Genomic DNA, 56,110 nt, shown 5'->3' with positions numbered 1-56,110 from the left:
GAGATCGTCGCCTTCATCCAGGGCAAAATGGCGCAGTGAAGCGCCTATCAGTAAGCAAGACGGCTGGCGCGCTCGCGCTGGCCGCCTGCCTGGCCTGCGTCTCTCCGGCGCAGGCCGGCAACCAGAAGGAGGAGGCGCTGGCCGACTCCGTCCGTCTGGCCCTGTCGCACGCGATCCGCGACGAACGCCCGCCGCAACCCAAATTTGCCACCCCCGCCGACTTGCAGCGCTACCAGCAATGGCTGGCGCAGATGTCGCAACGCCTGCAACGCAAGCTGCCGGACGCGCAACTGCGCACGGAATTCCTGGAAACCGTCTGGTATGAAGCGCGCCGCGCGGGCCTGGAGCCGGCCCTCGTGCTGGGTCTGATCCAGGTGGAGTCCGCCTACCGCAAATACGCCGTCTCGCTGGCCGGCGCGCGTGGCTACATGCAGGTGATGCCGTTCTGGACGGGCGTGATCGGCGACAGCGACCGCAGCAAGCTGTTCCACATGCAGACGAATCTGCGCTATGGCTGCGCGATTTTGCGCATGTACCTGGATATGGAACGAGGCGATTTGTATCTGGCGCTGGGGCGGTATAACGGCAGCCGCGGGCGGGCCGAGTATCCGAATGCCGTGCGGGCGGCGTGGCGTCATTGGGAATTCAAATGAGGGCCGGGGGGAGTGCGCCCCAGTGGGGCGAATTCCGATCCTGCAGGGTCTGACCCCAAAAAAATGCCCCGCTCGCAGTGATGCGGCGGGGCACTCACACGGCGCAAAAACGCCCTGTGCGTATCTGATTATTTCAAATGATCGGAGATCAGTTTCGTCATTTCAAACATGGAGACTTGGGCTTTGCCGCCGAAAACTGCTTTCAGCTTGTCGTCCGCATTGATCATGCGGCGGTTGGCCGGATCTTGCAGATCGAGTTTTTTGATGTAATCCCATACCTTTTTGGTCACTTCCGTGCGCGGCAGTGGTGCTGCGCCAACAACGGCGGCCAGATCTTTCGATGGCGTCATTGCTTTCATGAATGCTGCGTTTGGCTTGCGTGGTGTTGCCGGTGCTGCCGCTTTCTTCGCCGCTGCTGGTTTAGCTGCTGCCTTGGCTGCGGGTGCTGCTTTCTTGGCGGCTGCAGGCTTGGCTGCTGCTGCTGCTTTGGCTGGCGCTGCTACTGGGGTTTTTTTGGCTGTTGCCATCTTCGAGCCTCCTTAACAAACACATGGGAAATTGCGCAATTAATCGCACGGCTAATATTGGTGTGGATTTACCTTGTATGCAAGTGTTTTTCACGTTTTCACGAGGAAAAAGCAGGGAAATGGCCATGCTGTCGCCCGGGCGCACCGCTTGGGAGCGCAGAACGGCGGTTTTGCCCGTAAATGGCATGGTTACTGGCTATGCGGGGAGGGGGGCTGCAGGGGGAGGGAAGAGTGATGCCGGACACATGAAAATGCAATCCGGCATGATTTAGAACGATGTTTTTAGCCTGTCGAATTGCACACGCGGCTTAATGAAGGCCTTCAAAATCACAGCGAGCGGATGGTGTGTGGCCGAGAAGCGCAACCGTACTAAAGGACGGTGAGCATCGCCGGCCGCAAGGACCACCGCGCAGCGGATTTTGAAGCCTTACCTCATCCCAGGCATCATGCCCTTCATGCTGCGCATCATCTTCATCATGCCGCCGCCCGACAATTTCTTCATCATCGTCTGCATTTGCTCGAATTGCGTCAGCATGCGGTTCACTTCCTGCACCTGCACGCCGGCGCCGGCGGCGATGCGGCGCTTGCGCGTGGCCTTGATCAATTCAGGCTTGGCGCGTTCCTGCGGCGTCATCGAGTCGATGATGCCGCACATGCGGCGCACCTGTTTATCGGCCTGATCCATGTTCTTGCCGCCTGCCGCCTGCTGGAACTGGGCCGGCAGCTTGTCCATCAGGTTGGCCATGCCGCCCATTTTCTTCATCTGGCCCAGTTGCGCCTTGAAGTCGTTCATGTCGAACTTGCCGCCGACCTTGATCTTTTGCGCCAGGTCGGCCGCCGCCTTGCTGTCGACGCCTTTGCGCGCCTCTTCCACCAGGGCGAGGATGTCGCCCATGCCCAGGATGCGGTTGGCCATGCGGGTCGGGTCGAACGCTTCCAGGCCGTCGAGTTTTTCCGAGACGCCGGCAAACTTGATCGGCTTGCCCGTGATGTGGCGCACGGACAGGGCCGCACCGCCGCGCGCGTCACCGTCGAGCTTGGTCAGCACGATACCGGTCAGCGGCAGCGCATCGTTGAAGGCCTTGGCCGTATTGATGGCGTCCTGGCCCAGCATGGCGTCGACGACAAACAGGGTTTCGATCGGTTTCACGGCGCCGTGGACGGCGGCGATTTCGCGCATCATCTCTTCGTCGATACCGAGGCGGCCCGCCGTATCGATGATCAGCACGTCGTGGTAATGCTTTTTCGCCCAGTCCAGCGCGGCCAGGGCGATATCGACCGGCTTGTCCGTGCTGGTGGACGGGAAGAAGTCGGCGCCGACCTGGGCCGTGACCGATTGCAGCTGGGCGATCGCGGCGGGACGGTACACGTCGGCCGAGACGGTCAGCACTTTCTTCTTCTTTTCTTCCTTCAGGTACTTCGCCAGCTTGCCGACGGTGGTGGTTTTACCCACACCCTGCAAACCGGCCATCAGGATGATGGCGGGCGGCTGCTGCGCAAAGCTGATCTGCGACGCTTCCGGTCCCAGGTCGGCGCCCATCAGGGCGGCCAGCTCGCGCTGCACCACGCCAACCAGGGCCTGGCCTGGCGTGAGCGAGGAAATGACATCCTCGCCCATGGCTTTTTCTTTGACTTTGGCGATGAATTCGCGCACGGCGGGCAGGGCGACGTCGGCTTCGAGCAGCGCCAGGCGCACTTCGCGCAGCATGTCGGCGGTGTTCGCTTCGGTCAGGCGCGCCTCGCCGCGCATGGTCTTGACGACTTTGGCAAGCCGTTGGGTGAGATTATCTAGCATGATGAACCTGCAATGAAAAGCTTGGGAGTGGGCGGCGCAAGCCGGACGATGGCCGTCATTTTACCTTATCGCGGGTGGCGGGCGGTCCTGCGCTGCAGCGCCTGGCGGTTGGCCGGCTTTTGAATTAGTTGGTATTTCTGCCAATGCCGCGATTGCATGAAAGGCATTGCGCGGTTAGAATGAGAATAATTCTTATTTACATTCTCGGGCACCGCACGCCTGAGCGGAAAGGGATGCCATGTCGGCCGCCGATTTTGCACAGCAACAAGACCTGCACGCGCTCTACAGCAGCCATCACGGCTGGCTGCAGGGCTGGTTGCGGCATAAGCTGGGCAATGCGGGCGAGGCGGCGGACCTGGCGCAAGACACCTTCATCAGCGTGCTGACGGCCGATGCCGCGCCGCGGATCCGCGAAGCGCGGCCTTTTCTCGCCACCATCGCGCGGCGCCTGCTGGCGCACCGCCACCGCCGGCAAGTGCTGGAGGACGCGTATCTGGAAGCGCTGGCCTGCCTGCCGCCCGAGGTGGCGCCCGCGCCCGAAGAGCGGCTGCTGGCGCTGGAAGCCTTGCAGGAAATCGACCAGGCCCTCGACGGCTTGCCCGCGCCCGTGCGCACGGCGTTCTTGCTGGCGCAGCTCGAGGGCCTCAGCTATGCGGAGATCGCCGCGCGCCTGAAGGTGTCGTCCAGCTCGGTCAAGCAATACCTGACGCGGGCCAACCGCCAGGTGTTTTTCTCGCTGCCGGCATGAGCGCGGCGGCAGACCCCGCATCCCCGGCGGCCATCGCCGAGGAAGTGCAGCAGCAGGCGGCCGAGTGGCTGACCGTGCTGATGTCGAGCGAGTCCGGCGAAGCGGAACACGCGGCCTGGCAGCGCTGGCGCGGGGCCGACCCGGAACATGAACGGGCCTGGCGGCATATCGAGGCGGTATCGCGGCGCTTCAACGGCTTGCACCGCGGTGCGGCCGCGCAGGCGCTGGCCGGCACGCCGCAGAAAGTCGTCAACGGCAAGCGGCGCCAGTTGCTGGCGTGGCTGGGCGTGGCGGCCGCCGGCGGCGTGCTGGCCGCGCAGACGGACGCGTGGGACGGCGTGCGCGCCCTGCGTGCCGACTACCGCACGGCGACGGGCGAGCAGCGCGAGGTGGTGCTGGACGATGGCAGCGTGCTCAGCATGAATACGGGCTCCGCCGTGAACGTGCGTTTCGACGCCAGCCGCCGCCTGATCGAGCTGCTGGCCGGCGAGATCCTCGTCACCAGCGGCCATGGCGCCGGCAGCGACGCGCCGTTGGTGGTGGCCACGCGCGAAGGCCTGGTGCGCGCGCTGGGCACGCGCTTTGCCGTGCGCCAGCAGGATGACTACAGCACCGTGGCCGTGTTGGAAAGCGCCGTTGAAATCCGACCCCGCGACGGCACGGGCGCGCCCTTGCTGCTGGCGGCAGGGCGCGGCGCGGTATTTTCCCGCCACGCGCCGGCCGCGCCGCACGCCATCGATGCGCATGCGCACGCCTGGTCGCGCGGGCAGCTGATCGTCGACGACGTGAGCCTGGGCGATTTCCTGGCCGACCTGGCCCGCTACCGCCCCGGCGTCATCGACTGTGCGCCGGCAGTGGCCCAGCTGCGCCTGTCGGGCGTGTTCCCGCTGGCCGATACCCAGCGCATCCTGAACATGCTGCCCAACTCGCTGCCGGTGCAGGTGCGCAGCCGCACGCGGTATTGGGTGACGGTCGAACCGGCGCCGTAGCACGCTGCACAAAAAATATTGGCCATCCGGCTGCCCGTTTTTCGTTTTCGCGGCACCTACAGAGTAGGGCGCCTGTTTTCTACCGTCTGATGACGCCACTTTTCAGGACTTTTCATGCAACAGGTTTCGTATCTTGTCAATTTCGTCTCGCATCGCCCTCAGCGGCACCCGCTGGCGCAAGCGGCCGCCGCCCTGTGCCTGGCCGCCAGCCTGCCGGCCATGGCGCAGCAGGCGCCAGCCAGCCCCGCGTCCGAGCAGACCATGGCCGGCGTGTCCGTCACGGCAGGACGCGATGTGACAACGGAAGGCAGCGGCTCCTACACGACGGGCGTGAGCAATACGGCCACCAAGCTGAACCTGTCGCTGCGCGAGACGCCGCAGTCGGTCAGCGTGCTGACGCGCCAGCAGATCGACGACCTGGGCATCACGACCCTGGACGACGCCGTGCAGTCGATCACGGGCTTGGTCATGCAAAAGGGCAACTTCACGGGCGATTCGGGCAGTTTCAGCGCGCGCGGCTTTCCAGTCGACAACATCCTGTTCGACGGCTTGCCCACCAGCCTGGGCGCGAACGGCACCTTCAATGGCGACAATGACGACCTGGCCATCTACGACCGCATCGAGGTGGTGCGCGGCGCCACGGGCTTGACGACGGGCAGCGGCACGCCCAGCGCGGCCATCAACCTGGTGCGCAAGCGCCCGACGGCCACGCCGCAAGCGTCGTTCTCGGCCAGCGTCGGCAGCTGGAGCAACTACCGCCTGGAAGTCGATGCGGCCAACGCGCTCAATGCAGCGAAGACCCTGCGCGGGCGCATCGTCGCGACGCTGCAGGACAAGCAGGATTTTGTCGACGTGCTGCATGGCCGCAACCACCAGCTGTACGGCATCATCGAAGCCGACCTGCGTCCCGACACGACGTTGACGGTGGGCGCCCACTATCGCAAGACGGATAACGACGGCGTCACGACGGGCGTGGTGACGGCCGTCGACGGCACCTTCCTGAATTTGCCCCGCTCCACTTACCTGGGCAGCGACTTCGACGACTGGCGCCAGACGGATAAAACCATTTTCGCCGAACTGGAACACCGCTTCGGCAACGGCTGGAAAGCCAGGCTGGCGGCCACGCGCAAGACGCCCGAGATCGACACGACGTTTTCCGGCATCAACCGGCGCGGCGACACCCTGCGCTTCAATTCGCAAAGCTACCGCGCCGAGCTGGCCAACACCAGCTATGACGCGTATGCCAGCGGCAGCTACAGCCTGTTCGGCCGCGAGCACGAGCTGACCGTCGGCGCCAGCCACCGCCGTTCGTCAAAAAACAGCTATGGCGGCTGGGCACCGTACAGCTGGGGCGCGGCTGCGCCGGTGATCGACCCGTTCCACTGGGACGCGGGCAGCGTGGCGCGCCCCGTCATCGACTATGCGCAGTGGCGCACGGCCAGCATCACCGAGCAAAGCGGCGTGTATGCGGGCACGCGCATGCGCCTGGCCGATCCGCTGTCGCTGGTGCTGGGCGGGCGCGTGAGCTGGTACAAGGACGATGCCGGCTACTCGGTGGCGCGCGAATTCACGCCCTACGCCGGCGTCGTGTATGACCTCGACAAGCAGCATTCCGTGTACGCCAGCTGGACCGAAATCTTCCAGCCGCAGGCGGCCACCGATGCCAATGCGCAGCCCTTGAAGCCGATCAGCGGCACCAACTACGAGGCGGGCGTGAAGGGAGAATACTTCGGCGGCGCCCTCAATGCCAGCGCGGCCGTGTTCCAGATCCGCCAGCAAAACCGGGGCGTCGACGACCTGGCCGGCCCGTATCCCTGCCCCGGCAGCGCCTGGGGCTATTGCCAGCGCGCGTCGGGCGAAGTGCGCAGCGAAGGCGTGGAGCTGGACGTGGCGGGCGCGCTGACGCCGAACTGGCAACTGTCGGCCGGCTATACCTATGTAAAGGCGCAATTTACGCGCGACAGCGATCCGGCCAATATCGGCAAGGATTTCAACAGCCGCTATCCGCGCCAGCAGCTCAAGCTGGCCACCAGCTACCGCCTGTCCGGCGCGGCGCAGGGTTGGCGCGTCGGCGCCTCGGTGTACGGGCAGGGCGCGACGGAATCGACGGATGGCGATGCCCGCCTGCGCCAGGGAAGCTACGCGATCCTGGGCTTGAACGCGGCGTGGCAGATCGACAGCCGCGCCGAGCTGCGCCTGAACGTCAACAATGCGCTCGACAAGCGCTATTACCAGAGCATTTATTCCGATGTCTTCGGCAACCTGGTGGGCGCGCCGCGTAACCTGATGCTGACACTCAATTACAAACTCTAACTGATGAACTCACCTACTCGAATGAAGGATGCATGGCTTATGGATGTGCAGTGGAATCTGGCCCGCGACGGTGTGACGCCGCGTATGCCGCAGGGAGCGCCGCGATGATGAAATCGGCCCACAGGATGTTGTTCTCGCGCGTGCTCGCCGCCGTCTTTGGCGGCTATGCGCTCACCTCCGGCGTGGCCGTGCTGCTGTCGGCCGTGCTGCCGCTGTCGCGCGCCGAAGCCGTGCTGACGGCCACCCTGAGCGCCTTCGTCGTCTACACCTGCGCCGTCATCTGGGTCTTTGCCGTGCAAGACCTGCGCCGCGCCTGGCTCGGCATGCTGCTGCCGGCGATCCTGTGCGGCGGCATCGGCCTGCTGCTGTCGCGGGGTGCCGCATGAACGCCGTCAAGGTCGACAAAGTGGTGAAAACGCCGCAGCAGGGCGGCTTGCGCCAGACCATGGCCTGGCTGCATACGTGGAGCGGCCTGTGGATTTCCTGGCTGCTGTTCGCCATTTTCCTGACCGGCACCCTGGCCGTCTTCGACGACCCGATCGGCCATTGGATGATGCCCGAACACGCACTGGAAGAGGCGGCGCACGCGAATGATCCGCCGCTGCCGAAGGTCACGGACCGGGCGCACCGCCTGGAACTGGCGCTCGATTTCATGGCGAAGGAACACCCGAAGGCGGACATGTGGGAAATCTGGCCCGTGCAGCGGCCCGGCCATGGCCTGTCCGCCTACTGGTTCCAGCCCGGCGGCGGCTATGGCTCGGCGGACCTCGACCCGCTGACGGGCGCCGTCATCGAGCATGCGCGCGAGGCAACGGAACGGGAGACGATCGGCGGCCACCATTTCGTCGATTTCCACTACGAGCTGCACGCGGGACGCATCGGCGTGTGGATCGTCGCCATCACCACCATGATCATGCTGGTGGCGCTGGTGAGCGGCGTCATCACGCACAAGCGCATCTTCAAGGATTTCTTCACCTTCCGCCCGGCCAAGGGCCAGCGTTCGTGGCTCGACGCGCACAACGCGGTGGCCGTGCTGACCTTGCCGTTCCAGTTTATGATCGCCTACACGGGCCTGGCATTTTTCAGCGACGACTATGTGCCGGCCCCCGTGGTGGCGCAATACGGCATGGACCATCCCAAGAAGGCCTTCCTGGCCGACTGGAACGATGCGGGCAAGCCCGTGAAGACGGGCCAGCCGCTGGCCATTCCCGCGCTGGAATCGTTCGCGCTGCGCGCCGAACAGGCCATCGGCCAGGAAATCCGCGCCGTGGTGCTGGACAATCCGAACGACGCCTCCATGCGCGTGTGCATGTACGGCTGGAACGAGGATGCGGAACTGCTCGAACGCCTGAGCGCCAATTCGGGCAGGGCCTGTTATGCGCTGGCCACGGGCGAGCAGGTCGCCGTGCGCCTGCCGGGCGAGTCGGATACGGGCGGCGCCGGCCTGACGCGCTCCGTCATGTCGAACCTGCACATGGTGGGCTTCGGCGGCACGCCGATGCGCTGGCTGTACTTCTTCTGCGGCCTGGCCGGCACGGCCATGATGGGCACGGGCGCCATCCTGTTCCTGGTCAAGCGGCGCCAGAAGTCGGGCGGCGAGTTCGGCACCTGCACGCAGCGCGTGTACCGCGTCATCGCCTGCCTGAACGTGGCGGCCATCGCCGGCCTGGCCATCGCCTGCGCGGGCTTCCTGTGGGCCAACCGTTTGATCCCCGTCGGCATCGAGCAGCGCGCCGGCTGGGAAGTGCGCGCCTTCTTCGGCGTCTGGTTCCTGATGCTGGTGCACGCCTGCCTGCGCGCGGAAAAGCGCGCGTGGATCGAACAATTGGGCTTGCTGGCCGCTCTGTGCCTGCTGCTGCCCGTATTGAATGTGCTGAGCACGGGCGACAACCTGGCGGCGCAGCTCGCGCGCGGCGACTGGGAAAGCGCCGGCGTGGAATTGGGCAGCATGGCCTTCGGCCTGCTGGCCGCCTGGGGCGCGTGGAAAGTCCACAAGCGCAAGGAAAAACCGCTCAAAAAGACGGCAAGCAAGGAAACACCATCTGCCAGCTTGCACGTCACTGCGGAAGGACAGTCATGATCACCACCATTCTGTGCGCGCTGGGCCTGTCGTATGCGGGCATGGCCAGCCTTTCATTGGCGATGGACCGCCATCACGGCCAGGTCTGGGGCAGGGACGCGGCGCCGAACGTGCGGCGCGCGCTGCAACTGGCCGGTACCGTCCTGCTGGCGCTGGCCATTTGGCCCTGCGTGGCCGGCTGGAGCGCCAGCGTCGGCGTGGTCGCCTGGCTCGGATTCATCGGGGTGGGCGCGCTGTTGGTGGCCCTGCTGCTGCCGTACGCCCCCCGATTGCTGTTGCGTAGTTCCCTGCTGGCAGCCGTCGCCGCGCTGGCAGGTCTTGTGACGTTCCTGCGGTGATGTTCACCGCCATTTTCAAGGATAGACCGATGTGTTTTTTATGCCTGGCGACACCGATTGATGTTTTGATTGTATTGAAAGTGGTTTCCTGATGGCGGCCCGTCTGCCTTCCCGCCGCGCCCGCATCCTGGGCGGCGCGGTCTTGCTGGCGCTGTTTGGCGCCGGCGCCCTGTGGGCCACGCGCGGCCCGGCCACCGTGTTCGACACGGCGCCCGTCAAGCGCGGCAACATCGAAGCGAGCGTCACGGCCATCGGCACCCTGCAGCCGCAAACCTATGTCGACGTGGGCGCGCAGGTGTCGGGCCAGATCACGCGCCTGCACGTGCAGCCCGGCAGCGCCGTGGAAAAAGGCCAGCTGCTGGCCGAGATCGACCCCAGCGTGCAGCAAGCCACGGTCGATGCGGGCCGCGCCGCCCTGGCGGGTTTGCGCGCGCAGCTGGCCGACCAGCAGGCGCAGCACCGCCTGGCGGGCCGGCAGCACGTGCGCCAGCAGCAGATGGCCAAATTCGACTCGACACCGCTGGCCGACCTGGAAACGGCCGAAGCCACCCTGGCGTCGGCCGGCGCCAAGATCGACCACCTGAAGGCGCAGATAGCCCAGACCCAGGCCAGCCTGAAGGCGGACGAGGCGCGCCTCGGCTACACGCGCATCTACGCGCCGATGGCCGGCAAGGTGGTGGGCCTGGACGCGAAAGAGGGGCAAACCCTGAACGCCACCTACCAGACGCCGAACATCCTGCGCATTGCCGACCTGTCGGCCATGACGGTGTGGACGGAAGTGTCGGAAGCGGACGTGCGCCGCGTGCGCCCGGACATGCCCGTGTACTTCACCACCCTGGGCGGCGACCAGCGGCGCTGGAGCGGCAAGGTGCGGCAAGTGCTGCCGGCCCCGCCCGTGCCCGGCGGTTCTGCCGCCGGCACGGCCCTGGCGCCGTCGACCAGCAAGGTGATCTTGTATACCGTGCTGTTCGATGTGGATAACGCGGACGGCGAACTGATGCCGCAGATGACGGCGCAAGTGGTGTTCGTCACGGCGGCGGCGAACAATGTGCTGGCCGTGCCCTTGCCGGCCTTGAAACCATCGACGGAAGACGGCGCCAAGCCGGGGCAGTTCACGGCCCGCGTGATGGATGCGGACGGCAAGGTCGATACGCGCGCCGTCACCGTGGGCGTGCGCAACCGCCTCAGCGCGGAAGTGCTGCAAGGCTTGCGCGAAGGCGAATTGCTGGTCACGGGCGAGCAGCCGGCCGGCAGCGGCAGCAGCAGGTTCCAGCTGTGAGCGCCATGAGCGAGGCCAGGTCGCTGGGGCAGGCGGGGCAGCCGGACCAGCCGCCCTTGATCCAGTTACAGGGCATCCGCAAGCGCTACGGCGGCCATGACGGCGCGCCAGCCGTGGAAGTGCTGCGCGGTTTGACCTTGGCGATCGGCGCCGGCGAATTCGTCGCCATCGTCGGGGCGTCCGGTTCCGGCAAGTCGACCCTGATGCACTTGCTCGGCTGTCTGGACCGCCCCAGCGACGGCAGCTACCGCTTCGCCGGCCAGGACGTGGCCAGCCTGAACCCCGATGAACTGGCGTGGCTGCGGCGCGAAGCGTTCGGCTTCGTCTTCCAGGGCTATCACCTGATCGCCACCGAATCGGCGCGCGAAAACGTGGAAGTGCCGGCCCTGTACGCGGGCATGCCTGCCGCGGCCCGCCACGCCCGTTCGGAAGCGCTGCTCAAGCGCCTGGGCCTGGGCGAGCGGCTCGATCACCGGCCAAACCAGTTGTCGGGCGGGCAGCAGCAGCGCGTGTCGATCGCGCGCGCCCTGATGAATGGCGGGCGCATCATCCTGGCCGATGAACCGACGGGGGCGTTAGATAGCAGCAGCGGCGCCGAAGTCATGGCGCTCTTGGGCGAACTGGCCGACGCGGGCCACACCATCATCCTCATCACGCATGACCGCAAGGTTGCGGCCCAGGCGCGCCGCGTGATCGAGATCAGCGACGGCGAAATTGTCGCCGACTCGGGCGCCGTTGCCATCCCCGCCACGTCGACGGCCCTGCCGCCGCTGGACATGTCGCGCGCCGCCCATGACACGGGCGCCTCGCTGGGCACGGAATTGCTCGACGCGGCGCGCGCCGCCTGGCGCGTGCTGTGGATCAACCGCTTCCGCACGGGCCTGACCCTGCTCGGCATCGTCATCGGCGTCGCTTCCGTGATCGTCATGCTGGCCATCGGCCTGGGCACGCGCCAGCAGGTCATGGCGCAATTGGGCGCCTTCGGCTCGAATCTGCTGTACATGGCCTCGCGCGGCGAAAGTTCGCGCATCCCCGGGCGCAGCATCACCCTGGCCGACCTCGATGCGCTCAAGGACGTGCCGGGCATTTCCCACGTGTTGCCGAATGTCACGGGCAACAAGGTCATACGCCATGGCAACCTCGACGTGCAGACCTATGTGCGCGGCACGGGGCCGGCCCTGCCGCAGATCCAGACCTGGCCGGTGGCCAAGGGCGGCTTCTTCACGGAGGAGGACGAGCGCGAGATGGCCACCGTGGCCGTGCTGGGCGCGCACCTGGCGGAAAAGCTGATGCCCGACGTGGCCAACCCCGTGGGGCAGAGCATCCTGATCGGCAATGTGCCGTTCCAGGTGATCGGCGTGATGAGCGCGAAGGGCGCGCTGACGGGCGAGAAGGATGAAGACGACGTGCTGCTGCTGCCGTTTTCCACGGCCGGCATCCGCGTCTTCGGCCAGCGCGAGCCGACCTATACGGTGATGGCGGTGGCCGATGTCAAGCGCGTGACCGAGGTGGAGGCGGCGGTCGACGCCACCATGTTCGAGCGCCACCGCATCCGCGACTATGGCATCAGCAACGCGGCCGCGTCGATCGCCGCCGAAGCCAAGACGCAGGACAACATGACCGTGATGCTCAGCCTGATCGCGGCCGTCTCCCTGGTGGTGGGCGGCATCGGCGTCATGAACGTGATGCTGATGACGGTACGCGAGCGCACGCGCGAAATTGGCATCCGCATGGCGACGGGCGCGCGCCGGCGCGACATCCTGCGCCAGTTCCTCACCGAAGCCGTGCTGGTGTCGGTGGTGGGCGGCGTGGCCGGCATCGTGGTCGGCGTGACGGTGGCCGGCTTGTTGCTGGTATGGGACGTGCCGGTGATCTTTTCGCTCAGCGCCGTCGGCGGCGCGTTTGCCTGCGCCGTGGTGACGGGGCTGGTGTTTGGCTTCATGCCGGCGCGCAAGGCGTCGGGACTCGACCCGGTGGTGGCACTGGCGGGACAGTAGTGACAACGCCGGCAGCGTGGCTGCCGGCAAAAAAATGTTGCCCTGGCTTTAAGTAACCCCCAATAAATTATTGTGATTTCTGACTTCCATAACCGGCGCTGTGCGGTGTTGCCCGCAGCTAGCAGTGCTCGCACTGCGTCGCAGCGGACGCCTTGCACAACATCCGGTTCTGTTCGTCATAAATTCACAATAATTTCCCGAGGGTTACTTAACACACGGTACTATCTCCTCATAATTAAAAAGCCGTGTTTCGCATAGCTGTGCCCTTGCGGGCACACGTCAACCACCACAGGAGAACCCGATGCAGCAAAAATCAATCGTGAAGACCGGTATCGCCGCCGCCCTCATGCTGGCCTTCGGCATGGGCGCCGTTCAGGCGCAGGCGCAGGAAGTCGTGCGACTGGGCAACTTGAAATTCGCCCATTACGGCGCCGTGTCGTACATCAAGGAAATCGCGCCCAAGTGCGGCATCAAGGTCGAAGAGCATGTCTTCGCCAAGGGCCTCGACGTGATGCAGGCGATTATCGCGGGCGAGCTGGACGTGGGCGCGACGGCGTCCGAGGCGGCCATTTCCGGCCGCGCGGGCGGCGCGCCCATCTATGTGGTGGCCGGCTTTGCCAAGGGCGGCGCGCGCCTGGTGGCGGGCGCCGGGCAAAAGATCACCAGCGTCAAGGAACTCAAAGGCAAGCGCGTGGGCGTGACGCGCGGCGGCATCCAGGAAGTGCTGCTGCTGGCCGAGCTGGCGCAAGCGGGCCTGACGTATTCCGACACCAAGGGCAAGGATGTGCAGCTGGTGTTCCTGGCCTACGCCGACTTGAACCAGGCGCTGATGGGCAAGAATATCGACGCCATGATGCAGTCAGAACCGCAATCGTCGCAGGCCATCAACAAGGGCTTCGGCAGCGAAGTCATCAAGCCGTACGACACGCCGATCGGCGAACCCGTGCGTACCATGGTGATGACGGAAAAGTTCTACAAGGAACGCCGTCCCGTGGCGGAGAAATTCATGCGCTGCTTCGTCGAAGCGACGAAAACCTTTATCGACAACAAGGCGACGGCGGAAAAATATGTGCGCGAAGTCGTGTTCCGCGGCCAGATCACGAAGGATGACTTCGACGACGCGATCAGCAATTCGCCGTATTCGTACGACATCACGCCCGAGCATATCCAGGTGACCACGGACGTGATGGTGAAAACGGGCGTGGGCCGCATGACGAAGCCGCCCGTGGCCAAGGACTGGGTCAAGACGGACTTGCTGGAGCAGGCGAAAAAGAGCCTGAACGTGAAGTAAATCAGGAAAGCATGAAAACAAGCTCCGCGCCGGTGCCGGTGCGGAGCTTGTGGCGGGGCGGCCTTAGCGGGCGTTGAAACCCATCCAGCCCTTCTCCGTCTGCCGGAAGCTCAGTGTGTAGACGCGGGTCAGCTCATCGCCTTTCTTGAGCTGGCGGCTGATGATGGCGCCGTAATTGTCTTGCACCAGCTGGTCCGACCATTGCAGCAGGTTCTCGAAACGCTCGGCCGTCATCGCCGCCTGGCGCGCCAGCAGCGGCGCGGGAATCGCCTTCTTTTCCTGTTGCTGCGCCCAGAATTCGCGGAACACCTTGTTTTCGCCACCCATGCCGCGCGCCATCAGGCCCAGGCCCATGGTCATGCCCACCGAGCCGTCCGTCTTCGCCTCTGCCTCGAGCTTGTCGGCCACGTCGGCCAGCAATTCCAGGTAGCCCACCTTGGCGCGCAGCACGGCCGAGCCCTTGATTTCATACTGTTCGTTCTCTTTCCAGCCGTTCAGCTTTTCCAGCTTCGCGATGTCGAAGTACTGCTTGTACAGGTCATAGCTTTGTATGGACGTGCGGAAGTATTCCTCGTACGTGGATTGCGAAGGTGTATCTTTCATGCAGCCGCTTAAGGCAGTGCAGGCGGCCAGCAGGAGGCAGGTCCAGCAGAATTTTCGAAAGGACATGGCGAGGGGCGGTGGCGTCAGGGTGGATGAATGTTGCTATGTGGACATAATTATAGGACTGGCTCATCAGGATGGCAACGTGCCTGCGGCGCGGCAAGCGTGCCTCGCAGGAAAGATTGCCGAAATCTTGAGGGTGCGCCACCCCGTCATGCCTCAGGCGCGATATCATGGCAGGCTTGCGGCATTCGATGGCGGCGTCGTGCCTGCCACCCGGTCTGTCGCCTGAATCGCGCTTGCCGGCTATGGTGTAAACTTAAACTATGCAGATCTATTTCTTTTTCATCGCCGCCCTGTTGTACGCGGCGTGCGCGGTGCTTCCCTCGTCCCGTGCCCGGCTCATTGCCGGCCTGACCGGCGTCGCCTGGCTGGCGCATGCCGCCACCCTGTGGTTCGACCTGATGGCGCCGGGCACCTTGCGCTTCGGCTTCTCCGCCATGCTGTCGGCCGCGCTGTGGGTCTCGGTGGGCGCCTACTGGATAGAGAACCGCAATTTCAGCCTGGACGGACTGCGCCGCATGGTCATGCCCAGCGCCGTCCTCGCCATCGGCCTGGCCTGGGCCTTTCCTGGCAGCCAGGTCAGCATGGAAGGCAAGTCGGCCGTGTTCGGCTGGCATATTGCCGTGGCCGTGCTCGCCTACAGCACCCTGACGATTGCCGCCTTTCACGCCGTGCTGATGGCGCTGCAGGAATCGCGTTTGCACACGCGCAGCGAAAGCCGCGGCTTCATCGGCACGGCGCTGGACCAGCTGCCAGCCCTGCTGACGATGGAAAAGCTGCTGTTCCGCATGATCGGCCTGGGTTTTATTTTGCTCAGCCTGACCGTGCTGTCGGGCATCGTGTTTTCCGAGCAATTATTTGGCAAGGCGCTCAACTGGGATCATAAATCCGTGTTTACCATGCTGTCGTGGCTGCTGTTTGCCGCGCTGCTGGCAGGCCGCCGCTTCCGCGGCTGGCGTGGCAAGACGGCCCTGAGTTTTACCCTGGCCGGTTTCGCCACCTTGCTGCTGGCCTATGTCGGCAGCCGTTTTGTACTGGAAGTGGTTTTACACCGAGGATACACATGACACGTGTTTTATTCTGGCTGGCGCTGGTGTTCCTGGTGCTGTTTGCCATCCGCAGCAAAATCCGTGGCATGCAGCAACGGGCCCGCGCGCAGCAGCAGCCGAATCCGTATGCGCCGCCGGCGCGGCCGCAGGAATTGCCGGACGCCGAGCTGATGCTGTGCTGCGCCCACTGCGGCGTGTACTACCCGGCCTCGGAAAACGTGCAAGCCAAGGGCCACGATTACTGCAGTCACGCGCACGCCACGCTGTAAGGACGGGCCCGCGCCGCGTTGCTCAGCCGTATCGTAACGTCCTGCGCCATCCTTCCGGCGTAGCATCTGCAACAGGCGGTTCGCCACCGCCCTTGCAGAAAGGCGCGTCCCATGTCCAGTCCCAGCCATCGCCCGCATGGCGCCACCGCCGCCGGCATGCCGCCGGCGCCGCAACTGAGCGGCAACTCGCTGCCGATGCAGGCGCTGCGCGCGCAGATCGGCCGGATCGCCCGCTGCGGCGCGCCGGTGGCCATCCGCGGCGAATCGGGCACGGGCAAGGAACTGGCGGCGCGCGCCATCCATGCGCAGGGCGCGCGCGCCAGCTTCCCGTTTATCGCCGTCAATTGCGGCGCCATACCCGAAGCGTTGATGGAAGCGGAATTCTTCGGCTGCCGCCCGGGCGCCTATACGGGCGCGCTGCACGAGCGCCAGGGCCTGTTCCAGGCGGCCCACGGCGGCAGTTTGCTGCTCGACGAAGTCGATGATCTGCCGCTGGCCATGCAGGTGAAGCTGTTGCGCGTGCTGCAGGAGCGCCGCGTGCGCAAGCTGGGCGGCAGCACCGACGAGGCCATCGACGTGCGCATCCTGTGCGCCAGCCAGCATGGCCTGGCGCGCGGCGTGGCCGCCGGCACGTTTCGCCAGGATCTGTTTTACCGCCTGAATGTGATCGAGCTGGCGCTGCCGCCGCTGCGCGAGCGGCGCGGCGATCTGCAGGTATTATGTGAGGTGATCCTCGCGCGCCTGTCGCCGCGCCGGACCGTGACCCTGGCGCCGCCGGTGCTGGCGGCCCTGGCCGCGTATGCGTTTCCCGGCAATGTGCGCGAACTGGAAAACGTGCTGGAGCGGGCGCTGGCCTTTGCCGACGGCGGCGTGATCGCGCTCGACGGGCTGGCCTTGCCGTCCGCGGCGAGCAGCATGCCCTCGCGGGCGGGGCCGGCGCTGCCGGCCTTGCCACAGCGGCAATTGAGCCTGCCCGGCATGGCGGCGAATGGCGTGGCCGCCGTCCTGCCGCTGGACGTGTATTTGCGCCAGGCCGAGCGCGACATGATCATGCTGGCGCTGGTGCAGGCGCGCTACCACCGCGCGCGGGCGGCGCGCCAGCTGGGCCTGAGTGTGCGCCAGTTGCGTTACCGCATGCAGAAATTGACGATACAGGAAGCCTTGCTTGATGAGCACATGGACGATAGATGAAGACGGCTGGTGCGACGGCGCGCTGCGCTATGACTCGCCGTACTGCGATGCGCGCCCGGACGGTGCGCAAGTCGATTTGCTGGTGATCCATAACATCAGCTTGCCGGGCGGCCACTTTGGCGGGCCGCATGTGTCGGACTTGTTTACCGGCCGGGTAGATTATAATGCCGATCCTTCTTTCGCCGACCTGCGTGGCTTGCAGGTGTCGGCGCACTTTTTTGTGCGGCGCGATGGTGCGCTGTTGCAATATGTTTCTACTGATCAACGTGCCTGGCATGCGGGCGCGTCCACTTTCGACGGACGCCCGCAGTGCAATGGCTACTCCATCGGTATCGAAATGGAAGGCGCGGACGATGTGCCTTTCCAGCGGCGGCAATACCATGTGCTGGCGGCACTGACGGCGGCGCTGGTGGCGCGCCACGGGCTGTCGCAGGTGCGCGGCCACGAGCATATCGCGCCGGGCAGGAAGACGGATCCGGGGCCGTTTTTTGACTGGCATTTTTACCAAGAATGCTGGCTGGAAACCCTGCGCGGACAAGCTGCGTTAGCGCTTACTTCGCGGGGATTGGGCTTTCCATCCATGCCCTGAAAAGTCAACCGAAATCGTATAAGAAAAGACAAAAAATTACGCGGACGGATGCCGGAAAACTATTGCATCGCCCTCCGATGGGCACTACAATTAGTACAGAAGTTGGATGTAAAGACTATATGTAGTGCCATCACAGACGTTTTCAGAATTATTGTCAAAGCTACCCGGATTGCTGATAAAGCACTGGAACTGGCGGTTCATCACCCTCGATCGTGTTTCGCGCCAGCCGGGCAGTGCGGTGTGGCGATCTGGATACTGAGCTGTTTTATGCATTACAAATTTACTATTTAGCAACAAATACCTGAAGAAACCCTGACCATCGGGCGTTCTATTCAACAACACACGCGGCAGCAAAACTGCAGGCTGACTTTAGCTGACAACGGGAGCTTCAATGCAATCACCACAAGATATTTCCATCCATCCAACGCCAGTATCGCCAGCGCCAGGCGCGGCCAACAGCGTGGCGAGCACGGGCGCGGCATTGGGCGACTATCGCATCATCCGCCGCAACGGCGCGGTGGTGGCATTTGAGCCTTCGAAGATCGCCATCGCCATGACCAAGGCGTTTTTGGCCGTTAACGGCGGCCAGGGGGCAGCCTCGGCACGCATCCGCGAACTGGTGGAACAATTGACCGACGGCGTGGTCGCCGCGCTGGTGCGCCGCCACCCGGGCGGCGGCACCTTCCATATCGAAGACGTGCAAGACCAGGTGGAACTGTCGCTGATGCGTTCGGGCGAGCACGACGTGGCGCGTGCCTACGTGCTGTACCGCGCCAAGCACATGGAAGAGCGCCGCCTGCAGAAGGAAGCGCAGGGCGCTTCCGCACAAGTTTCCGCACCACAATTGAATGTCACCGACAACGGCGTGCGCCGTCTGCTGGACATGCAGGAAGTACGCGACCTGATCAACGCCGCCTGCGCCGGCCTGGAAAAGCACGTCGATGCCGACGCCATCCTGGCTGAAACGGTGAAAAACCTGTACGACGGCGTGCCCGTCGAAGAGCTGCACAAGTCGGCCATCCTGGCGGCGCGCGCGCTGATGGAAAAAGACCCGGCCTACAGCCAGGTCACGGCCCGCATCCTGCTGCACACGGTGCGCAAGGAAGTGTTCGGCAAGGAAGTGCCGCAAGCGGCCGCTGCCGCTGAATACCTGACGTATTTCCCGCAATACATCGCCAAGGGCATCGCCGCCGAGCTGCTGAACCCGGTACTCGCCAGCTTCGACCTGGAACGCCTGGCCAAAGCCATCGTGGCCGACCGCGACTTGCAATTCGGCTACATCGGCCTGCAAACCCTGTATGACCGCTACTTCCTGCACATCCAGGACGTACGCATCGAAATGCCGCAGGCGTTCTACATGCGCGTGGCCATGGGCCTGGCGCTGAACGAGGCGGACCGCGAAGCGCGCGCCATCGAGTTCTACAGCCTGCTGTCCTCGTTCGACTTCATGAGCTCGACCCCGACCCTGTTCAACTCGGGCACCCTGCGCTCGCAGCTGTCGTCGTGCTACCTGAGCACCGTCTCGGATGACCTGGAAGGCATCTACGACGCCATCAAGGACAACGCGCTGCTGGCCAAGTTCGCCGGCGGCCTGGGTAACGACTGGACGCCGGTGCGCGCCCTGGGCGCCCACATCAAGGGTACCAATGGCAAGTCGCAAGGCGTGGTGCCGTTCCTGAAAGTGGTCAACGACACGGCCGTGGCAGTCAACCAGGGCGGCAAGCGCAAGGGCGCCGTCTGCGCCTACCTGGAAACCTGGCACATGGATATCGAGGAATTCCTCGACCTGCGCAAGAACACGGGCGACGACCGCCGCCGCACGCACGACATGAACACGGCGAACTGGATTCCCGACATGTTCATGAAGCGCGTCATGGAAAAAGGCGAGTGGACCCTGTTCTCGCCGTCGGACACGCCGGACCTGCACGACAAGGTCGGCAAGGCCTTTGAACAGGCTTACCTGGGCTACGAAGCCAAGGCCGCCGCCGGCGAAATCCGCGTCTTCAAGAAAATCGCCGCGCTGGACCTGTGGCGCAAGATGCTGTCGATGCTGTTTGAAACGGGCCATCCATGGATCACGTTCAAGGATCCTTGCAACATCCGCAGCCCGCAGTCGCACGTCGGCGTCGTCCACAGCTCGAACCTGTGCACGGAAATCACGCTGAACACGGGCCCTGACGAAATCGCCGTCTGCAACCTCGGTTCCGTGAACATGCCGGCGCACATGAAGGAAGGCAAGCTCGATCACGTCAAGCTGGCCAAGACCATCCGCACCGCCATGCGCATGCTCGACAACGTCATCGACATCAATTACTACGCCGTCGAGAAGGCGCGCAATTCGAACATGCGCCACCGTCCGGTCGGCATGGGCGTGATGGGCTTCCAGGATTGCCTGCACATGATGCGCATCCCGTTCGCCTCGGACGCCGCCGTGTCGTTCGCCGATACCTCGATGGAAGCCGTGTGCTACTACGCCTACCTGGCGTCGACGGAACTGGCCGAAGAGCGCGGCCGCTATGAGTCGTATGCCGGTTCGCTGTGGGACCGCGGCATCCTGCCGCAAGACTCGGTCAAATTGCTGGCCGAAGAGCGCGGCGGCTACCTGGAAGTCGATTCCTCGTCGGCCATGGACTGGACCCCGGTGCGCGAACGCATCGCCAAGTTCGGCATGCGCAACTCGAATTGCGTGGCGATCGCCCCGACGGCGACGATTTCGAACATCATCGGCGTCTCGGCCTGTATCGAGCCGACGTTCCAGAACCTGTACGTGAAATCGAACCTGTCGGGCGAATTCACCGAGATCAATGGCTACCTGGTGCGCGACCTGAAGGCGCGCGACCTGTGGGATGAGGTCATGATCTCCGACCTGAAGTACTTCGACGGCTCGCTGGTGAAGATCGACCGCATCCCGCAAGACCTGCGCGATATCTACGCCACCGCCTTCGAAGTGTCGCCAAGCTGGCTGGTGGAAGCGGCTTCGCGTCGCCAGAAGTGGATCGACCAGGCCCAGTCGCTGAACATCTACATGGCTGGCGCCTCGGGCAAGAAACTCGACGAGACCTACAAGCTGGCATGGCTGCGTGGCCTGAAAACCACCTACTACCTGCGTACCATCGCCGCTACCCACATGGAGAAATCGACCTCCAAGACGGGCGCACTGAACGCCGTGGCGGTCGACGGCGGCATGTCGGCCAGCGCGCAGAGCGCCCAGGCGGCGGTCGTGGCGGCGGCAGCGGTGGCCGTGGCGCCGGTCGTGGCGGCGGCAGCGGACGACGCCGATGGCGAAGCCTGCTATCTGCGTCCAGGCGACGATGGCTTTGAGGAATGCGAAGCCTGCCAGTAAGATTTTAGTTGTCAGCCCAGAACTTCTGGGCTGATTCAATGTTGTCAATGTCCGCATTGTCCGATACAACGGGCCTGTTGCGGATCGCCGGCTCGCCGGCATGGAAAGGAAGAAGAATATGTCGTTGTCTTGGGATGATGAAACCACGTCGGCAGCTGTGCCGCGTCCGGCGCAGCAAGCGCCACTGGGAAATACCGAATTGAACCTGCCGGCCGGCGCCGAGCCGTCCGAAGCGAACGCCGAGCAAGTGGCGCGCCGCGTGAATGCCGACGACAAGCGCATCATCAACGGCAAGACGGACGTCAACCAGCTGGTGCCGTTCAAATACAAGTGGGCATGGGACAAATACCTGGCCGGCTGCGCCAACCACTGGATGCCGCAGGAAGTGAACATGCAGCGCGATATCGAGCTGTGGAAGAATCCGAACGGCCTGACGGACGACGAGCGCCGCCTGGTCAAGCGCAACCTGGGCTTCTTCGTCACGGCCGACTCGCTGGCCGCCAACAACATCGTGCTGGGCACCTACCGCCACATCACGGCGCCGGAATGCCGCCAGTACCTGCTGCGCCAGGCGTTCGAGGAAGCGATCCACACGCACGCCTACCAGTACATCGTCGAATCGCTGGGCCTGGACGAAGGCGAGATCTTCAACGCCTACAACGAAGTCAAGTCGATCCGCGACAAGGATGAATTCCTGATCCCGTTCATCAACACGCTGACCGACCCCGCGTTTGTCACCGGCACGGTGGAAAACGACCAGAAGCTGCTCAAGTCCCTGATCGTGTTTGCCTGCCTGATGGAAGGCTTGTTCTTCTACGTCGGCTTCACGCAGATCCTGGCGCTGGGCCGCCAGAACAAGATGATGGGCGCTGCCGAGCAGTACCAGTACATCCTGCGCGACGAATCGATGCATTGCAACTTCGGCATCGACTTGATCAACACGATCAAGATGGAAAACCCGCAGCTGTGGACGGCCGCCTTCCGCGAAGAGATCAAGGACCTGTTCATGAAGGCCGTGGAACTGGAATACGCGTACGCCGAAGACACCATGCCGCGCGGCGTGCTGGGTCTGAACGCGCCGATGTTCAAGGGCTATCTGCGCTTCATCGCCAACCGCCGCGCGCAGCAGATCGGCATCGAGCCGCTGTTCGCCCAGGAAGAAAACCCGTTCCCGTGGATGAGCGAGATGATCGACATGAAGAAGGAACGCAACTTCTTCGAGACGCGCGTGACGGAATACCAGACCGGCGGCGCGCTGAACTGGGAATAAGCCAGCCGATGGCGTCACAAGTCATCATGTAACAAAGGCCTCGCGGATGCGGGGCCTTTTGCTATGTGGAAAGCTTATTGCACCGGGTTCATACGGTCGGGATGGTGCCGCCATCGATCACATACTCGGCGCCGTGGATCGACGCGGCGCGGTCCGAGGCCAGAAAGGCGACCAGTTCGGCCACTTCTTCCGGCTTGCCGGGGCGGCCGATGGGAATGCCGCCCAGCGTCTGCATCAGCTCCTGGCGGGCCGCGTCCTCGCCGATGCCGGCATGTGCGGCCAAGCGCCGTATCATCGCCTGGGCCGCCGTGGTTTCGATGAAGCCCGGTGAGACGGTATTGATGCGGATGCCGTGCGGACCGAATTCCTTCGACAGCCCCTTGCTGTAGTTGCTCAGCGCAGCCTTGGCGGCCGCATACGCCAGCGTCGAATCGTACAGCGGCAGGCTGCGCTGGATCGACGAGATGTGGATGATCACGCCGTACTGGCGTGCCACCATCGCCGGCAGCAGGGCGCGGTCGAGGCGCACGGCGGCAAGCAGGTTGCCATTGAGCGCGTCTTCCCAGGCGTCGTCGTCCAGGGCCAGCGCGCCGCCCCCGACGGCCGTCGAGCCGCCCACGTTATTGATCAGGATATCGACCCCGCCCAGGCTGGCCAGCGCTTCCCGGATCACCGTGTCGCTTCCCGCGCGGGTGCGCAGGTCGGCCGCGATGAAATGCACGCCAGCCGGCAAGCTGCCGCTGGCGGCGCGCGCCGTGGTCGCCACGCGGGCACCGCGCTCGAGCATCAGTTGCAGGGTCGCCGCGCCCATGCCCTTCGTGCCGCCCGTGATGAGCACGCGCTTGTCCTTGAAGTCGGCATTCATGCGCTGATCTCCAGGGTCGCGATGCGGTCGCCGGCGAGGGTGAAGGCAAAGCGCAGCGCCAGCGGGCTGCCGGGAAAACTGCCACTGACGCTGCAGGTGACCAGGCAGCGCGCGCCCTGCATGTCGGCCGAGGTGGGGCTGACGCTGGCGCCGTACTGCTTGCTGCCAGCTTCTTTCCAAGCCTTGATGGCGGCATGGCCCGCGTGCGCATGGCCTTCGTCATGCACGACGCCATCGGCAGAGAAACACTGCGCCACGGCGTCGCCATCGTGATGGTTTTCGGCGTTAAAGTAGTCGCCGACGATGGTCGGCATGAGCAGAGACATGGTGCTTCCTTTCGGGTGGAGAGGTAGGGAGCGACCATCATATGGCGTTCAATTGCAGAGAAATAGTACGGTCAGGGTGATAGGCTTTAAACTTCAGGTTCATTATTGGCGCATGATCCCGCATGAAAAATAACTCCCTCGATGGCATCCGTACCTTTCTCGCGGTCGCCGAGCGCAAAAGTTTCAGCGCGGCCGCGCTGCAGCTTGGCGTGACGGTGACGGCCGTCAGCAAGGCGGTCAAGGTGATGGAACGGCAGCATGGCGTGCTGCTTTTCAAGCGCAATACGCGCAATGTCGCCTTCACCGAAGCCGGCGCGGGCCTGTACGCCAGCCTGGCCGGCGCTACCCGGCAGATCGATGACGCCTTCGCCGCGCTGACGATGTTTCGCGACCGGCCCGCCGGCCATCTGCGCCTGACGGTGCCGCGCGCGCTGGGCGCGCTGGTCATGCGCGCATTGATACCGCGTTTTCGCAGCAGCTATCCTGACGTGACCATCGACCTGTCGCTCGACGATGGCGCGGTCGATCTGCTGGCGCAGGGTTACGACGCCGGCATCCGCCTGGGACAGTCCGTGGAGCCGGAGATGGTGGCGGTGCGCCTGACGGGAGACCTGCGCTGGTCCGTGGTTGGCGCACCCGCCTACTTCGAGCGCAAAGGGCGGCCGCTGATCCCGGAAGAGCTGATGCGCCACGACACCGTGGCCTACCGCTTTCACACTTCCGGCGCCGTGCACCGCTGGCGCTTCGTGCGCGATGGCGAAGAATTGTTGGTGGAAACCGGCGCGCCCCTGGTCGTCAACGACACCACGCTGATCGCCGATTTCGCCCGCGCGGGCCTGGGCCTGGCCTATCTGCCGGACGTGGAAATCGAAGGTGATCTGGCGAGCGGCAGCTTGCTGCGAGTGCTGGAAAACGACGTGCCGCCGACGAGCGGATTGTTCCTGTATTTTCCTGCGCGTACCCAGAGCCAGCCAAAACTGCGCGCCTTCATCGATACGGCGCTGGCGCTTTCCCGGCCGGCGTCTTCCGGCGACGTGCGCTAGCCTCGCCCGTTTTTTCGGCCTGCCGCCATCCTCGCGCAGACGGGGTGCGGCATCGCCTGCCGCGCGTTTGCGCGCCGTTTTTTCATGCCGCGCAGCGGCGCGCCGGCACAGAAAAGTGCGGCCATTTTTTCGCCGCATCGCGCGTGCCGCGACGTATTTTTTGGATGGCGCGAATGCGTGCGAGACGGGGAGTAAATATCGTTTCCGGACACGCCGGCGGCGGCATTTGGCATGCGATTGTGCGATAGCACGCGTAACGTGCAAAAAAGCGGGCGAAAACGTGTCGTGCCGGTTGCGCATTGACAAGGTTTTCGTGTACTTTATGAGATTGCAAATGCGAGCGTTAGAATGCGGGGTTTTTTAACCAGCGCGGTAGCGAAAAAACCTCGCAAAACAGGGATACAGATTTACACGGATATGCACAAAACCACACCGTTTTCGTCTGCCGCCGTGCCCGAATTTTTTCAGGCATGGCGGTTTTTTATTTGACGCATGGGTGTTGTGGCGAGCGCGATGCGAGGAGCGAAAAAACGCACGGCATCGAAAACGAATGACCGAATTCAGACTTTGCCACCAGCTGCGAGATAAAGCAGGGTGGCACCGACGATGGCTGAAGTGCTGCAAACGTGAGGAGTTGCAGCAGTTCAGCTGGTGCCGAATTCATTAGCGCAAACGACCGTTTGTGCCGATGAATAATTCGCCTGGCCTATCCCTGTGGTGGGTCGGACGGGTTTAAATCTTGTAGCTTAAATTTCTCATCTCAGATGAAGGAGAGACAAATGGCAACAGCCGCTAAGAAATCAGAAGTAAAGAAACCAGCCGCCAAGGCTGCTCCTGCCGCGAAGAAGCCGGCAGCCGCAGCCAAGACGGTTGCCGCTAAACCAGCTGCCAAAGCCGCAGCGAAACCAGCAGCCAAACCAGTCGCCAAAGCCGCAGCCAAGCCTGCAGCAAAAGTGGCTGCCAAGCCAGTAGCGAAAGCCGCAGCGAAACCTGCGGCCAAGGCAGCAGCAAAACCGGCAGCCAAGCCAGCAGCGAAAGCCGCAGCGAAACCGGCAGCCAAGCCTGTCGCGAAAAAAGCCGCCGCCAAACCGGCCGCCAAGCCAGCAGCAAAAGCCGCAGCAAAACCGGCCGCCAAGGCAGCAGCCAAACCAGCAGTGAAAAAAGCCGCAGCGAAACCTGCAGCCAAGGCGGCAGCGAAACCGGCCGCCAAAGCGGCAGCCAAGCCAGCAGCGAAAAAAGTCGTCGCCAAGGCAGCAGTGAAGCCAGCAGCGAAAAAAGTCGTCGCCAAGGCAGCAGCGAAGCCAGCAGCAAAAGCGGCAGCCAAGCCAGCGGCCAAGGCAGCGGTGAAAAAAGCCGCAGCGAAACCTGCAGCCAAGGCGGCAGCGAAACCGGCCGCCAAAGCGGCAGCCAAGCCAGCAGCGAAAAAAGTCGTTGCCAAGCCAGCAGCAAAAGCGGCAGCCAAGCCAGCGGCCAAAGCAGCAGCCAAGCCAGCAGCAAAAGCTGCGGCGAAGCCAGCGGCCAAGGCAGCAGCGAAGCCAGCAGCAAAAGCGGCAGCCAAGCCAGCAGTCAAGGTAGCAGCGAAGCCAGCAGCAAAAGCTGCAGCCAAGCCGGCAGCCAAGGTAGCAGCGAAGCCAGCAGCCAAGCCAGCGGCCAAAGTCGCAGCGAAACCAGCAGCCAAGCCAGCGGCGAAAGCAGCAGCGAAACCTGCAGCCAAGCCAGCGGCCAAAGCAGCGGCGAAGCCAGCAGCCAAGCCAGCAGCGAAGCCAGCGGCCAAGGTAGCAGCGAAGCCGGCAGCGAAAGCAGCAGCGAAACCTGCCGCCAAGCCAGCCGCAGCACCAGTCGTGGCAGCCGCACCAGCAGCAGCGCCGGCAGCAGCTCCAGCGGCACCAGCCGCCGTGGCCGCCAAGAAGGCCGCGCCTAAAAAGGCCGCACCGAAGAAGGCAGCTCCTGTCGCCAAGCCGTCGGCACCTATCGCACCTGTAGCAAAAACCGTGTTGGCACCGGCTGCAGCCTGGCCATTCCCAACCAGCACCCGCCCATCGTAATTCCAACGATACGGGTGCCTGGATGAGGCAACACGCCGCTGTGTGACTCAATCACACAGCGGTTTTTTTTTGGAGAATTAGTCGTGCTGATCGTTATCCTTACATTGATCGTTGATACCATCGCCACCTTGCTGGGCGGCGTGTTGCTGCTGCGCTTCTGGATGCAGGCGGTGCGCGTGCGGCCACCCTCGTCGGTGGCGCAATTCACGTTTCAATTGTCCGACTGGCTGGTGCGCCCCCTGCGCCGCGTGGTGCCGGGCGTGGGCGGGTATGACTGGGCCAGCCTGATCGGCGCCTTCCTGATCGTGCTGCTGGCCAGCTCGGTGCTGTTTATTTCCGGTTATCCCGTCGAGGTGGTGCTGCTCAAGTCGCTGCAACGCTTCCTGCAATGGATACTCTACGGTTTCATGGCCTTGCTGATCATTGAAGCCATCTTCAGCTGGGTCAACCCGCATGCGCCGCTGGCGCCGTTCGTACGGGCCCTGAACGAGCCGCTGCTGCGTCCGATCCGCAAGGTGGTGCCGCTGGTCGGCAGCCTGGACTTGTCGCTGCTGGTGGCGCTGATCCTGTTGCAGATCGCGCAGGTGCTGGTGGGGATGATTATTGTGGTGAGGTAAAACGAGAAGGTCGGCTTGGCGCTTGGGCGCAAGCCGACCGGACTACATATTAATAGCGGTAGCCGAACGCCGCTTCGAACTGCTCGGCGATGCTCTCCGGCGTAAACACGTGGTTTTGCGCGCCCTGGGTGGCGATCTTGATGGCGCCCAGCAGGCTGGCCAGGCGGCCGCTGGTTTCCCAGCCCAGGTCGTTGGTGATGCCGAACAGCAAGCCGGCACGGTAGGCGTCGCCGCAGCCGGTCGGGTCCAGCACTTCCTTGGCGGTCACGACTGGAATGTCGATGCGCTTGCCGTCCGTATAGATTTCCGAACCCTTTTCGCCACGCGTGACGATCAGCGCTTCCAGGCGGCTGGCGATGTCCGGCAGGGTCAAGCCCGTGCGCTCCATCAACATTTCCATTTCATAGTCGTTGGCCGACACATACGTGGCCTTGTTGATAAAGTCGATCAACTGTTCGCCATTGAAACGTGGCAACTGCTGGCCCGGGTCGAACATGAAGGGGATGCCCAGCTCGGCCAGGTCGGCGGCGTGCTTGAGCATGCCCTGGTCGCCGTCCGGCGAAATGATGGCGACCTTGGCCGGGCCCGCATTGGCGATCGGGTTTTCATGCGCAAACGACATGGCGCCAGGGTGGAAGGCATTGATCTGGTTATTGTCGGCATCGGCCGTGACGAAGCACTGCGCGTTGTAGCTGTCGGCCTTGATCAGGATGTTGGCGGTGGAAATGCCCAGCTTTTGCAGGCGCTCCAGGTAGGCGGCGCTATCTTGCCCCATGACGCCGACGATGCGCGGGTCGCCGCCCAGCATTTTCAGGCTGTAGGCGATGTTGCCCGAGCAGCCGCCGAACTCCGTGCGCATGGTGGGCACGAGGAAGGAGACGTTCACCTTGTGCAACTGGTCGGCCAGCAGGGATTCGCCGAAGCGGCCGGGGAATTGCATGATGGTGTCGGTGGCAAGCGAGCCGCAGATCAGCGATGTTTTGGTCATGATAGTGTCAGTTAAGGATAAAAGATGGCGATATGGTAGCCAGACGCCGTGAGCTGGTCTAATGCGAAATACAGTTTGATGGTTTGTTCCGAGCGCGGCGCAAAGCCCTGGCTCACGTCGATCGTGGCCGGCAGGTAGTCGCGCGGCGCGATCACGCGGCGCAAGACCGGCTTGTCGTTGGCGTCGTTGAGGGTCAGTTCGATGCTGGGCCAGGCTTGCACGCTGCGGCTCTGGTTACGCAGCAGCGAGACGTAGGAGAAAGTTTGCTCCTTCAAGGCCTGCAACTCGCCTTGCTCGATGGCCAGCGCCTCGATCTGCGCCGGCAAGTCGACCTTGCAGCCGCTGAGCTTGCACAGCGCGACCAGGGTCGGCTTCCACTGCGGAAACTGCGCCGCCAGCGGATTGCGGAAGGTGGTCATCACTTGCAGGAATAATAGAAGCAGCAGCACCACCGAACCGGCGGCCATGGCCATGCGCAAGGCCTTGCCGCTCTGTTCGCGGCGCCGGCCCAAGGTCACAAAGGCCGGCTCGTCGTCGACCGGCGGCAGGATGGGTTCTTCCTGTTCTTCGGCCAGATCCGCTGCGATGGGGGCGGCGGGCAGTGGCGTGAAGGAATGGTCGGCCAGGGTCGGTTCCCGGCGCGCAGAGCTGGCTGTGGCATGGGCAGCCGGCAAGGGCTTGTCCAGGCTGACTTTTTCGGCGGCAGGCAATGGCGGCGCGGCGCCGGTTTCCAGGTTCGGTTCGCGGCGGCTGTCGCGCAGATACGTGGCGAAGGCGGGCGCGTCATCGACCTGGCGGCGCTTGAAGGGCGCCACCGGCTGGGGCAACGGTGGTTCAGGCAACTCTGCCGGTGTTTCTGCTGGTGTTTCTTCAGGTATATCGAGCGGCGCCTCGGCCGGCAGGCTGACGTCGAGGTCCAGCTCGATGTGTTCGCCATCGTCCGCATCGTCCTTGAGCTGCGCCGTTTCCGGCAAGATGCCGAACGGGTCGAACGAGGTGTCGAAATCGAGGGAATAGATGGGTTCGTCGTCCGTGGCGGACGGCAGGATGTTGTCGGCCGGGTAACTGGCCGGCAGCGGCGTGGCGGCGCCGGGAGCGGAGGTCAAGAACGGCGATGCCGCGGCCGGATCGACCAGCGCGGCATTGCCGTCAAACACTTCCCTGCACGTGCCACAGCGCACGATGCCCCCACGTAACTTCAACTGGTCAGCAGCGACCCGAAATATCGTGTTGCAATGGGGGCATTTGGTGGCGAGGGCCATTGCTGTGCTTATGCACCTTCCGCGCGGGGCGCAGGCGCTTGCGTGCTGCCCAGGCGGCCATGCAGGGCCACCCAGCCGTCTTGCTCGGCCCATACACCCAGCGCGATGAACGGCGCATAGGCGGCGGCCACTTCTTCCGCCTGGCGTGCCAGCACGCCGGACAGGATCAGGGCGCCGCCGTCGGCGACACGGCCCGACAGCATCGGCGCCATCAGCTTCAATGGGCTCGACAGGATGTTGGCGACGACGATATCGAACTTGGCCGTGGCGTGTGCCGAGGTGGCAAACGTGTCTGGCAAGAAATACTCGATTTCGCACTGGTTGCGTTCGGCATTGTCGCGCGCCGATTCGATCGCCTGCGGGTCGATGTCGACGCCGGCCACGGCGTGCGCACCGAGCTTCTTGGCCACCATGGCCAGGATGCCGGAACCGCAACCGTAGTCGAGCACGGTCTTGCCGGGAGCAGGGTTCGCTTCCAGCCATTCCATGCACAGGCGCGTGGTCGGGTGGCTGCCCGTGCCGAAGGCCAGGCCCGGGTCCAGTTCCAGGATCAGGCCGTCCGGGTCCGGTGCCTCGTGCCAGCTGGGCACGACCCAGATATTCTTGCCGATGTGAATCGGCGCGAATTGCGACTGCGTCAAACGCACCCAGTCCTGCTCTTCCACGGGGCGCATGGCAAAGGCGGGCACTTCCGCCATGCCGACGGCCTGGGCCGCGGCGGCCACGATGGCGGCCTGGTCGGCGTCGACGTCGGTCAGCGCCACCACGCGGCTGCGTTCCCACGCCGCTTCCTTCGGTTCCATGCCGGGCTCGCCAAACAGCGGTTGCTCGGCGTCCGTGCCTTCATCGGCGTCTTCCACCGAGACCGACAGGGCGCCCGCTTCCATCAACGCGTCGGACATGGCCTCGGCGTTGTCACGGGCGATTTCGATGACGATTTCCGTCCAGCTCATGCGCCCGCCTTGATTTCGGATTTCTTGGCGATGCTGGGGCTGCCGCCATTCAGGTTCTTGCCCAGGTCCGGCATGTCGGCCAGCTTCTGTTCCAGATAGTGAATGTTGGTGCCGCCTTCGATGAAGCGCGCGTCGATCATCAGTTCGCGGTGCAGGGCGATATTCGTGTTGATGCCTTCGACCACCATTTCGGACAGGGCGATCTGCATGCGGCGGATCGCTTGCTCGCGCGTGGCGCCGTAAGCGATCACTTTGCCGATCATCGAGTCGTAGTGCGGCGGCACGTAGTAGCCGGCGTAGGCGTGCGAGTCGACGCGGATGCCAGGGCCGCCCGGCGCATGCCAGGAGACGATCTTGCCGGGCGACGGCGTGAACTTGAACGGGTCTTCCGCATTGATGCGGCACTCGATGGCGTGGCCCGACAGCAAGACGTCGCGCTGGCGGAAACGCAGTTTCTCGCCGGCGGCGATGCGGATCTGCTCTTGCACGATGTCGATGCCGGTGATCATCTCGGTGACCGGATGTTCCACTTGCACGCGGGTATTCATTTCAATGAAATAGAACTCGCCGTTTTCGTACAGGAATTCAAACGTGCCGGCGCCGCGGTAGCCGATCTTGCGGCACGCTTCGGCGCAACGGTCGCCAATTTTCTCGATGAGTTTGCGCGGGATGCCCGGCGCCGGTGCTTCTTCGATCACTTTCTGGTGGCGGCGCTGCATGGAGCAGTCGCGCTCGCCCAGCCAGACGGCGTTCTTGTGTTCGTCGGCGAGGATCTGGATTTCCACGTGGCGCGGATTTTCCAGGTACTTCTCCATATACACTTCAGGGTTGCCGAAGGCCGTGCCGGCTTCCGTCTTGGTCATCGCCACGGCGTTGATCAGGGCAGCTTCCGTGTGCACCACGCGCATGCCGCGTCCGCCACCGCCACCGGCGGCCTTGATGATGACCGGGTAGCCAATCTTGCGGGCAATTTGCACGATCGCTTTCGGATCGTCCGGCAACGCGCCTTCCGAGCCGGGCACGCACGGTACGCCAGCCTTGATCATGGTTTGCTTGGCCGACACTTTGTCGCCCATCAAACGGATCGATTCGGAACGGGGGCCGATGAAGACGAAGCCCGATTTCTCGACGCGTTCGGCGAAGTCGGCATTTTCCGACAGGAAGCCATAGCCTGGGTGAATCGCTTGCGCATCCGTCACTTCAGCGGCGCTGATGATGGCGGGCATGTTCAGGTAGCTCAGGGTCGACTGTGCCGGGCCGATACAAACGGATTCGTCGGCCAGCTTGACGTATTTCGCGTCCTTGTCGGCTTCGGAGTGGACTACAACCGTTTTAATGCCCATTTCGCGGCAGGCGCGCTGAATACGGAGGGCAATTTCACCACGGTTGGCAATCAGGATTTTTTCAAACATGGTAGGTTCGCGTATGTCTGTGAGAGCCGGCGAGCCGGCGAAACAACAAGTGTGAGGGGCTAAAACTGCAAACGGCCGTTGCCGGCCGTGTGGACTGGGTTTTAGCCGATCACAAACAAGGGTTGACCGAATTCGACCGGTTGGCCGTTTTCGACCAGGATCTGGGTCACGACACCGGCTTTATCGGAGTCGATTTCATTCAGGAGCTTCATCGCTTCGATGATGCACAGGGTATCACCTTCCTTGACGGTCGAGCCCACTTCAACATAGGCGGCGCTGCCAGGAGCGGAGGAGCGGTAGAAGGTGCCGACCATCGGCGACTTGACCACATAGCCCGTTGGCTCGGCGGCGACCACGACGGCAGCTGCCGCGGCGGGGGCGGCGGCTGGCGCGGCTGGCTGGTATTGGGCTTGCATGCCTTGCGGCTGCATCATGACCATCTGGTTTTGCGGCATGGCCGACGATTTGACGATGCGAACCTTGCTTTCGCCTTCGGTAACTTCCAGCTCTGCGATATCCGATTCGGCGACCAGGTCGATCAAGGTCTTGAGTTTTCGTAGATCCATGTAAAACCCCTAGGAATGTAGTTTGTTTTATGAGTGATGCGGTGATGTCCAGAACCTATCGCCGCGCTAAATGCGTGCAGATCGCGTAGATTAACGTTTTTTAAGCGCAAAGTCGATGGCAAACCGATATCCATCGATACCCAGGCCGCAGATCGTCCCCTGCGCGATCGCGCTGAGAAATGAGTGATGTCGAAACGTTTCGCGTTGATAAATATTCGAGATATGGACTTCCACGAACGGGATGGCGACCCCGGCCAGCGCATCGCGCAAGGCGACGCTGGTATGGGTCAGGCCGCCCGGATTGATGACGATGGCATCGATCCCTTCCGCTCGCGCGGCATGGATGCGGTCGATCAGCGCGCCTTCATGGTTGCTTTGAAAGCAGACCAGGTCGGCGCCGGCCGCCATGGCTTGCGCCATTGCTGCCTGTTCGATATCGGCCAAGGTGCTGGCGCCGTAGACCTCAGGCTCGCGCGTTCCCAGCAAATTCAGGTTGGGACCGTTGAGCAGAAGGAGGTTTTTTGCCATGTATGGAAGACCGTTTTAGCGAAAGTTCCGCATTTTGCCGCCAAAGATACGCATTGGCAAGAGAAAAAAGCACGCTCCGAATTTACAATTTATCCAGATCGGCGCGCAACTGATCAAATTTCAAGCGGCCCAGATAGGTCTTTTTGACTTCGCCATCGGCGCCGATCAGCACCGTAAAGGGCAAACCGCCCGTGGCATTGCCAAAATGACGCGACAGGTCGGTGCCGCTCATGCCGGACACATACACGGGATAGGCGATCTTGAACTTGCTGGCAAAGGTGGCAATATTACTGGCCGAATCGATGCCGATGCCGATCACCTGCAGGTTTTTCGCCGCATAATGGCCTTGTACTTCGGATAACTCCGGCATTTCTTCTACGCAAGGCGGGCACCACGGCGCCCAGAAATTCACCAGCAGATTCTTGCCTTTCCATTGAGACAAGGCTTGCGTGGTGCCCGCCGCGTCCGGCAAGGACAGCGCATACAGCTCGTTGACGGGCCCCGTCGCGCCCGGCGCGATGGTCGTCGTCAGCGGTCCCGCTGCTTTCGCTTTTTCCTTGCTCAAACCGACGTAGGCGCCCATGCCGCCAAACATCAGCGCCACGATGGCGCAGGCGATCCAATTCTTTTTTGTCATAACTTTATCTATATCAATGTTAGTCGGCAGCCGGCACGCCATCGGCGAGGCTGGCGGCGAGCAGGCTGCGCAGCCCGGCGATGTCGGTGCGCAGCACCTTGCCGTCTGCCTTGGTTTTCAGCGCGCCGCGCATATCGTCGAGCTCATACATGGCCGCGTGCACGCCTTCGTTTTTCCACAAAAAACTGGCCGTCTCGACCGCATCATAACGCGCTCCCTTGAAATGCGGGCTTTCCGACATGTCGAGTACGACATTTTTATTCAGCAGGAAGATGTGGATATCCTTGGCGCTCTCGGCAAACAGCTGCAAATAGATCTCGTCGTGGGGGCCGGCCGTGCCATTGAGTACGGGGCCGCTGAGCAGGGGATGAAATTGTTGCAACGCTTCCATCACCTGCAGCGCGATCGTGCGCAGCTGGAACAGCCGCGCCGGCTGGCTGTCGGCCAGGAACAGGGCATTGTATTGCCGCACCTGCTCCTCGATCATGTCGTTGTCGGGCAGTATATTCGGCCGGTTCGGCGCGTCGCCGAGGACTTGCCGCGCCGCCTTGCGCTTGGCGCTGCCATAGTCGGCGCCATCCTGCGCCACGAGGCGCGCGGCAGCGGCGGCGATTTCCAGGCGCAACTGCGCGCTATCGTCAAATGCATCGTTCGTCATGAGCGAGATGATACTCCGAAGCGGAAAAAGTCATGGCGTCAGGTAAAATCCTGCACTTGCACTTTTTTATCTCACCGTCTTACTTACTAACCGAGCACCTTTCGCACTGATCACATGCATATTCATATTCTCGGCATTTGCGGTACCTTCATGGGCGGCCTGGCTGTCCTGGCCAAGGAAGCCGGCCATAAAGTCACTGGTTGCGATGCCAACGTGTATCCGCCGATGAGCACCCAGCTGGAATCGCAGGGAATCGAACTGATCCAGGGCTTTGATCCGGAACAAACCAAGCTGAACCCGGATTTGTATGTGATTGGCAATGTGGTCTCGCGCGGCAACCCGCTGGTGGAAGAAATCCTCAACCGCAGCCTGCCGTATGTGTCCGGCCCGCAGTGGATCGGCGAACATATCTTGCGCAACCGGTGGGTACTGGCCGTGGCCGGCACGCATGGCAAGACGACCACCTCGGCCATGCTGGCCTGGATACTCGAAGACGCGGGCTATGCGCCGGGTTTCCTGATCGGCGGCGTGCCGATGAACTTTGGCATTTCCGCGCGCCTGTCCGGCAAGATCGACGGCAAGAGCGCCGAGTCGGACTTCTTCGTCATCGAAGCCGATGAATACGACACGGCCTTCTTTGACAAGCGCAGCAAGTTCGTGCATTACCACGCGAAGACGGCGATCATGAATAACCTGGAATATGATCACGCCGACATCTTCCCCGATCTGCACGCGATCGAGACGCAATTCCACCATCTGGTGCGCACGGTGCCCGGCATCGGCCGCCTCGTGTTCAACGGCGATGAGGCATCGCTGCAGCGCGTGCTGGCGCGCGGTTGCTGGAGTGAAAAGGAAAGTTTTGGTCAAGATGCCAACTGGCAACTGCAAGAGCAGGCCGACGGCAGCTTCGACGTGTATTTCAATGGCCAGCAGGAAGGCCATGTGGCGTGGGCGCTCACGGGCAAGCACAACCGCAGCAATGCGCTGGCGGCCATCGCCGCCGCGCGCCATGTGGGCGTGCCCATTGCCCAGGCGTGCGCCGCGCTGGCCAGCTTCGAGAGCGTCAAGCGCCGCATGGAAGTGCGCGGCGTGGTCAACAACATTACCGTGTACGACGATTTCGCGCACCACCCGACGGCCATTGCCACCACCGTGGGCGGCTTGCGCCAGAAGATCGGCAGCAGCGCCCGCATCCTGGCCGTGCTGGAACCGCGTTCGAACACCATGAAGCTGGGCGCCATGAAAGATGCGCTGCCTGGCAGCCTCAAGGATGCCGACCTGGTCTTCGGTTTCGGCAGCCAGCAAGCATTGGGCTGGAGCCTGGGCGACGCGCTGGCGCCGCTGGGCAAGATTGCCAGCGCCTATGAAGACATCGACGCGCTGGTGGCGGCCGTGGCGGCAAGCGCCCGTCCCGGCGACCAGATCGTGGTCATGAGCAATGGCGGCTTTGGCGGCGTGCACCAGAAATTGCTGGAGGCGCTGGGCCGATGATTCTGTACCTGCATGGATTTCGCTCGTCGCCCCTGTCGATGAAGTCGCGCCTGCTGGCCGCGCAGATGCAGGCGCTGGGCCGCGAGGCGGAGTGGCTGTGCCCGCAATTGCCCGCCTCGCCGAAACTGGCCATCGCACTGGCGCTGTCGCTGGTCAAGGACGTGGCGCCGGCCGACCTGACGATCATCGGCTCGTCCTTGGGTGGTTATTACGCCACCTGGCTGGCCGAGCAGCTCGGTTGCCGCGCCGTGCTGCTCAATCCCGCGATTGTTCCCCTGATCGACCTGGAACAGCATGTGGGCGTGACGACCGAGTTCCATTCGGACAAGCCATTCGAGTTCAAGCGCGAGTACATAGCCGAGCTGCGCACGTTTGCCGTAGAGAAAATTACGCAGCCGCAACGTTATTTCCTGATTGCCGCCACCGGCGATGAAGTGCTCGACTACCGCGACATGGTGGCGCATTATCAGGGGGCGCGGCAACTGGTCATCGATGGCAGCGACCATGGCATCAGCGAGTTTGCCGACTACCTGGCGCCCGTGCTGGCCTTTTGCGGCATCGATGCGGATGCTGGCCGGTGAGGCCGGGATCGCTGCGCCAGGCGCAATGGCATGCGCACGTAAATGCCGTCCAAGCGCCGCCGGCCTTGCGCCACTGGCTGACGGGCGGCGGTTCGCTGACGGCCAAGCTGAAAGCGCACAGCAGCGCGTTTCGCGTGCAATGTTTGCATCAGGAAACGGCACGCTGTTTGAGCGACGAGGCCGCCATCATCGGTTTGCACCGCGCGGGCCGGGTGTGGGAACGCGAAGTGTTGTTGCGTTGTGATAACAAACCGGCCGTGTTTGGCCATACCGTCGTGCCCATGCAGGCGACGGCGACGGACTGGCCCCTGTTTTCCGCGCTGGGCGAGCGTTCGCTGGGCACGACGCTGTTTGGCGACCGCATGGTGCGGCGCGGCACCCTTGAATTTGCCCGCTTGCGCGCCGGGCACCCGCTGGTGCAGCGGGCGCAGGCGGCGCTGGCCCTGGAAGGGGCGCGCGCCAGCGACAAGTCGCTGTTTTTTGCCCGCCGCTGCCTGTATCAGCGTCACCAGGGATTGCTGCTGGTAACAGAAGTATTTTTGCCGGCGGTGCTGGAGTTGACGTCCGTCACTCGTACCGTTGCAACCGACACATTAATAAACAAAGCATAACAATGAATCTATTTTTTGAAGAATCCGGCGATTTCAAGGTCGGCACGGTCCTGTCGCAAGCGGGTGAAGCCTACCAGGTCGAAATGGCCAGCGGCAAGCGCACCAAGGTCAAGATCAAGGACGTGCTGCTGCAGTATGAAAAGCCGGCCCCGGCCGAGCTGCTCGAGCAAGCCAAGGTTGTTGCTGCCGAGATCGATCTCGATTTCCTGTGGGAAGTGGCGGGCGAAGACGAGTTCGGCTTTGCCGAGCTGGGCGCCGAGTATTTCGGCCACGCCCCATTGCCGCCGGAAGCGGCCGGCCTGATCCTGGCCCTGCATTCGGCGCCCGTGTATTTCTACAAGAAAGGCCGTGGCCGCTACAAGGCGGCGCCGGAAGCGTCGCTGAAGGCGGCCCTGGCCGGCATCGAAAAGAAAAAGCAGCAGGCGCTGGTCCAGGCCGCTTACGTGGAAGAGCTGAAACAGAACCGCTTGCCTGCCTCGATGCAGCCCATGGTGCTGCAACTGCTGTTCAAGCCGGACAAGAACACCATCGAATACAAGGCGCTGGAAGCGGCGTGCACGGAATTGCACACGACGCCGCCGCGTTTGATGCTGGCCGTCGGCGGTATTGCTTCGCCGAAAGACCTGCACTTGTCGAAGTTCCTCTTTGAAAACTTCCCCAAGGGCGCCGGCTTCCCGAGCGTGCCCGTGCCATCCGTGACGGCCAAGCTGCCGCTGGCCGATGTGGCCGCCTTCTCGATCGATGACGTGACCACCACCGAGATCGACGATGCTTTCTCCGTGCAGCCGCTGCCGGATGGCACGATCAAGGTGGGTATCCACATCGCCGCGCCGGGCCTGGGCATCCGTCCGGAAGACGTGATCGACAAGATGGCGCGCCAGCGCATGTCGACCGTCTACATGCCGGGCGACAAGATCACCATGCTGCCGGATGAAATCGTGAATGCGTTCACGCTCGCGGAAGGCACGACGTGCCCGGCCCTGTCGCTATACGCAACCCTGGACCCGAAAGCGGACTGGGCCGTGGTCAGCACGCAGACGCGCGCCGAACTGGTGCCGATCGCCAGCAACTTGCGGCATAACCAGCTCGACGACGTGGTCAACGAGGAAACTCTGGCCAGCGGCGAAGGCGACTATCCGCACAAGGCCGATTTCGCCATCCTGTGGCAATGGGCGCAGCAGCTGGAACAGGGCCGCATGAAGAAGCGCGAAGCATTCGGCCTGAAGCCGGAACAGAATAACCGCGTCGATTTCAATTTCTATGTGGAAAACGACATCGTCACCGTGGCACGCCGCAAGCGTGGCGCGCCGCTGGACAAGATCGTCGCCGAACTGATGATCTTTGCCAACAGCACATGGGGCAAGATGCTGCACGACCATGGTGTGCCGGGCATCTACCGCAGCCAGGGCGGCGGCAGCGGCAATAGCTGGGCGGCAAAGATGCAGGTGCGCATGGTCACCCATGCGGCGCCGCACCAGGGCCTGGGCGTGGACCAGTACGCGTGGAGCACGTCGCCCTTGCGCCGCTACACGGACCTGGTGAACCAGTGGCAAATCATCGCCTGCGCCGAGCATGGCGTGACGGCGCCGCTGGTGGCACCGTTCAAGCCGCGCGACGCCAACCTGTTCGCCATCGTTTCGGCCTTCGACGCCGCGTATGCCGCGTATGGCGATTTCCAGTCGAACATGGAACGCTACTGGTGCTTGCGCTGGCTGCACCAGGAAAATGCGCGCCAGGTCGATGCCGTCGTGCTGAAAGATGAAATCCTGCGCCTGGTCGACATTCCGCTGGTCATCAAGCTGCCGGGCATGCCGTCCGTGGCGCGCGGTGCCCAGGTCAAGCTGGACTTGCTGCGCTGGGATGAGGTCGACCTGAGCATCGAAGCGCGCCTGCTGGAAATCGCCGCCGTGCCCGATGCGGCGGCCGACGACGCCGAGCTCGATTATGAGGAAGAGGCGGGCGACGAAGGTGCCGACGAGGGCGACGTGACGGCGGAAGCATCGCCGGAAGCGGCGAACCAGGTCGGCGACGCCGAGGCGGAAGTGGCGGAACTGGCCAGCGAAGACGTGGTCAGCGAACCCGAAGTCAAGTAAGGCGCCCGTCAAGCCATCCAGGCGGTGCCGAAAACTGTTGCCGGCACCGCCCTATGACGTAGAATTCAGCCATCTTGTATGGTGTGCTTGTTGCGAACTGGGTTGCGCGTGAAGTCTTTCCGAGAGAATCGTTTTCTGATGATAGCCGTGGCGGTATCGCTGCTGGCGCACGGCGCCTTGCTGGCGCTGCATTTTGTCGCCCCGGCCCCGCAGCGCGCCATCGCCACCGATCCCGGCCTGGAAGTGATCCTGGTCAACGCCAAGCATGCGAACAAGCCGCTGAAGGCCGAGGCCCTGGCGCAAGCCAACCTCGACGGCGGTGGCCAGGCCGACAAGGGCCGCGCCAAGTCGCCCTTGCCGGACATGCGCAAGGTGGAAGAGGGCGATAGCGTCAAGGCCAGCGCCCGGCGCATCGCCGAGCTGGAGCAGAAGCAGCAGGAATTGCTGACCCAGGCGGCCAAGCCGACGCCCTACAGCGCCGCGCCCATCACGGAAAAGGACAAGCCCAATCCGCTCGCGTCCGGTTCGGACTTGATGGAAAGCAGCAAGGCCATCGCGCGCATGGCGGCCGAGATCAGCCAGACCGTGGAAGACCAGAATAAACGTCCGCGCAAGACTTTCATTACGCCCAGCACGCAGGAGGTCGGCTATGCCATGTATTACAAGACCCTGCAAAAGCGCATCGAGGAAATCGGCACGCTGAATTTCCCGCAAAAGAATGGCCGCAAGATGTATGGCGAACTGGTCGTCTACATCCCCATCTTCCAGGACGGCACGATTTACCAGAAGGAAGGCGGCGTCCGCGTGGAGAAAAGCTCGGGCAACCCCGCGCTGGACGCGGCGGCCCTGACCATCGTGCGCCGCGCGGCGCCCTTCGGCCGTTTCCCACCGAACATGTTGTCGAGTGACAAGGATGACCTGTGGGTCGTCATCACCCGCTTCAAATTCACGCGCGAAGAAAAAATGGAAGCTAACCTGACTGGCGGCAGCAATTGAACAAGAATGAAATGAATCCAGATCAATATTGCGTCTTCGGCAATCCCATCGCTCACAGCAAGTCCCCCCTGATTCACGCCGCGTTTGCCCTGCAGACGGGCGAGCCCATCGTGTATGAGCGCCGGCTGGCGCCGCTGGACGGCTTTGTCCTGGCGGCCCGCACGTTTGCCGCCGAGGGCGGCAAGGGCGCGAACGTGACGGTGCCCTTCAAACTGGATGCGTGCGCGCTGGCCACCGTCCTGACGCCGCGGGCCAGGGCCGCCGGCGCCGTCAATACCCTGCGTTTCGATGGCGACACCATTCTTGGCGACAATACCGATGGCGCGGGCCTGGTGGCCGACATCGTGCGCAACGCGGGCGTGGCCATCGCCGGCAAGCGCATCCTGCTGCTGGGCGCGGGCGGCGCGGCGCGCGGCGTCGTGCTGCCCTTGCTGGAACAGGGGCCGCAGGAAATCTTCATTGCCAACCGCACCGTGGCCACGGCCGAGGCGCTGGTGGCGCAGTTTGCCGACGCGCTGGCGCACCCCGGTCAGCTGCGCGCCGGCGGCTTCACGCAGCCCGACGGCGTCTTCGATATCGTCATCAATGCCACCTCGGCCAGCCTGGCGGGCGATTTGCCGCCCGTGCCGTCCGCTATCTTCGGCAGCCACACGCTGGCGCTGGACATGATGTATGGCGCCCGGCCCACCGTCTTCATGGACTTTGCCGCGCAACATGGCGCGCAGGTGCGCGACGGCCTGGGCATGCTGGTGGAGCAGGCGGCCGAAGCGTTTGAGGTGTGGCGCGGCGTGCGGCCGCAAACGCGGGACTTGCTGGCGCAATTGCGGGGCAGCCTGTGAGCGGCGGCAAGAAAGGCGCGCGCAAGGGCGGCAGCGGCGGCCGCTACGGCTGGATCAAGTGGCTGTTCATCGTGCCCGTGCTGGCCTTTATCGTCGTGCAACTGTATTTCTTCCTGCAAATCTGGTGGTGGGTCGACCATAACCCGTCCAGCACGGCGTTCATGCGTGAACAATTGTCTGTCTTGCAGGACAAGAATCCCAACGCCACGATCAAGCAGACGTGGGTGCCGTACAACCGCATCTCGAACAATCTGAAACGGGCCATCATCGCCTCGGAAGACGCGAATTTCTCCGAACATGAAGGCGTGGACTGGGAAGCCTTGCAAAAGGCATATGAAAAAAACAGCAAGAAGCAGAAGGTCGTGGCGGGCGGCTCCACCATCACGCAGCAGCTGGCGAAGAATCTGTTCCTGTCCGGTTCGCGCAGTTACGTGCGCAAGGGCCAGGAGCTGATCATCACGTACATGCTGGAAAACCTGATGGAAAAGCAGCGTATTTTCGAGATTTACCTGAACGTGGTCGAATTTGGCTCGGGCATCTTCGGCGCTGAAGCGGCCGCGCGCCACTATTATCACGTCAGTGCGGCCAGCCTGAGCGCGGCGCAGGCGGCGAAACTGGCCGTGATGCTGCCGAATCCCCGCTTTTATGACCGTCACCGCGATACGGGCTACCTGAACCGGCGCACCAGTGTCATCCTGCGCCGCATGGGGGCGGCGGAATTGCCTTGATGGCGGCCGGCTTTCTTTGCATAAAATCAAAGCTGCTTAATTGGCACTATTGCGACGCAGCATCTTAATCGGCGCCGTTGGTGCCACGCCGCACTTTTTCCGCGAAAAAGCGGTGCCGGGGGTGGTCGTGAAAAGGCCTTTGCGGGTACACTTGCGCTGTTTTCATTTTTGGCGCCAGCGCCAGCACATCACGATAACCCAACATCCGGCTGAGAGCGCGCATGATCAATGTCTTTGTATTACAGAATGGCCGGCTCAACCAGGTGCCGATCGACAGCCGCGCAGACCTCGAAAATGCCGAACCGGTGTGGGTCGACCTGACCGACCCCACCGATGATGAACGGGCCTGGGTCAAGGCCATCTATAACGTCACCTTGCCGGGCGAAGACGAAGTCAAGGATATTGAAGCGTCGGCCCGCTATTACGAAGCGGAAAACGGCGACTTGCACCTGCGCACGGACTTCTTGCGCGAAGAGGACGACGGCCCGTCGCGCGTCATCACCGTGGCCTTCATCCTGGCCCGCAAGATCCTGTTTTCCATGCATACGGACGACTTGCCCGTGTTCCGCCTGGTGCGCATGCGCGCCCGTTCGCGGCCAGGCTCGATCGCCGACTACATGGACGTGCTGCTCGACCTGTACGCCACCGATGCCGAATATTCGGCCGACGTGCTCGAAGGCATCTACCAGAACCTGGAAGAAGTCAGCACGCGCGTGCTGCAAAAGGAATTTACCGATGCGCACGCGGCCGAAGCGCTGAACGCGATTGCCCACGAGGAAGATTTGAATGGCCGTATCCGCCGCAACATGATGGATACGCGCCGCGCCGTCAGCTTTCTGATGCGCGGCCGGCTGCTCAATTCCGAACAGTTCGAGGAAGCGCGGCAGATTTTGCGCGACATCGAATCGCTCGATGGCCACACGTCTTTCCTGTTCGATAAGATCAACTTCCTGATGGATGCCACCGTCGGCTTCATCAACATCAACCAGAACAAGATCATCAAGATCTTCTCGGTGGCCAGCGTGGCCTTCCTGCCGCCCACCTTGATCGCCAGCGTGTATGGCATGAACTTCAAGCTGATGCCGGAACTGGAATGGTCGTTCGGCTATCCGTGGGCCTGGGGCCTGATGATCACCAGCGCCATCGCGCCCTTCCTGTACTTCCGCCACCGCGGCTGGCTGAAATAAACCCTTGTCGCCGGGCCGCGTCAGCGCCCCGGCGCCGCCACCGGATCTCCCCGGATTTCAAGGCGAGCGCAGCAATTTCAAAAATCAGCGATAATCATTGGTATTGCGTGGTATTGAATTGGTATTTGCGCGTCAACGCGAGCCTGATGCCCGATTCTTCCCCCGTAGTCTGCCGTTTGCAGAAAAGTATCGTCATTCCGACGTTTTCTGCGTGGTAGCGTCCGCCTGTTCCACCTATGATCGTTGCGATGCCAGCCTTGGCCGGCTGGCCGCCGCATTTCCCGTCACCGTTGCCTTCTGGAGAGTTCATGCCTGATACCGTCACCCCCCCACTGCGCTTTACACATTTGATCAGCGACTGCGATGGCGTGCTGATCGATAGCGAAGCCGTGGCCCTGCAAGCGCTGCTGGAACTGCTGGCGCCGCGCCTGCCGAACCTGCCCGAAGGCGTCACCCTGCAAGGCTTGATCGAGCCGCGCCTGGGCCAGCGTCTGGTGCCGTTGATGCAGGATATCTACAAGGAACTGGGTTTGCCGCAAATGCCGGCCGACGAGATCATGTCCATCGGCAACGCCGTCGATGCGGCCTGCGACGCGCAATTGCGCGCCGTGCCCGGTGTGGCGCAGGCGCTGGCCGCCATTCTCCTGCCCAAGGCCGTGGCCTCGAACAGCGTCAGCGCGCGCGTGCTGTCGGCGCTCGAGCGGACAGGCATGGCGCCGCTGTTCGACAGCCGCGTCTTCACGCCGGACCTGGTCGGCCATGCCAAGCCGCATCCGGGCGTCTATCTGGCGGCGGCGGCCGCGTTTGACGTGCCGCCGCGCCAGTGCCTGGTGCTGGAAGACAGCGTCACGGGCGTGACGGCCGCCGTGGCGGCGGGCATGACGGTGTTGGGATTCATCGGCGGCGGGCATATCGCCGCCGGCCAGGAAGACAGGTTGAAAGCGGCCGGCGCGCACGTCGTGTTCAACGACATGGCCAGCCTGCCGGCGCTGGTGGCCGCGGTGCTGGACACCGCGACCGTCTGACTACGCTTCAGCCAATTTAGCAAACACCTTGCGCGCGGCGGCGATGGTGGCGTCGATGACGGCATCGTCGTGCTGTGCCGAGACGAAGCCCGCCTCGAAGGCGGCGGGCGCGAAGTACACGCCTTCGTCCAGCATGGCGTGGAAGAAGGCGTTGAACTTGCTGCGGTCGCCCGCCATCATTTCCGCATAGCTGGTCGGTGGCGTTTCGCTGAAATAAATGCCGAACATGCCGCCGATGTAGTCGGCGCAGAAGACCACGCCCGCTTCCTTGGCGGCGGCGGTCAGGCCTTCGGCCAGGCGCTTGGCCGTGGCGCCCAGCTGCTCGTAGAAGCCGGGCTGCTGGATCAGTTTCAAGGTTGCCATGCCGGCCGCCACGGCGACCGGGTTGCCGGACAAGGTACCGGCCTGGTAGACGGCGCCCAGCGGCGCCATGTGGTGCATCAGCGCGGCGCTGCCGCCGAAGGCCGCCACCGGCATGCCGCCGCCGATCACCTTGCCCAGCGCGGTGAGGTCGGGCTGGATGCCGTACAGCGCCTGCGCGCCGCCCAGGGCCACGCGCAAGCCGCACATGACTTCATCGAAAATGAGCAGGGCGCCGTGCTGCGTGCACAGTTCGCGCATCGCCTGCAGGAATGCCGGCGTGGCTTTCACCAGGTTCATGTTGCCGGCCACCGGTTCGACGATCACGCAGGCGATCTCCGCGCCGAAGCTGTCGAAGGCGTCCTTCAGCTGTTCCACGTTGTTATAGTCGAGCACCAGGGTGTGCTTCACGAAATCTTCCGGCACGCCGGCCGACGTCGGGTTGCCGAAGGTGAGCAGGCCGCTGCCCGCTTTCACCAGCAGCGAATCGGCGTGGCCGTGGTAGCAGCCTTCGAACTTGACGATCTTGTCGCGTCCCGTGGCGCCGCGCGCCAGGCGCAGGGCGCTCATGGTCGCTTCCGTGCCCGACGACACCAGGCGCACCTGCTCGATCGACGGCACCAGGCGCGTGATTTCCTCGGCCATCAGCACTTCGCCTTCGGTCGGCGCACCGAACGACAGGCCCAGCGCGGCCGCATCCTGCACCGCTTTCACTACTTCAGGATGGGCGTGGCCGACGATGGCCGGGCCCCACGAGCCGATGTAGTCGATATAGCGCTTGCCGTCCGCGTCCCAGAAGTAGGGGCCTTCGGCGCGCGTGATGAAACGCGGCGTGCCGCCCACGGAGCGGAAGGCGCGCACGGGCGAATTGACGCCGCCTGGCGTGGTTTTTTGTGCGCGGGCAAACAGGATGTCGTTCTGTGAAGTCGTCGTCATGATAATCGTGCCTTGAAAGTGGATCGTTGTCTGTGTCGTCTGGTCGGTGTCTATTGGGCGCCGCGCTGGCGCTGCTGCCGGAACAGCCGGTTCGGCACCAGCTTGCCCATGCCATGGCGCTGCGCGTGGGCCAGCGCGCCGGCCGTGAATTCCTGCGCCGCCACCACCACCTGCGGCACATCGTCTTCGTTTTCCGCCAGGGCCAGCAGGGCGGTGGCCGCCGCCGACAGGGTGCTGCCGGCGCCGTTGAAGATGCCGGGCAGGTGCTGCCATTCGTCGTGGCGCACCACGCCGTCCTCGCCGAACAGGGTATTGGCGCGCAACTTGCCTTCGGCCGTGCCGGACTTGCTGGCGTCGGCCGGCATGCCGGTGACGAGCACGTATTCGCAGCCCAGCGCCACCAGGTAATCGACGTCATTCTGCAAGGTGTCGTCCGGATCGGCGTCGCGCCAGGTCTCGGCCAGGCGCTCCAGTTCCACCGGCGAGAGCACCAGCAGGGTCGTTTGCGGGATCAAGAGCTGGCGCACGGCCGTGAGGATGTCTTCGTCATCCATGCCCTGTTCCGGCAGCGCCGAAATGAAGGGATCGAGGATCAGCGGCACGTTCGGATAGTCGGAGACGATTTCGGCGATGGCCGTGACGTTTTCCACGCTGCCCAGCGCGCCGATCTTGATGGCGGCGACCGACATGTCTTCCAGCAGCACGCGCGCCTGGTCGGAAACCCAGTCCGGGTCGACCGCCTGCACGTCTTCCACGCGCGCCGTATCGCTGATCAGGAGGCCCGTGGTGACGGACAGACCATGGCAGCCGAAGGCTGAAAAGGTGGCCAGGTCGGCCTGGATGCCGATCGCGCCGACCGGATCGGACACGCCGAAGCTTAATATGAGGGGAGAAGTTTGGTTTTGCACGGCGGGTAGATTAAGATACCTAATTCAGCATTTTACTTGATTGAAGGGTGGCAGAACGTGAGTAGCAACGAAACAACGCAGCAATTCCAAACGTGGATGTGTCTTATTTGCGGCTGGGTTTATGATGAAGCGGCTGGTCTGCCCGACGAAGACATCGCTCCGGGCACGCGTTGGGCCGATGTTCCGATGAACTGGACCTGTCCTGAATGCGGTGCGCGCAAGGATGATTTCGAGATGGTGGCGATTTAATTAATCGGGGTGCATGCGATGGCGCCGCACGCAGGTATCGCGGCTGCCTGTGCTATGGTATGAAAGATTGTCGAATAATCACATGACGCGTCCTTTTTTGCCCGAGGCACCGTCCGATGCCGTGCGCGCCAGCGCCACCATACTCGTCATCGACGACAGCGCGACGATACGCAGCGCGGCCGCGAAGATCCTGGGCGAGGCCGGTTATCGCGTGGTGGTGGCGGAAAACGGCTTCGAGGCCCTGGCCAAGATCGCCGACTGCCAGCCGGCGCTGATCGTGTGCGATATCGTGATGCCGCGCCTTGATGGCTACCGCACCTGTGCGCTGATCAAGGCCAGCGCGGCGTATCACGCCACGCCGGTGCTGATGCTGTCGTCGAAGGAAGGCTTGTTCGACCGCGCGCGCGGCGCCATGGCTGGCGCCAGCGCCTGCCTGGCCAAGCCGCTGGCGCGCGAGACGCTGCTGGCGGCCGTGCGCTTGCACCTGGCCGGGCATTTTGAGTAAGTGATTTTATTGATTGACAACGCAGCAAGGAAGCAGATGGCCATACACACAATTCTGATCGTCGATGACTCGCCGACAGAACGCTACTACCTGAGCGAGATGCTGGTGCGTGCCGGTTATGCCGTCTTCACGGCGCAGGACGGCGCCGACGCGCTGGCGCAACTCAAGCAGGCCAGGCCCGACCTGATCCTGATGGACGTGGTGATGCCCGGTGCGAATGGCTTCCAGATCACGCGCGCCATCGCGCGCGATCCCGAACTGCAGGACGTGCCGGTGATTATCTGCTCCAGCAAGAGCCAGGAAACGGATCGCATCTGGGGCTTGCGCCAGGGCGCGCGCGACTACCTGGTCAAGCCGGTGGTGGAAGCCGAGCTGCTGGCCAAGATCGCCGCGATTTCCTGACCATGTCAACGATGCCAGGTCCCGGCGTGCCCACCGCGGCTTACCCGTCCGCCGCCATGCCCTCCTTCGAGACGGGCGCGCGGCAGGGGCGCTTGCGCCAGTATCAGCTGCAATTGATCGAGCGGATACAGGCCGCGCGCAGCGGCGCGCTGGCGGCGCGCAAGGAGCTGGGCGTGATGCTCGGTGGCCGGCCGTGCCTGCTCGACCTGACGCAGCTCGGCGAAATCGTCATTGCCGCCGGTGTGCAGATCCAGGGCGTGCCGCTGGCGCAGGACTGGTATCTGGGCCTGGCGGCCATGCGCGGACGCCTGACGGGGGTCGTCGATCTGGCCCGCTACATGGGCGAAGCGGCTTGCGTACCCGGCCATCACAGCCGCATCATCACGTTTTCTCCGCGTCTCGGCCTCAATTGCGCCTTGCTGGTCGAACGCGTGCTGGGCTTGCGCCAGCTGCGCACGATGCAGCCCGTGCCCGTGCAGGATGCGGCGCAGGGCGTGTTCCCAGCATGGGCGGCGCAGGCGCTGCGCGACGGCGAAGGGCAGCACTGGCTGCGCCTGGACCTGGCGCAGCTGGCGCAAGCGGAGCGCTTCCTCGACGCCGGCTTTGGCGGCCTCCCTGACCACAAGGATATTTGCTGATGGGCGCCAATTCTCCGATCCTGGCGGCCGGCATGCCCGAAACGCAGCACGCGCCCGGGGAGCCGGCATCGGCGGCCGACCTGCCGCTGCGCCTGCGCGACGCGCTGGGACGGCGCAAGTCGCTGGCCAGCGCGCCGGCCGGGGACTGGAAGCTGCCGCTGATCGGCCATTTGCCGCTGCAAAAACAATTGAGCATCCTGTCGACGGTGATGGCCCTGAGCCTGGCCGCCAGCCTGCTGTTCGTCGGCCTCAATACGCGCAGCGGCAATATCGCCTCGGCGCAGACGCAGCTGGCCAGCGACGCGCTGATGCATTCGCAGCGCATCGGCAAGGCCGCGCCGAACGCCGTGCAAGGCAATCCGGAAGCCTTCCGCCAGCTCGAGGAAAGCCGCAATGAACTGAACCAGGATTTCCGCCTGATGCTGCGCGGCGGGACGTATCACGGGCGCGATATCGGCGAGTCGCGTTCCGCCCTGCTGGCGGCGGTGGCTGACGCGCGCAAGAAGTGGGCCAGCAGCGACCGCGCGGCCAGCACCATCCTGCGCCTGAAACCCGAGCTGGGCGAATTCGACAAGACTCTGCAGCAATTGAATGCGCTGTCGCCGGCGCTGCTGGCGCAGACCGAGGAAGTCGCGGCCCTGAAGGTACAACGTGGCGGCAATGCGCGCGACCTGGCCGTCATCGGCCGCCTGATGATGCTGAGCCAGCGCATGAGCCGCAGCGCCAGCGAGTTCCTGTCGTCGGGCAGCATCAGCTCGGAAACGGCATTCTCGCTGGGGCGCGACACGACGTATTTCCGCACGGCCGTCGAAGGCCTGCTCAATGGCAGCGTGTCGCTGCAATTGGCGCCCACGCGCGACGCCGAACTGCGCGACCGGCTCGTGGCGTTGAAGGCCAGTTTCGACACTTACCAGAAGCTGGTCTCGTCGATACTCGACCGGCTCGACAAATTCAGTTCGGCGAAAAGCGCCGAACAGCTGATCTTCAACGAGAACGAAGACCTGCGCCAGCGATTGACCCTGCTGCAGCAGATGTACCACGTGAACCAGGAAACATTGGGCATGGCCTTCTGGATGATGGTCGGCGGCGTGCTGCTGACCCTGATCGCGGCGGCCGGCATCGGCAGGGTGCTGCTGCAGGACTCCGTCAACCGCACGCGCGACGCCGAGCGGCGGCGCCAGGAAGCGGAAATCCTGCGCCTGCTGTCGCAGGAACAGGAGGAGCAGGCCAAGGCCAAGAATGAACAGAACCAGGCGGCCATCCTGCGCCTGATGAACGAATTGCAGAAGGTCGCCGACGGCGACCTGACGGTACAGGCCACCGTGTCGGAAGACATCACGGGCGCCATCGCCGATTCCGTCAACTATACGGTCGAGGAATTGCGCGGCCTGGTGGGCAGGGTGACGGCGACGGCCGAACAGGTCAACCGCGCCTCGACGCAGGCGCAAAGCATCTCCAGCAAGCTGCTGATCGCGTCGCAGCAGCAGTCGCGCGAAATCCAGGGCGTCAGCGCCACCGTGGTCAAGATGGCCAATGCGATTACCGACGTGTCGAAGTCGGCCAGCGTCTCGGCCGACGTGGCGCGCCAGTCGGTGGCGGCGGCGCAGCAGGGTTCGACGGCGGTGGAAAACGCCATCAAGGGCATGCATGAAATCCGCGAGCAGATCCAGGATACTTCCAAGCGCATCAAGCGCCTGGGCGAATCGTCGCAGGAGATCGGCGAAATCACCGAGCTCATTTCCGACATCACCGAGCAGACCAATGTGCTGGCGCTGAACGCCGCCATCCAGGCCGCTTCGGCCGGCGAGGCGGGGCGCGGCTTCTCCGTCGTCGCCGAGGAGGTGCAGCGCCTGGCCGAACGCTCGGCCGCCGCCGCCAAGCAGATCGGCGCGCTGGTGCGCACCATCCAGGCCGATACCCAGGATGCGACGCGGGCGATGGAAACCTCCACGCAGGGCGTGGTCGAGGGCGCACGCCTGTCCGACGCGGCCGGCGCCGCCTTGAACGACATTAGCCAGGTGTCGAAACACCTGGCCGAACTGATCCAGGGCATCTCGTTCGCCACCGGCACGCAGGCCGGTTCGGCCAGCGGCGTGGCCTTGAATATCCAGCATATCCTGAGCGTCGCGGAACAGACCCAGGATGGCACGCAGCAAACGGCGCAATCGATCCATAAACTGTCGATGCTGGCGCAGGAACTGAAAAATTCGGTGTCGCGCTTCCGCGTCGCCGCCTGAACGCCGCGCCAGTCCAGGCGATTTCCTTACCGAGGCATGCATGAGCACACCTGATAGTCCACAGCAGTCCAAGCCGTTCGACAGCGAACCTTTGTCGTGGGTGATGGTGGAGATCCGTGAAGCGCTGGGGCGCTCGAAAACGGCCCTGTTCGAGGCGGGTGGCCGCGAGCGCGAGGAACGCGCCACGGCCCTGCAGCATGCGCGCTCGCACCTGCACCAGGCGCATGGCGCACTGGTGATGGTGGACGTGGCCGGCGCCAGCCTGCTGACGGACGGCGCGGAACAGGCGCTGGCGCGCTTTCGCGACGGCAGCCTGGAATACACGCTCGATCATGCGCAAGTCGTCGCCGACCTGTATCAGGCCCTGACCGAATACCTGGAAGACCTGGTGGCCGGCACGCCGCCGCAGCCGGCGCGTTTGTTCCCCTACTACCGCGACCTGCAAACCATGCTGGGCGCCGAGCGCATCCACCCGGCCGACCTGTTTTTTCCGCCAGCGTCGATGCTGGAAGGGCATGCCATCGCGCTGGCGGAAGTGCCGCCGGCGGCCGATTATCCAGCCTGGCGCGGGCGCTTTGAAAAATCCCTGCTGCCGTTCCTGAAGGCGCAGGATGACGCGGCGCGGCGCCAGCATGCGGGCGAGCTGCACGCCACCTTGACCCTGGTGGCCGACGCGCAGCAGGAGGCGCCGGCGCGCACCTTCTGGTTCGCCATGCAGGCGTTTGCGGGGCTGGCGGCCAGCGGCGAGGGCATGGGCACGCTCAACGTCAAACAGCTGTTCGGCCTGATCAACCTGCAATTGCGCCGCCTGGCGCAGGGCACGGCCAGCCTGCCCGAAGCGATGCTGCGCGACGCCCTGTTCTTCATCGCCGCGGCACACGCGCCGACGCCGCAGGCACGCCAGCTGCGCGCCGCCTTCGCGCTGGAAGGCATGCTGCCCGACGACGTGGAAGCGCGGCGCTATGGCCAGGTCGACCAGGATGCCTTGCAAGGCGCCCGCACGGCCCTGGCGCAGGCGCGCGCCAGCTGGAGCCGTCTGGCGCAGGCCGATCTCGATCCAGCCCTGGGCGCGGATTTCGACGAAGCGCTGCAACAGGTGGCGGCGCATGTGGAGTCCCTCAAGCAGCCGGCCCTGGCCAGCCTGCTGCGCGAATGCGCGGCCGTGGCGCGGCAAGCCGTGGCCAGCGGGCGCAGTGCGGCGCTGGAGAATGAAATCGGCATGGCGCTGCTGTTTGCCGACACTGGCCTGGAACAGCTGCGCCGACTGCCGGACGATTTCGCCGGCAATGCGGAAACCATCGTCGCGCGCCTGCAGGCGCTGCTGGCTGGCGAAGCGCCGCCGCCCGTCACGGCGGGCGAGCTGTCGCGCCAGATCGAGCAGGGCCAGACCGTGGCCGCGTTGGCCGAGGACATGAAGACGGGCTTGCGCCAGGTGGAAAAGGTGCTCAATGCGTATTACGCGGATGCGTCGCGGACGGGGACCCTTGATGGCGTCGCGCCCGTGCTGGAGCAGTTGCAGCAGCAGCTGGCCGGGCTGGGACAGGAAGACGCGCGCGCCGCCGTGCTGCAGGTCGATGCGGCCGTGCGGCAGATGGCCGGTGGCGACGCCAAGGCGGAGGCGCAGGCCGAGGCGCTCGACGAGATCGCGCAAAATGTCAGCGCGCTGGGCTTTTTTATCGATATGCTGGGTCGCAACGCGCAGGCGGCCAGCGGGCGTTTCCATTTCGACGCCGCCGCCGGCACCTTCCGCGCCCTGCCATTTGAAAAAGTCGCCGCCGCCGGCGCCGTGCCCTTGCTCGACCAGGCCCTGGCGCCCGCCGCTCCTGCCGGCATGGATGCCGCGCCGGCAGTGACCGATGTCGATGCGGAGATGCTCGACATCTTCATCGCCGAAGCGCGCGAAGTGCTGGCCTTTGTCGATACCACGCTGGCCCTGCCGCGCGAACAAGCCGCCAGCGGCGACCACCTGGCCATGCTGCGCCGCTCGTTCCATACCCTGAAAGGCAGCAGCCGCATGATCGGCCTGGCGCAGTTTGCCGAAGCGGCCGGCGCCATCGAGCGCGTCATGAATACCTGGCTGGCCGAAGCGCGCCCCGTCAGCGATGACTTGTTCACCCTGCTGAATTACGGCTGGTACCAGCTCAGCGAATGGGTGGCCGAACTGGAAGGCGGCGCGGGGCGCGAGCGCGAGGCCGGCATGCTGCTGATGGCGGCCGAGCGCGTGCGTGAAGGCGGGCCGTTCGAACTGCGCAAGCCTCGCCCGGCATCGGCCGCGCCGGTGGCCAGCAATGGCAATGTGATCGGACTTCCTTTGGCCACGGCGCCCGTCGCGCACGAGGCGCCGGACGATCATCTGAAACACGTGGGCGAGCTGCGCATCAGCCTTCCCTTGTACAACATCTACCTGGCCGAGACGGATGAATTGTTGCGCGTGCTCACGCGCGACTTCGGCGAATGGCGCCATGAACAGCGCGCCGTCAGCGCGGAGGCGCTGCAAGCCGTGCATACCCTGGCCGGCACGTCGGGCACGGTCGGCTTCCAGTCGCTGCGCGACCTGGCGCACGCGCTCGAGACGGTGATCGAGACGGTGGTGGCGCCGCTGGCCGGCCTGCGCGCCGAACAGCACGACGTGCTGGAACAGGCCACGCAGCGCATCGGGCATATGCTGCAGGCGTTCGCGCTGGGCGACCTGGCGCCAACGCAGCCGGACATGATCGAAGCGCTCAATACCCTGTGGCGCGCCCTGACGGCGCCGCCCGGCGAAAGCCAGGAAGAGCGGCTCGACGGCCTGTTCGCGGCCGCTTACGCCAGCATCGTCGGCGCGCCGGCGCAGCCCACCGAGCCGCTGGCCGAACCGCTGGCCGACGCGCCGGCCGACGCATTGGCCGAGATTCCTGCGCCGCAGCTCGAGGCGCTGTTCGAGGCGACGTATGCGAGCATCGTCGCCGATGCGCTGCAGCCGGAGGCTGCCGAAGCATCCGTACCGGCACCGGTGCACGACAGCGGCGCCAGCGACGATCTGTTCGACGCCGGCTTCGAGCACGCGCCGCCGTTGGAGCATGCGGCGCCGGAAGCGCCTGCGCCCGCCATCATGCCGGCGGACGCGGCCGCGCTGCTGGCGGCCAGCGCCGGCATCAGCGATGAACTCGACCTCGATTTATTGTCCGTCTTCCTGGAGGAGGGCGCCGACCTGCTGCCGCAGATCGGCGAGGCGCTGCGCAGCTGGCAGCAGCAGCCGCACGACAGCGGCCAGGCACAGATGCTGCTGCGCACCCTGCATACGGTCAAGGGCAGCGCGCGCATGGCCGGCGCCATGCGCCTGGGCCAGCATGCGCATGAAATCGAGACGCATATCGAAAACATGCTGCACGCCGGTACCGCAACGCCGCAGGCCTTCGAGGAATTGCTGGCCCATTACGACCATGCGCTGCACCTGTTCGAGCAGTTGCAGCAGCCCTTGCTGCCCTTGCCGGGCATGGAAGACACGCCGGCCGCCGAACCGAAGGCGGCGCTGGTGCGCGTGCGCGCCGATATCCTCGACCGCCTGGTGAACCAGGCCGGCGAAGTGTCGATCACCCGCTCCAAGATTGAAAATGAAGTCGGTGTGCTGGGCGCTTCCCTGTCCGAGTTTTCCGACAATCTGGCGCGTTTGCGGCGCCAGTTGCGCGAAGTGGAAATGCAGGCCGAATCGCAGATCGCCTCGCGCATGGCCGTCGGCAGCGAGCGCGATTTCGATCCGCTCGAATTCGACCGCTTTACGCGCCTGCAGGAGCTCACGCGCATGATGGCCGAAAGCGTCAACGACGTGGCGTCCTTCCATGAAAACCTCAGCCACAGCGTCGATGCGGTGACGGACGACCTGGTGCTGCAGGCGCGGCTGACGCGCGAGCTGCAGCGCGACCTGATGCAGATCCGCATGGTGCCATTTGCCAGCATCGCCGAACGGCTGTTCCGCGTGGCGCGGCAAAGCGCCAAGGAAGTCGACAAGCGGGTCAACCTCGACATCCGCGGCGGCGGCGTGGAAATCGACCGCAGCGTGCTCGAACGCATGGCGGCACCGTTCGAACACTTGCTGCGCAATGCCATCGTGCACGGCGTCGAGCCGCGCGACGCGCGCCTGGCGGCGGGCAAGAGCGAGACGGGCGAGCTGCTGGTGCAGGTCAGCCAGCAGGGCAATGAGGTGGCGATCGCCTTTTCCGACGATGGCGCGGGGCTGGACCTGGAACGCATCCGCGCCAAGGCGCACGGCGCCGGCCTGGTGGAGACGGATGCGCCGTTGACCGACGCGCAGGCGGCCGAGCTGATTTTCACGCCCGGGTTTTCCACCGCCGACAGCCTGACGGAACTGGCAGGACGCGGTGTCGGCATGGACATCGTGCGTTCCGAAGCGCTGGCCCTGGGCGGGCGCGTGGAAACGCTGACGCAGGCGGGCCTGGGCATGCGCTTCACCATCCACCTGCCGCTGACCCTGGCCGTCACCCAGGTGGTGCTGCTGGCGGCCAACGGCAAGACGTATGCCCTGCCATCGGTGCTGGTGGAGCAGGTGCTGCACCTGAAAGGCGAGCAGCTGGAGCAGGTGCGGGCGGCCGGGCGCGTCGAGTCGCACGGCCAGTCGCTGGCGCTGCACCACCTGTCGGCCATGCTGGGCGAGACGCCGGCGGCGCAGGCCACGCAGCGCTATGCGCCCGTGCTCCTGCTGAGAAATGGCAATGACAGGCTGGCCTTGCAGGTCGATGACGTGGTGGGCAACCGCGAAGTGGTGGTCAAGCACGTGGGCCCGCAACTGGCGCGCATGCCGGGCATCGCCGGCGCCACGGTGCTGGGCACGGGCGACATCGTGCTGATCCTGAACCCGGTGGCGCTGGCGCAGCACCTGGAGCATCATCCTGAATTGTTGTCGCAATATGCGCTGGCCAGCAGCGCGCAGCATGCCGCTTCCAGCGCGCTGGCCGTGCCAGCCGTGCGCGTGATGGTGGTCGACGATTCGCTGACGGTGCGCCGCGTGATGCAGCGCCTGTTCGAACGCGAAGGCTACCAGGTGCTGCTGGCCAAGGATGGCGTCGATGCGCTGGAACAGCTGCATGCGCTGGAGCCGGCCGCCATGCCGGCCATGCTGCTGGTCGACGTGGAAATGCCGCGCATGGATGGTTTCGATTTGACGCGCAATGTGCGCAGCGATGACAAGACGCGCGCCATCCCCGTCATCATGATCACTTCGCGCAGCGCCGACAAGCACCGCGCGCATGCGTTCGAGCTGGGCGTGAATGCGTATTTCGGCAAGCCGTTCCAGGAAGAGGAATTGCTGGCGGAAGTGGGGCGCTTGTTGACCTACGCCACCACCTTCACCACGGCATAGCGCTCCAGGGTTTCCTTGCGCGCCTCGTCGTGCTGCACCAGCGGTTCCGGATAATCGCGTCCCAGCACGATGTTTTTTTGTTCGAGCAGCATGCGCGGCACCAGCCAGGGCGCGTGGATTTCCTTGTCGCCCAGCGCCTTCAGCTGCGGCAGGTAGCGGCGGATGAAGCGCCCGCCGGCATCGAATTTTTCCGATTGCGTGATGGGATTGAAGATGCGAAAGTAAGGCTGCGCGTCGCAGCCCGACGACGAAGCCCATTGCCAGCCGCCGTTGTTCGACGCCAGGTCGAAGTCATTCAGGTGCAGCGCGAAATACGCTTCGCCGCGGCGCCAGTCGATGCCCAGGTCCTTGATCAGGAAGCAGGCCGTGACCATGCGCAGGCGGTTGTGCATATAGCCCGTCTGGTTCAGCTGTGCCATGGCCGCGTCCACCAGCGGATAGCCGGTGCGTCCCTCGCACCAGGCGGCAAAGGCGGCATCGGCTGCGGGACCCGTTTCCCAGGCGATGGCGTCGTAGGCCGGTTTGAAGGCGCCGCCTTCCACGTGCGGGTTCTGGTACAGGATCATGGCGTAGAAATCGCGCCAGATCAGTTCGGCCAGCCACACGGGCGCGCCATCGCCGCCGCCGCCCCTGTCCATCAGGTCGACGATGGTGCGCACCAGGTAGCGCAGCGACACGGTG

At 64.1% G+C, this 56,110-nt stretch carries 54 protein-coding genes (2 of these 54 running past the window's edge); 34 read left to right on the top strand and 20 right to left on the bottom strand.

The genetic code is table 11. The features are described 5' to 3' along the window. Together GCN78_RS19350 and GCN78_RS19345 are read left to right on the top strand one after the other, a co-directional pair. Positions 1-39, top strand: the end of a protein-coding gene (locus GCN78_RS19350; protein ID WP_152253150.1) for a proline--tRNA ligase. Its footprint begins 1,701 nt before the window's first position; 39 of the gene's 1,740 nt are visible here — the last part of the coding sequence; the start codon falls outside the window, past its left edge; the stop codon is at positions 37-39. After that, positions 36-653: a lytic transglycosylase domain-containing protein gene (locus GCN78_RS19345; RefSeq protein ID WP_152253149.1), complete on the top strand. Its 618-nt coding sequence runs from the start codon at positions 36-38 to the stop codon at positions 651-653. Before GCN78_RS19350 ends, GCN78_RS19345 begins: the two co-directional genes overlap by 4 nt. Before the next feature lie 128 nt (positions 654-781). On the opposite strand, the gene GCN78_RS19340 is transcribed toward GCN78_RS19345, so the two are convergent. Next, positions 782-1,180 carry an SWIB/MDM2 domain-containing protein gene (locus GCN78_RS19340; protein ID WP_152253148.1) on the bottom strand — a complete coding sequence of 133 codons (399 nt, stop codon included), beginning with the start codon at positions 1,178-1,180 and terminating at the stop codon, positions 782-784. Between the two features lie 427 nt (positions 1,181-1,607). Next, entirely contained in the window at positions 1,608-2,975 is a 1,368-nt protein-coding gene (gene ffh / locus GCN78_RS19335) for a signal recognition particle protein (RefSeq protein WP_034746567.1), read from the bottom strand. Between the two features lie 238 nt (positions 2,976-3,213). Here ffh and GCN78_RS19330 point away from each other — a divergent pair, with 238 nt between their 5' ends. The 9 genes from GCN78_RS19330 to GCN78_RS19290 all read left to right on the top strand — a co-directional run bounded on the left by GCN78_RS19330 (position 3,214) and on the right by GCN78_RS19290 (position 14,010). Further along, on the top strand, positions 3,214-3,723 hold the full coding sequence (locus GCN78_RS19330) for a sigma-70 family RNA polymerase sigma factor (RefSeq protein ID WP_152253147.1): 510 nt from the start codon (positions 3,214-3,216) through the stop codon (positions 3,721-3,723). Next, on the top strand, positions 3,720-4,712 hold the full coding sequence (locus GCN78_RS19325) for a FecR domain-containing protein (protein ID WP_152253146.1): 993 nt from the start codon (positions 3,720-3,722) through the stop codon (positions 4,710-4,712). The genes GCN78_RS19330 and GCN78_RS19325 overlap by 4 nt, the downstream gene beginning before the upstream one ends. A gap of 114 nt (positions 4,713-4,826) precedes the next feature. Beyond that, on the top strand, positions 4,827-7,025 hold the full coding sequence (locus tag GCN78_RS19320; RefSeq protein WP_152253145.1) for a TonB-dependent siderophore receptor: 2,199 nt from the start codon (positions 4,827-4,829) through the stop codon (positions 7,023-7,025). Positions 7,026-7,129: 104 nt separating this feature from the next. Then, positions 7,130-7,411, top strand: a complete 282-nt coding sequence (locus GCN78_RS19315; RefSeq protein ID WP_152253144.1) for a hypothetical protein — start codon at positions 7,130-7,132, stop codon at positions 7,409-7,411. Beyond that, positions 7,408-9,105: a PepSY-associated TM helix domain-containing protein gene (locus GCN78_RS19310; RefSeq protein ID WP_226939727.1), complete on the top strand. Its 1,698-nt coding sequence runs from the start codon at positions 7,408-7,410 to the stop codon at positions 9,103-9,105. Before GCN78_RS19315 ends, GCN78_RS19310 begins: the two co-directional genes overlap by 4 nt. After that, complete coding sequence (locus GCN78_RS19305; protein WP_152253143.1) at positions 9,102-9,443, top strand: DUF3325 domain-containing protein; 342 nt, start codon at positions 9,102-9,104, stop codon at positions 9,441-9,443. The genes GCN78_RS19310 and GCN78_RS19305 overlap by 4 nt, the downstream gene beginning before the upstream one ends. A 91-nt stretch (positions 9,444-9,534) precedes the next feature. After that, positions 9,535-10,722, top strand: coding sequence for an efflux RND transporter periplasmic adaptor subunit (locus tag GCN78_RS19300; protein ID WP_152253142.1), 1,188 nt, complete (start codon positions 9,535-9,537; stop codon positions 10,720-10,722). A gap of 5 nt (positions 10,723-10,727) precedes the next feature. After that, the gene (locus tag GCN78_RS19295) at positions 10,728-12,719 is read left to right on the top strand and encodes a MacB family efflux pump subunit (RefSeq protein ID WP_152253141.1); all 1,992 of its coding nucleotides are present in this window, start codon (positions 10,728-10,730) and stop codon (positions 12,717-12,719) included. A 346-nt stretch (positions 12,720-13,065) separates the two neighbouring features. Beyond that, positions 13,066-14,010 (top strand): ABC transporter substrate-binding protein, encoded by a 945-nt coding sequence (locus GCN78_RS19290; protein ID WP_413465220.1) that lies wholly within the window; start codon positions 13,066-13,068, stop codon positions 14,008-14,010. Positions 14,011-14,073: 63 nt separating this feature from the next. Here the strand turns inward: GCN78_RS19290 and GCN78_RS19285 are convergent, their stop codons facing one another. Next, the gene (locus tag GCN78_RS19285) at positions 14,074-14,613 is read right to left on the bottom strand and encodes a hypothetical protein (RefSeq protein ID WP_152253139.1); all 540 of its coding nucleotides are present in this window, start codon (positions 14,611-14,613) and stop codon (positions 14,074-14,076) included. Between the two features lie 326 nt (positions 14,614-14,939). Here GCN78_RS19285 and GCN78_RS19280 point away from each other — a divergent pair, with 326 nt between their 5' ends. From GCN78_RS19280 to GCN78_RS19255, 6 genes are all read left to right on the top strand, one after another. Then, the gene (locus GCN78_RS19280) at positions 14,940-15,743 is read left to right on the top strand and encodes a cytochrome C assembly family protein (RefSeq protein WP_152253138.1); all 804 of its coding nucleotides are present in this window, start codon (positions 14,940-14,942) and stop codon (positions 15,741-15,743) included. Further along, positions 15,740-15,994: a PP0621 family protein gene (locus GCN78_RS19275; RefSeq protein ID WP_152253137.1), complete on the top strand. Its 255-nt coding sequence runs from the start codon at positions 15,740-15,742 to the stop codon at positions 15,992-15,994. Before GCN78_RS19280 ends, GCN78_RS19275 begins: the two co-directional genes overlap by 4 nt. 111 nt (positions 15,995-16,105) lie before the next feature. After that, on the top strand, positions 16,106-17,185 hold the full coding sequence (locus tag GCN78_RS19270) for a sigma 54-interacting transcriptional regulator (RefSeq protein ID WP_152253136.1): 1,080 nt from the start codon (positions 16,106-16,108) through the stop codon (positions 17,183-17,185). Further along, on the top strand, positions 17,163-17,774 hold the full coding sequence (gene ampD, locus GCN78_RS19265) for a 1,6-anhydro-N-acetylmuramyl-L-alanine amidase AmpD (RefSeq protein WP_152253135.1): 612 nt from the start codon (positions 17,163-17,165) through the stop codon (positions 17,772-17,774). The genes GCN78_RS19270 and ampD overlap by 23 nt, the downstream gene beginning before the upstream one ends. Positions 17,775-18,165: 391 nt before the next feature. Then, a complete protein-coding gene (locus GCN78_RS19260; protein ID WP_152253134.1) occupies positions 18,166-21,117 on the top strand; it encodes a ribonucleoside-diphosphate reductase subunit alpha in 2,952 nt (983 codons plus the stop codon). Positions 21,118-21,235: 118 nt separating this feature from the next. Further along, positions 21,236-22,387, top strand: a complete 1,152-nt coding sequence (locus tag GCN78_RS19255) for a ribonucleotide-diphosphate reductase subunit beta (protein WP_034780261.1) — start codon at positions 21,236-21,238, stop codon at positions 22,385-22,387. Between the two features lie 88 nt (positions 22,388-22,475). Here GCN78_RS19255 and GCN78_RS19250 read toward each other — a convergent pair whose 3' ends face one another. Further along, complete coding sequence (locus tag GCN78_RS19250) at positions 22,476-23,252, bottom strand: SDR family oxidoreductase (protein ID WP_152253133.1); 777 nt, start codon at positions 23,250-23,252, stop codon at positions 22,476-22,478. After that, complete coding sequence (locus GCN78_RS19245; RefSeq protein WP_152253132.1) at positions 23,249-23,578, bottom strand: nuclear transport factor 2 family protein; 330 nt, start codon at positions 23,576-23,578, stop codon at positions 23,249-23,251. Before GCN78_RS19245 ends, GCN78_RS19250 begins: the two co-directional genes overlap by 4 nt. A gap of 122 nt (positions 23,579-23,700) precedes the next feature. Between GCN78_RS19245 and GCN78_RS19240 the strand changes: the two genes are divergently transcribed. Further along, positions 23,701-24,621 (top strand): LysR family transcriptional regulator, encoded by a 921-nt coding sequence (locus tag GCN78_RS19240; protein WP_152253131.1) that lies wholly within the window; start codon positions 23,701-23,703, stop codon positions 24,619-24,621. 876 nt (positions 24,622-25,497) lie between these two features. Here GCN78_RS19240 and GCN78_RS29410 read toward each other — a convergent pair. Both GCN78_RS29410 and GCN78_RS29405 read right to left on the bottom strand, forming a co-directional pair. Further along, positions 25,498-26,166, bottom strand: a complete 669-nt coding sequence (locus GCN78_RS29410; RefSeq protein ID WP_193316793.1) for a hypothetical protein — start codon at positions 26,164-26,166, stop codon at positions 25,498-25,500. A 21-nt stretch (positions 26,167-26,187) separates the two neighbouring features. Next, positions 26,188-26,508 carry a hypothetical protein gene (locus GCN78_RS29405; protein ID WP_193316792.1) on the bottom strand — a complete coding sequence of 107 codons (321 nt, stop codon included), beginning with the start codon at positions 26,506-26,508 and terminating at the stop codon, positions 26,188-26,190. 241 nt (positions 26,509-26,749) lie between these two features. Here GCN78_RS29405 and GCN78_RS19230 point away from each other — a divergent pair, with 241 nt between their 5' ends. Then, the gene (locus tag GCN78_RS19230) at positions 26,750-27,283 is read left to right on the top strand and encodes a YggT family protein (RefSeq protein WP_034780256.1); all 534 of its coding nucleotides are present in this window, start codon (positions 26,750-26,752) and stop codon (positions 27,281-27,283) included. A 49-nt stretch (positions 27,284-27,332) separates the two neighbouring features. Here GCN78_RS19230 and GCN78_RS19225 read toward each other — a convergent pair whose 3' ends face one another. From GCN78_RS19225 to GCN78_RS19190, 8 genes are all read right to left on the bottom strand, one after another. Continuing rightward, positions 27,333-28,271: a carbohydrate kinase family protein gene (locus GCN78_RS19225; RefSeq protein WP_034780255.1), complete on the bottom strand. Its 939-nt coding sequence runs from the start codon at positions 28,269-28,271 to the stop codon at positions 27,333-27,335. A gap of 11 nt (positions 28,272-28,282) precedes the next feature. Beyond that, a complete protein-coding gene (locus GCN78_RS19220; RefSeq protein ID WP_152253129.1) occupies positions 28,283-29,533 on the bottom strand; it encodes a DUF3426 domain-containing protein in 1,251 nt (416 codons plus the stop codon). A gap of 8 nt (positions 29,534-29,541) precedes the next feature. Then, on the bottom strand, positions 29,542-30,486 hold the full coding sequence (gene prmA, locus GCN78_RS19215) for a 50S ribosomal protein L11 methyltransferase (protein WP_152253128.1): 945 nt from the start codon (positions 30,484-30,486) through the stop codon (positions 29,542-29,544). Beyond that, the gene (accC, locus tag GCN78_RS19210) at positions 30,483-31,898 is read right to left on the bottom strand and encodes an acetyl-CoA carboxylase biotin carboxylase subunit (protein WP_070222157.1); all 1,416 of its coding nucleotides are present in this window, start codon (positions 31,896-31,898) and stop codon (positions 30,483-30,485) included. Before accC ends, prmA begins: the two co-directional genes overlap by 4 nt. A gap of 101 nt (positions 31,899-31,999) precedes the next feature. Continuing rightward, positions 32,000-32,464 carry an acetyl-CoA carboxylase biotin carboxyl carrier protein gene (gene accB, locus GCN78_RS19205; protein ID WP_046684231.1) on the bottom strand — a complete coding sequence of 155 codons (465 nt, stop codon included), beginning with the start codon at positions 32,462-32,464 and terminating at the stop codon, positions 32,000-32,002. 90 nt (positions 32,465-32,554) lie between these two features. Next, positions 32,555-32,992 carry a type II 3-dehydroquinate dehydratase gene (gene aroQ / locus GCN78_RS19200; RefSeq protein WP_034746628.1) on the bottom strand — a complete coding sequence of 146 codons (438 nt, stop codon included), beginning with the start codon at positions 32,990-32,992 and terminating at the stop codon, positions 32,555-32,557. Positions 32,993-33,074: 82 nt separating this feature from the next. After that, positions 33,075-33,629: a TlpA family protein disulfide reductase gene (locus GCN78_RS19195; RefSeq protein WP_152253127.1), complete on the bottom strand. Its 555-nt coding sequence runs from the start codon at positions 33,627-33,629 to the stop codon at positions 33,075-33,077. Positions 33,630-33,648: 19 nt separating this feature from the next. After that, positions 33,649-34,287, bottom strand: a complete 639-nt coding sequence (locus tag GCN78_RS19190) for a hypothetical protein (RefSeq protein ID WP_152253126.1) — start codon at positions 34,285-34,287, stop codon at positions 33,649-33,651. A 114-nt stretch (positions 34,288-34,401) separates the two neighbouring features. Between GCN78_RS19190 and mpl the strand changes: the two genes are divergently transcribed. The 7 genes from mpl (at position 34,402) to mtgA (ending at position 41,626) form a co-directional block, all read left to right on the top strand. Beyond that, complete coding sequence (gene mpl / locus GCN78_RS19185; protein WP_152253125.1) at positions 34,402-35,778, top strand: UDP-N-acetylmuramate:L-alanyl-gamma-D-glutamyl-meso-diaminopimelate ligase; 1,377 nt, start codon at positions 34,402-34,404, stop codon at positions 35,776-35,778. After that, positions 35,775-36,359, top strand: a complete 585-nt coding sequence (locus GCN78_RS19180; RefSeq protein WP_152253124.1) for a YqiA/YcfP family alpha/beta fold hydrolase — start codon at positions 35,775-35,777, stop codon at positions 36,357-36,359. The genes mpl and GCN78_RS19180 overlap by 4 nt, the downstream gene beginning before the upstream one ends. Beyond that, the gene (locus tag GCN78_RS19175) at positions 36,356-36,970 is read left to right on the top strand and encodes a chorismate--pyruvate lyase family protein (RefSeq protein WP_152253123.1); all 615 of its coding nucleotides are present in this window, start codon (positions 36,356-36,358) and stop codon (positions 36,968-36,970) included. Before GCN78_RS19180 ends, GCN78_RS19175 begins: the two co-directional genes overlap by 4 nt. A gap of 2 nt (positions 36,971-36,972) precedes the next feature. Further along, positions 36,973-39,063 (top strand): ribonuclease catalytic domain-containing protein, encoded by a 2,091-nt coding sequence (locus tag GCN78_RS19170; protein WP_152253122.1) that lies wholly within the window; start codon positions 36,973-36,975, stop codon positions 39,061-39,063. Between the two features lie 138 nt (positions 39,064-39,201). Beyond that, on the top strand, positions 39,202-40,059 hold the full coding sequence (locus GCN78_RS19165) for an energy transducer TonB family protein (RefSeq protein ID WP_152253121.1): 858 nt from the start codon (positions 39,202-39,204) through the stop codon (positions 40,057-40,059). 11 nt (positions 40,060-40,070) lie between these two features. After that, positions 40,071-40,898, top strand: a complete 828-nt coding sequence (gene aroE / locus GCN78_RS19160) for a shikimate dehydrogenase (protein WP_152253120.1) — start codon at positions 40,071-40,073, stop codon at positions 40,896-40,898. Next, complete coding sequence (gene mtgA / locus GCN78_RS19155; protein WP_413465219.1) at positions 40,880-41,626, top strand: monofunctional biosynthetic peptidoglycan transglycosylase; 747 nt, start codon at positions 40,880-40,882, stop codon at positions 41,624-41,626. Before aroE ends, mtgA begins: the two co-directional genes overlap by 19 nt. Positions 41,627-41,690: 64 nt before the next feature. Here mtgA and GCN78_RS29400 read toward each other — a convergent pair whose 3' ends face one another. Continuing rightward, on the bottom strand, positions 41,691-41,849 hold the full coding sequence (locus GCN78_RS29400; RefSeq protein WP_193316791.1) for a hypothetical protein: 159 nt from the start codon (positions 41,847-41,849) through the stop codon (positions 41,691-41,693). Here GCN78_RS29400 and corA point away from each other — a divergent pair. Then, positions 41,848-42,813 carry a magnesium/cobalt transporter CorA gene (gene corA / locus GCN78_RS19150; protein WP_034746658.1) on the top strand — a complete coding sequence of 322 codons (966 nt, stop codon included), beginning with the start codon at positions 41,848-41,850 and terminating at the stop codon, positions 42,811-42,813. The two genes, GCN78_RS29400 and corA, sit on opposite strands and share 2 nt — an antisense overlap. 94 nt (positions 42,814-42,907) lie before the next feature. Here the strand turns inward: corA and GCN78_RS19145 are convergent, their stop codons facing one another. Further along, entirely contained in the window at positions 42,908-43,123 is a 216-nt protein-coding gene (locus GCN78_RS19145) for a hypothetical protein (protein WP_152253118.1), read from the bottom strand. Here GCN78_RS19145 and GCN78_RS19140 point away from each other — a divergent pair. Next, a complete protein-coding gene (locus GCN78_RS19140) occupies positions 43,122-43,838 on the top strand; it encodes an HAD family hydrolase (protein WP_152253117.1) in 717 nt (238 codons plus the stop codon). The genes GCN78_RS19145 and GCN78_RS19140 overlap by 2 nt on opposite strands. Here the strand turns inward: GCN78_RS19140 and hemL are convergent, their stop codons facing one another. Together hemL and thiD are read right to left on the bottom strand one after the other, a co-directional pair. Beyond that, positions 43,839-45,134: a glutamate-1-semialdehyde 2,1-aminomutase gene (gene hemL, locus GCN78_RS19135; protein WP_152253116.1), complete on the bottom strand. Its 1,296-nt coding sequence runs from the start codon at positions 45,132-45,134 to the stop codon at positions 43,839-43,841. It lies immediately after the preceding gene. 50 nt (positions 45,135-45,184) lie between these two features. Beyond that, positions 45,185-46,042, bottom strand: coding sequence for a bifunctional hydroxymethylpyrimidine kinase/phosphomethylpyrimidine kinase (gene thiD / locus GCN78_RS19130; RefSeq protein ID WP_152253115.1), 858 nt, complete (start codon positions 46,040-46,042; stop codon positions 45,185-45,187). 96 nt (positions 46,043-46,138) lie between these two features. On the opposite strand from thiD, the gene GCN78_RS19125 reads away from it, so the two are divergent. The 6 genes from GCN78_RS19125 (at position 46,139) to GCN78_RS19100 (ending at position 55,429) form a co-directional block, all read left to right on the top strand. Beyond that, the gene (locus tag GCN78_RS19125) at positions 46,139-46,291 is read left to right on the top strand and encodes a rubredoxin (protein WP_038488910.1); all 153 of its coding nucleotides are present in this window, start codon (positions 46,139-46,141) and stop codon (positions 46,289-46,291) included. A gap of 82 nt (positions 46,292-46,373) precedes the next feature. Further along, positions 46,374-46,796: a response regulator gene (locus GCN78_RS19120; protein ID WP_152253114.1), complete on the top strand. Its 423-nt coding sequence runs from the start codon at positions 46,374-46,376 to the stop codon at positions 46,794-46,796. A 36-nt stretch (positions 46,797-46,832) separates the two neighbouring features. Further along, on the top strand, positions 46,833-47,198 hold the full coding sequence (locus GCN78_RS19115) for a response regulator transcription factor (protein ID WP_152253113.1): 366 nt from the start codon (positions 46,833-46,835) through the stop codon (positions 47,196-47,198). 2 nt (positions 47,199-47,200) lie between these two features. Continuing rightward, a complete protein-coding gene (locus GCN78_RS19110; RefSeq protein ID WP_152253112.1) occupies positions 47,201-47,836 on the top strand; it encodes a chemotaxis protein CheW in 636 nt (211 codons plus the stop codon). Further along, complete coding sequence (locus GCN78_RS19105; RefSeq protein WP_152253111.1) at positions 47,836-50,073, top strand: methyl-accepting chemotaxis protein; 2,238 nt, start codon at positions 47,836-47,838, stop codon at positions 50,071-50,073. The genes GCN78_RS19110 and GCN78_RS19105 overlap by 1 nt, the downstream gene beginning before the upstream one ends. A 40-nt stretch (positions 50,074-50,113) precedes the next feature. After that, positions 50,114-55,429, top strand: a complete 5,316-nt coding sequence (locus GCN78_RS19100; RefSeq protein WP_152253110.1) for a hybrid sensor histidine kinase/response regulator — start codon at positions 50,114-50,116, stop codon at positions 55,427-55,429. Here GCN78_RS19100 and GCN78_RS19095 read toward each other — a convergent pair. After that, positions 55,402-56,110 carry the final stretch of a cryptochrome/photolyase family protein gene (locus tag GCN78_RS19095; protein WP_152253109.1) on the bottom strand. The gene runs 755 nt beyond the window's last position, so the window shows 709 of its 1,464 coding nt (coding positions 756-1,464); its start codon lies off the right edge, out of view; the stop codon is at positions 55,402-55,404. The two genes, GCN78_RS19100 and GCN78_RS19095, sit on opposite strands and share 28 nt — an antisense overlap.

The sequence above is a fragment of the Janthinobacterium rivuli genome, from assembly GCF_009208735.1.
GTDB lineage: Bacteria > Pseudomonadota > Gammaproteobacteria > Burkholderiales > Burkholderiaceae_D > Janthinobacterium.
This window is presented reverse-complemented; position numbering and strand designations above follow the sequence as displayed.

Excerpts from the sequence above, each read along its gene's own strand:
- GCN78_RS19295 (WP_152253141.1), top strand. The coding sequence starts at position 10,728 with ATGAGCGAGGCCAGGTCGCTGGGGCAGGCGGGGCAGCCGGACCAGCCG.
- GCN78_RS19125 (WP_038488910.1), top strand. The coding sequence starts at position 46,139 with ATGTGTCTTATTTGCGGCTGGGTTTATGATGAAGCGGCTGGTCTGCCC.
- accB (WP_046684231.1), bottom strand. The coding sequence starts at position 32,464 with ATGGATCTACGAAAACTCAAGACCTTGATCGACCTGGTCGCCGAATCG.
- GCN78_RS19245 (WP_152253132.1), bottom strand. The coding sequence starts at position 23,578 with ATGTCTCTGCTCATGCCGACCATCGTCGGCGACTACTTTAACGCCGAA.
- GCN78_RS19195 (WP_152253127.1), bottom strand. The coding sequence starts at position 33,629 with ATGACAAAAAAGAATTGGATCGCCTGCGCCATCGTGGCGCTGATGTTT.
- GCN78_RS19340 (WP_152253148.1), bottom strand. The coding sequence starts at position 1,180 with ATGGCAACAGCCAAAAAAACCCCAGTAGCAGCGCCAGCCAAAGCAGCA.
- GCN78_RS19250 (WP_152253133.1), bottom strand. The coding sequence starts at position 23,252 with ATGAATGCCGACTTCAAGGACAAGCGCGTGCTCATCACGGGCGGCACG.
- GCN78_RS29400 (WP_193316791.1), bottom strand. The coding sequence starts at position 41,849 with ATGCGCGCTCTCAGCCGGATGTTGGGTTATCGTGATGTGCTGGCGCTG.
- mpl (WP_152253125.1), top strand. The coding sequence starts at position 34,402 with ATGCATATTCATATTCTCGGCATTTGCGGTACCTTCATGGGCGGCCTG.
- GCN78_RS19190 (WP_152253126.1), bottom strand. The coding sequence starts at position 34,287 with ATGACGAACGATGCATTTGACGATAGCGCGCAGTTGCGCCTGGAAATC.
- GCN78_RS19270 (WP_152253136.1), top strand. The coding sequence starts at position 16,106 with ATGTCCAGTCCCAGCCATCGCCCGCATGGCGCCACCGCCGCCGGCATG.
- GCN78_RS19275 (WP_152253137.1), top strand. The coding sequence starts at position 15,740 with ATGACACGTGTTTTATTCTGGCTGGCGCTGGTGTTCCTGGTGCTGTTT.
- GCN78_RS19255 (WP_034780261.1), top strand. The coding sequence starts at position 21,236 with ATGTCGTTGTCTTGGGATGATGAAACCACGTCGGCAGCTGTGCCGCGT.
- GCN78_RS19220 (WP_152253129.1), bottom strand. The coding sequence starts at position 29,533 with ATGGCCCTCGCCACCAAATGCCCCCATTGCAACACGATATTTCGGGTC.
- GCN78_RS19240 (WP_152253131.1), top strand. The coding sequence starts at position 23,701 with ATGAAAAATAACTCCCTCGATGGCATCCGTACCTTTCTCGCGGTCGCC.
- GCN78_RS19105 (WP_152253111.1), top strand. The coding sequence starts at position 47,836 with ATGGGCGCCAATTCTCCGATCCTGGCGGCCGGCATGCCCGAAACGCAG.
- GCN78_RS19300 (WP_152253142.1), top strand. The coding sequence starts at position 9,535 with ATGGCGGCCCGTCTGCCTTCCCGCCGCGCCCGCATCCTGGGCGGCGCG.
- GCN78_RS19165 (WP_152253121.1), top strand. The coding sequence starts at position 39,202 with ATGATAGCCGTGGCGGTATCGCTGCTGGCGCACGGCGCCTTGCTGGCG.
- GCN78_RS19260 (WP_152253134.1), top strand. The coding sequence starts at position 18,166 with ATGCAATCACCACAAGATATTTCCATCCATCCAACGCCAGTATCGCCA.
- GCN78_RS19320 (WP_152253145.1), top strand. The coding sequence starts at position 4,827 with ATGCAACAGGTTTCGTATCTTGTCAATTTCGTCTCGCATCGCCCTCAG.
- GCN78_RS19145 (WP_152253118.1), bottom strand. The coding sequence starts at position 43,123 with ATGAACTCTCCAGAAGGCAACGGTGACGGGAAATGCGGCGGCCAGCCG.
- GCN78_RS19140 (WP_152253117.1), top strand. The coding sequence starts at position 43,122 with ATGCCTGATACCGTCACCCCCCCACTGCGCTTTACACATTTGATCAGC.
- GCN78_RS19170 (WP_152253122.1), top strand. The coding sequence starts at position 36,973 with ATGAATCTATTTTTTGAAGAATCCGGCGATTTCAAGGTCGGCACGGTC.
- prmA (WP_152253128.1), bottom strand. The coding sequence starts at position 30,486 with ATGAGCTGGACGGAAATCGTCATCGAAATCGCCCGTGACAACGCCGAG.
- GCN78_RS19330 (WP_152253147.1), top strand. The coding sequence starts at position 3,214 with ATGTCGGCCGCCGATTTTGCACAGCAACAAGACCTGCACGCGCTCTAC.
- GCN78_RS19225 (WP_034780255.1), bottom strand. The coding sequence starts at position 28,271 with ATGACCAAAACATCGCTGATCTGCGGCTCGCTTGCCACCGACACCATC.
- GCN78_RS19290 (WP_413465220.1), top strand. The coding sequence starts at position 13,066 with ATGCTGGCCTTCGGCATGGGCGCCGTTCAGGCGCAGGCGCAGGAAGTC.
- GCN78_RS19310 (WP_226939727.1), top strand. The coding sequence starts at position 7,408 with ATGAACGCCGTCAAGGTCGACAAAGTGGTGAAAACGCCGCAGCAGGGC.
- ffh (WP_034746567.1), bottom strand. The coding sequence starts at position 2,975 with ATGCTAGATAATCTCACCCAACGGCTTGCCAAAGTCGTCAAGACCATG.
- GCN78_RS19110 (WP_152253112.1), top strand. The coding sequence starts at position 47,201 with ATGTCAACGATGCCAGGTCCCGGCGTGCCCACCGCGGCTTACCCGTCC.
- GCN78_RS19280 (WP_152253138.1), top strand. The coding sequence starts at position 14,940 with ATGCAGATCTATTTCTTTTTCATCGCCGCCCTGTTGTACGCGGCGTGC.
- accC (WP_070222157.1), bottom strand. The coding sequence starts at position 31,898 with ATGTTTGAAAAAATCCTGATTGCCAACCGTGGTGAAATTGCCCTCCGT.
- corA (WP_034746658.1), top strand. The coding sequence starts at position 41,848 with ATGATCAATGTCTTTGTATTACAGAATGGCCGGCTCAACCAGGTGCCG.
- ampD (WP_152253135.1), top strand. The coding sequence starts at position 17,163 with ATGAGCACATGGACGATAGATGAAGACGGCTGGTGCGACGGCGCGCTG.
- GCN78_RS19285 (WP_152253139.1), bottom strand. The coding sequence starts at position 14,613 with ATGAAAGATACACCTTCGCAATCCACGTACGAGGAATACTTCCGCACG.
- GCN78_RS19120 (WP_152253114.1), top strand. The coding sequence starts at position 46,374 with ATGACGCGTCCTTTTTTGCCCGAGGCACCGTCCGATGCCGTGCGCGCC.
- GCN78_RS19115 (WP_152253113.1), top strand. The coding sequence starts at position 46,833 with ATGGCCATACACACAATTCTGATCGTCGATGACTCGCCGACAGAACGC.
- GCN78_RS19315 (WP_152253144.1), top strand. The coding sequence starts at position 7,130 with ATGATGAAATCGGCCCACAGGATGTTGTTCTCGCGCGTGCTCGCCGCC.
- GCN78_RS19325 (WP_152253146.1), top strand. The coding sequence starts at position 3,720 with ATGAGCGCGGCGGCAGACCCCGCATCCCCGGCGGCCATCGCCGAGGAA.
- GCN78_RS19100 (WP_152253110.1), top strand. The coding sequence starts at position 50,114 with ATGAGCACACCTGATAGTCCACAGCAGTCCAAGCCGTTCGACAGCGAA.
- hemL (WP_152253116.1), bottom strand. The coding sequence starts at position 45,134 with ATGACGACGACTTCACAGAACGACATCCTGTTTGCCCGCGCACAAAAA.
- GCN78_RS19305 (WP_152253143.1), top strand. The coding sequence starts at position 9,102 with ATGATCACCACCATTCTGTGCGCGCTGGGCCTGTCGTATGCGGGCATG.
- GCN78_RS19180 (WP_152253124.1), top strand. The coding sequence starts at position 35,775 with ATGATTCTGTACCTGCATGGATTTCGCTCGTCGCCCCTGTCGATGAAG.
- aroE (WP_152253120.1), top strand. The coding sequence starts at position 40,071 with ATGAATCCAGATCAATATTGCGTCTTCGGCAATCCCATCGCTCACAGC.
- aroQ (WP_034746628.1), bottom strand. The coding sequence starts at position 32,992 with ATGGCAAAAAACCTCCTTCTGCTCAACGGTCCCAACCTGAATTTGCTG.